Genomic DNA, 51244 nt, shown 5'->3' with positions numbered 1-51244 from the left:
GATCAACAGGCAAGGGGCACAACCCCGATCGGTGAACCAGTGGTGGCATGCAGGCGCCGGAGACCCGAATTCTCACCCCGGCCGGCCGTGCCGGGCGAGGGCTTCGAGCCCGTCACCGAGTTTGAATATCGGTGAGCACTTCCGAGGGCACCCCGTATCGGCGCATGGCCGCGGTGAACGCCTCGCAGACCGACCGCCCGGACGGCGCGGTCAGCACCGCGGCGGCCACCACGAAGCGGGAATGATCGTCGATGCCGGTCAGCACCTTGCATTCGCGTCCGTCCGCGAGCGGCACTCCGCCGACGAGGTCGAGCTGCCACAGATGCATCGGGGTCTGTCGCTGCCATCTCCGATATCGTCGTTTGTGTTGCTGGACCCGCTGGTTGATCATGCCGTTGCGGGTCAGGATCCGATGCACCGTCGCCCGCGACGGGACCCGTGTGAGCTCCTGCCGCGACAGTTCGTGGCTGATCCGCCGGGCACCCCAGCGGGGATGCTCGCGTCGCATCCGGCAGATCAACGCCTCGGTCTCGGCGTCGATCCTCGACGGACTGTGGTGCGGCCGGTGGGATCTGTCGGCCAGACCGGGCTTGCCTTCCTGCTGAAACCGCTTGCGCCAGGAATGCAGAGACTGGCGGGTGGTGCCGTACCGGATGGCGACCTCACCGATCGGCGCCCCACCGAGCACCTCGCACACCGCCCGATACCGGTACTCGGCCAACGCCTGCTGATCCACACACACCCACTCGCTCCGGACGACAAACAACGCTCGGAACAAGACCATCGATCAGGTCGAAAGGTCAAGCGTCACTTGATAACAAACGGTGAAGTATCACCTGAGTCCCTACATTGACAGCGCGATTGCACTATTGAGAGAGTCCGAACCTATCGCGCCCACTCGAATAGCTGAGGTCCGCCACGATCTCGCGGGACGATGTCAGGGTATCGCCAGTCACTGGCCTAGCCTTAAGCCTGTGCGCACAGCGCAGGCACCGGCGTCGGGCGTGCCGAGCGCCGCTGTCGTGCTGCGAGCGACGCAGGCAGGTACGACGACGCACAAGGTTTGCTGTCTCGAAGCGTGACATGATTCTCGATACAGTTCAAGTCATGGGAGCGGCAGTAGCTGGCGCCAGTTGGGCGTTGGCGACAGCGCCGGTCGGCAGTTTTGTGCGTACGAACCGCCTGCCGGGGACTTCGTCTGCTGCAACTTCAGCGGTCAAGCGTGCACTCCGGCGTGGAGAGCTGGTGCGTATCCGCAGGGGCCTGTACTTCAAGGGCGCTAAGACCCGCTATGGCACGACCAGGCCGTCGGCAGAGGTCATCGCAGTGGAGGTGCTGGGTACTATCGGCGTCGGGCCGACAGGATTCTCCGCGGCGCGCGCGTTTGGTTTGACCACACAGGTCCCTGCTGAGCCGACCATGGTCGTGACCGGGCCGGTGCCGTCAGCGGTGCCCGGCGTGAAGGTGTCCAAGCGCAGCAACCTCAAGCGGCTGGCGTTGACGTCGCTAGAGATCGCCACACTCGAGCTGCTGCGTGGTGACTGGGAGACGACTGTCGATGAGGGCTGGTCCGCGCTCGCAGATGCAGTTGGCAAAGCGGTGGCCGCCGGAAAGCTACGTTGGCGGGAAGTCGCGACCGCAGCGGAAGGTGAAAGATCTCCGACGTTGCGCGAAAATCTGCGGCGACTGAGTGAGGATTTGCAGCTTTCAGACACGCTGACCTGATACCTCCTCTCCTGCGTGAGCATCCCTGCGCGAACAGTTGGTCCGGGCGAGGTGGTCGCTGACCGCGTCCGTTCAACCTCGGCCTGCGGTTGCCGAGGGCTGTCTTTGTTCCGGCGCGGACACCGTTGACGGCGTGCTCGGCTCGGGCTCTAGGACCTGGGTCTGCTGGTTGCGGTCTTCGGGATTAGCAGCAGGCCCCCAGGCAGGGTAGATCGACTGCACGCGCGGGCATTCTTGGTGTCAGCCCTCGTCACCAGCCCGCCCTGGCTGCGGAATCGCGATTGTTTTCCGGGGCAGGTGCCCGGTGATGATCCGTTCGTTGCGATGGTGAGGGATTTTCGTCCTACTCGTAGCTCCAGCTCCGGCCGGTCTGGCGGTATTGCTCGACCGGTATCGGTTGGTTCGCGGGTTTCATGCGTGCTGTGTAGAGGATGAAGCACGCCGCCAACAACAACGGCCAGATGCTCAACGACGGCCAAGTCCAGTTGCTGCGCGAGTTCGCCACCTCCAGACGACGGTTACACGTCGCGATCGCCCCGGCCGGGACCGGGAAGACCACCGCCATGGCCGCGCTGGTGCGCGCCTGGACCACCGAGGGCGGCACCGTGCTCGGGCTGGCACCGGAAGGACCAGCCGCCGGTGTCCTCGGCAGCGAGATCGGCGCGGACTCCAAGACCGTAGACATGCTCGTCACCGTGATCAACGACATCCGGTCGGACGAGCGGGCCCTCGACGACGCACCGGACTGGGTGCGGGCGATCGGACCCCGCACCCTCGTCGTGCTGGACGAGGCGGCGAAAACCCCCACCCTGAAACTTGATTCGGCCGTGTCCTGGCTGATCGAACGCGGGGCCAGCGTGCGGGCGGTCGGTGATGACCGGCAACTGTCTTGCGTGCAGGCCGGAGGCGTGATCCGCGACATCGTCCACCACGCCGGCGCCGCCACCCTCACCAGCGTCGTCCGCTTCGACAACCCGAGCGAGCGCGCCGCCAGCCTCGCCCTACGCCACGGCGATACGGCCGCGATCGCCTTCTACACCGACCACGGCCGCGTCCACGTCGGCACCCTCGGCGCCGTAGTGCACGCCGCGTATACCGGTGATCCCGCCGGTGCTGCGCGACGACGCCGACTTCGGCGAACACCTGCGAGTACGCGCGGCCCAGATCAAGGACCTCGCCGCCCAAATCGGCGCTACCACCCACACCTGGACACCCGAAAACGCACCAGTGTGGGCGCGGCAGCTCGTCGAACGCGATCCGAACCTCACCGCCTCACTCGCTATCTGGCGGGCAGCACACGCGGTCCCCGACCACGACCGCCGCCTGACCGGACCGGTGCAATACCCAGTCGACGAACGCCGCACCCAGGTCCAACTGGATGCCGCAGTGCGGTCGCGTCTGAGAGACCTCGACACCAACACCCGCCGCTGGGCAACGCTCGCCCAAGAAGTCGACAGACAGATAACGACCGACCCGTACTGGCCACAACTGGCCGAGGAGTTGTCCCACGCCGCCGACACCGACCTGGACGTACCGACTGATGTCCGCACCGCCGCCGCGCAGCGCCCGTTACCGGATGAACAGCCCGCCGCAGCACTGCGCTGGCGACTGGTCGAAACGCTCGACGACGCGCAGCGCCGCCACGCCGACGAACTCGCCCGCGCCGTCTCTGAACTTCGAGTCGACCAGTGGCGCCGCGTGAGCGATAGGGAACTGGAAGACGAGATCCACTCTGCTCGGCGCGATTTCGATCTCGATTCTGGACATGGTTCTCATCATCGAATGTAGCCAGCGACATCAGCGCGGCAGCACGCCTCAACCGAGCAGTAACCCATCGGTGGATCGAAATTTAGAAGTGTGAGGGCAAGCAGATGGCCGCCCTTACCCATGCCGTGGCCATTGATTGATGGCGGCGATGTGCACGACGGCTTGGTAGCGGACGGCGAGCTTGTCGAACCGTGTTGCCACGAACCGGTTTTCCTTCAGCTGTCCGATCCCGCACTCGACCGCGTGACGCTGTTTATATCGTTCGGCGTCTAACACCGGTGGCCTTCCACCGTCAGAACCCTTCTTGCGCCGATTGGCGGCTTGGTCGGCCCGGACCGGAATCGTCGCGGTGATTGCTCGTCGGCGCGGATAGGAGCGGTTGGCGCGCGAGCTGTACGCCTTGTCCGCGAGTGCCTCGTCCGGACGGGTCCGCGGGCGACCGGCGCCCAGGCGGGGCGCCGAGATCGCCTCGAGCATCGCGGTGAACTGCGGGCAGTCCGCCCCCTGACCGGCCGTCAGCAGCAGCGACAGCACCTTGCGGCCCAGGACGCGCAACACGCACTCGACGCGGTGCAGCGGGATTTCATGCTGCAGGAGTGGCGGTGGGCGATCCGGTCGCCCGGGGACTTACCCGGATCATCATCCATACTCGGATTCCTCTCCATCGCGGGGCCGCCGCGTCGGCGGCTTGCCGTCGGAAGTGCCGACAAGCTTCGGGCCCCCTCGCCAGAGCAACGGGTTCACGGATTGAGACTTCGACTTCCCCGGGACGCATACAGCGGCTTGCCACCATCTGTGACATTCCGCTATCATCTGGCTACTTGTCAGCCTATGTCCACCACGAAATTGGCGCTGCGTGAAATTACTTGTCGTTAGTTCATCCGGCGGCGCCCACGTCGGTCGAGCACATCTAGTGCGCCAAAAGCTTCATTCAGCACCATCATCGCACACATATCCTAGGTTTCCATTGATTCGGTTTCTATCGCTAATTCTAGCGTCGAATGAATTGTTTCGCCACGTCCAATTGTCCACCGCTGCGAGAACTCGGCGCATTCTTCGCAGTGTACGACCGAATACCATTTAATGAGCCTCAAAAAATATAGCCGCGAGTGTAAGGGTAAGGGTAAGGGTAGATGAATCCGATCAACCAGGATGTGGTGGCGCCACCCGATGGTAGCGGAAAAATTATTCGAGCGCGTGGGGATGAAATCGGTCCGCTACCGAACAATTCCACCCTCATCCTGCCGCTTTCCATGAGCAAACTACAGAACTCACAGGGGCCACAGGCGACATACGACGTGGTCCTGTCCTTCCTTACGGCAAATCCCGAGCGCGCGTTGAAGATCGTCATATTGTATACTGATGGCCTGTACTGTAATAACGGCAAGGAGTCCGCGTTCAGCGTTCACAGGCGGACTGTTGCGCAGATGCTCGGTCACCAGAACGCTTTCCGCCGGATCGAAGCAACAAAGGGACATGCACTCGTCGAATCTGGTGTGTTGGAGTGTGTCTCGTGGAATCATCTTCTCTTGGGAGTCGCCAGAACCTTTCAGAAGTGCGTTGAAATTCTTGAAAGAAGAATTGCTACCGACCCAATATTCAGCGCGTTGGTCCATGCGGAGGTCCAGGAGCACGACCGTGCAACTTTGGCCTTCTTGCTCGAAGAACTCGTGATGGTTCACCTGATACGAGAGCAAGATCCCGGGCTTCCCTGGATGCCACCGGAAAGTCGTGGGCCACAATTGATCGCCTACCATGGCACTTACTCGAATGCGGATGTTTACCAGTGGCAGCATCAGATTCTTCCAAGAAACAAAAAATGCTCGAACCCATTCCGTGCAAGTCAAGTCGATTTAAAGAGGGGGCTAATATTCGACTTCAATATCTCGATAGGTTCCGCTACGCCATTGCGTGATGGCAAGGCGCCGAACGGCGACTCCGAGAGCGGCCACCTGCCGAGGGGTCGAGACGATCACGAAGGAAGAATTGCGTCCGTCACCACTGCAACCGAAGAACGAAAATGATGCCCGCTATCAGCCCCTGATTTCCAGTTGGCCCGGAATCACGGGTCGGATCTGAGCTTTCGCGGACTGGCCCTCGAGCGCTGCGCCGGCGGATGGTGGCCGCGAGTGGACACATCGGGAGGTCAGTCACACTACAGTTCGGAGAACGGTTCGTCACCTCTCGAAGATCTTAAAAGATGTTCGATCACGGTCGGGCGGAATGCCACAAAATCTTTCACGAGCAGATCAGCACAGAGGTGTCCGGTGTCATCGGTGCCACAGATGCGCATACCCTGGACGATCTGCGCGGCAAACGATCCAATGAGGTGGCGTTCAAGCTAGCGGTGAACTCCTTGCTGCCGCTGTATTCGGATGCGCAGAAGGTGCACGAGCCGTGGCTGGTCCCGCAGTTGGTTCGTGCGACACGGGAATGGATGGGGAGCAGGGTCCGATACAGCGACGGCGTTTTCCCGGGCTGATGATCGGCGTGTACGCCGAGGATGCCGCGCAGCACCGGACCGGCCATATCGTCTGGAACGAACGCTCTCGCGATCCGGTGGTCCGCGATCGTGCATTCTGCCCACCCACCGGAAGCGCCGACGACGTGCGCTTCCAGACGACCAAGGCCACTCACGTGACGGATGAGAAGTGCCAGTGTCTCATGTAGTGCTCGACTCCGGCGGCGGAGGCTCCGGCAACATCTGGGAGGAGATCGCCGCCCTTGAGCTGGAACGGCACGCTGACGTGGCCGCCTATGTCAAGAATGACCGCTTGAATTCGCCATCCCCTAAACCGGGGCCGTGCGCCGTTACCGGCCGGGCTTCCTCGTTCGGCTCCGCCGCCGGGACGAGGATGTACAGCGCTACCTGATTCTGGAGGTCTCCGGCGGCCGAAAGGACCAAGGCGCCCGCCAGATCAAGGCAGACACCGCCAGCAACCTGTGGTGTGTGGCGGCGAACAACGGCGGCCGGTTCGGTCGGTGGGGCTACCTCGAGGTCGACGATCCGTTGCACCTCCGCGCCGCACTCGACGACGCAATCCGGTACATGTATGCGGACAAGCCGACTACCCGCATCGACCTCGATCCCTTCGCCCATCCCTACGGACGCCCGAGACCGACTGAAGAGGGCGAGCGAGTCCGCCGTCCAGCACGCCAGCACGGATTGCCCGCATCCACTCGACGGCGGCAATACGTTCAACCCCCGGGTCGGACTACGCCGGTGGATTACGGCGATGAATCGCGGCGACGGCCGGACGGACGCCTTCCGGGAGGCATGGGCCGAGATACACCACGATGGCACCGTTACATTGGCAGCGGCAATGGGACGCGGTCCGGGCAGCACAGGCGATGAGCGGTCACCGACGACGAGATCGGCGCGGCCCTGGAATCTCTCTGGGGCCAAGCGGCGGTCAACACCTGGACCGCGCGCCGCGCCGCGGTCGCGAAATGGCTGTCCTGGTGCCGAGAGCAAGGCTGGGACGTCCCGGCGTCGGCCGCGCAATCGACTCCGCTGGACTCGGAGACACCAGTGCGCTCGTGGACCGCGATCGATCGGCTCATCTCCCGTCGCGAGATCCATCTGCGGGAGAAGACCCTGTGGCGGATGCGGTATGAACCTGCGCTCGCACAGAGGAACTGCTCCAGCTCAACATCGAGGACCTCGACCTGGCGGGCCGGTGCGCCCGGGTGAAGTCCAAAGGCGCCAAACCTCGCACCCGCCGCCGCGGCGCCACCCACCACGAGCACGTCCTCGAAACGGTCTACTGGGACGCCGGCACCGCCCGGCTACTACCGCGATTGCTCCGCGGCCGAAGCCGTGGACCGGTATTCGTGACCCACCGCCGACCCGGACCAGGGAAATACCTCGCAGACCGCGACACCTGCCCGGACACCGGACTCGCACGCTGTCCTACGACCAGGCCCGCGATCTCCTCGACGCCGCCACCGCCACCGACGGGCCCGGAACCGGATGGGACCTGCACGAACTCCGGCACTCCGGCCTGACACACCTCGGCGAATCCGGCGCGAGCCTGCTCGAACTGATGGCCAAATCGCGTCACCGCAAGGCCGAGAACCTGCGCCGCTATTTCAAACCCTCGCCCCAGGCCATGCGCGAACTGACCAGCCTCATCGGTCCTGACGCTTCCCCGCACCCACTGACCAGCGGCTACGCCAAATCCGCCCGATTTTCGGCCGATACTACGGCGACCCCGTGTTGGTGGTCAGGCGTTTGGCCGGTCACGGTGACGAACATCGCTGCTGATAAGCCATCGTCGTTGTTTTTCCGTGCGATTACTACTGACCTCTACCCCCTGACCTAATGCGCGTCATGTTCTGTGGTTGTTCGGACCCGGCGCGATGACGGGCTGGTCATGGTTGGGAGTCGCTTCGCTGCGACTGGCGTGTCGCGCGGAAGTAGCCTCGGCTTCGGGAGGGGCTCTGTTGGCCATTCTCGGGCTTCTCCCTTCCTCCCAGATTCCGGCCGTGCTCGCTATTCCCCGATACCGAGCGCGGTGCTACACCCGGCGCGATTTCTGAGGTTTGCCTCAGATTTGCCCCCGCACGTATGCTCGACGCCGGAGCTGTGGGAGGACAGGTCGTCAGCGGGTGAGTGAGGCCGGGCGTGTGATGCGGGAGGCCACCGAACGGTTAGCGGGTGCGACCGTTCGGGCGGTAGAAGGTGCCGCTGAAACCATACTCAGGCCAACGGCACGCACGCTCAACCGCGGTGTCGAGGAAGCACTCACCACCGACAGAGATGGCGCCAACCCCGTGAGGGCGGCTGGCCGCGATGTCTCGGAGAGTGCGTCGCCGGTCCCCGCGCCGGCCTCCGTCCTGTTCGACCGGCCGGTGGCCGCCGCGGAGCGACGTGTCCACACTAAACAGGACTATATCGAGTCCTTCGAGGACCGAATCGGGCGAAAGCTCACCCAGGCCGAAGTCAAGACGGTCGACTTGGGCTGTATCGGACTGACCATGGTGCGCCTGGGCCGCACCGGCATCGAGGTTCCTCCGACGAATCTGGCATTCGCCGACGCGCGAGCCCATCGCTTGGTCGCAGAGACCGAGAAGGTGCTCGGCCCCGGGGAGATCGCCAACGACGCGGTGAACAGATTACGGCGCGATCTGACTCGGGCGCGACAGGACCTCGAGACCGAGTTGAAGAAGCCGGGCGCGGGTCAGGACTCATTCACCGTGCCGCGCCTACAGGCGAAGATCAAAGAGTTGGAAGACGAATACGAGCAGGCCAAAACGACAACGCGGCAGTACTGGGCCCGCATCGGGGCGGAGCAGGTCACCGCCTTGCTCGAGGCCCGAGATGCCGCCAAGGCCGTCGGTGGACAGCAGGTTTTCCAGCAGGTATCCGAGTACGCCGCGAAATTCAACGACATCCTCGCCACCGGGCCTGCAGACGCCGCGAAATTCGCCGAGCTGGTACGCGCGGACAAACACCTCGCCCCGCTGCGCGGGGTCACCGACGCGCTACCCTCCGGTGATCTGTCGAACGTGCGCGCACACATATTCGCCAAACACTTCTGGTCGGGCCAGGAAGAGAAGCTGGGCTTGGACGGAAAACCAGCCACAACCATCCTCGGGCACCCGCTGGGGACCTCGTCGGTGCTTCCGAATCCGGACAGGTTCGCCCCCCACCCCCACACCGGGCAGGTCGACATGTCCAAGGACCTCTTCCAGGGTAAGCCCGGGTTCATAAAGTTCGACTACGGATGGTATGACGAAGGCAGCGGAAGCTGGTGGCATGCCAATCACGCCGAGCGTACCGACCCTGAGGATCCGATGCGTGTCTACCAGAGCGGACCGGAGAGATTCTTCACCGGTTATCCCGATTTCGACAGTTCGGTGGTCTGCATTGCATTCGTGCGGGACATGCCTTGAAACCACCGACCATAGCCGCGGCCAGGAGGACAGAGTGGATTTCGCAGACTATCTCGACGAGGAGGTCGTGCTCTACGGCATCGCCGAGAACGCCATGGCCGGGGCCGTGCTGCGGTGCGGTCGAAACACGCATGTGTACCTCGACGGGCTGCCACAGTGGGACGAAAGCGACCACCACGGCGCCTTCGAGGTCACTGGCGTCCTCGCCGTGGAAGGTGACGATACCGAAGCCTTCGGCGAGAACCGCACGACACACCGGCTCGGCCGCCACTACGTCCTGAAAAACCCGACGTGGGAACGTTGTCGGTGAACGTCACGATCACGTAGGAACGGAGTGTGAGTCCGGTCAGGCAGCCATCGGCCTTGATACTGGTTCGAACGATGTCGATGCGTAGTTTGTGATCTTTCAGGGAAATCTTCTCGACAACGATGTCCGAGATCGTTCCCGCTGCAAGGCGGGCAGTTATTTTCGGTTTCACCTCTACTTTGGGAAACACTATCGACTGGCGCTCCTCCGGCGACACGAAGACCTGTGGAGTCACCACCAAAAGGCTTGGCGGCATCAGCCCACCGTCGATGCCAAGGGACGAGGTGATCGACTGCATTGACGTCATCCTCAGCGCACGCCCGCTCCCAACAAAGGGGGATCGAGGCGAGTAGTAATCGTTGCGCGAATCTGGGGTGACGGCGGCGACAAGCTGCGGTGCGAGTTGGCCAGCGGGCATTGGTACGCAGAGAGTAAGCAGCACATACAGCAGCCGGGAAGCATGCCGGATTGTGGGGATCAACCCTGCGCGGTGCCGCGGTGGTGGTCGGTTGCCGGTCCGGTGGCGTCGAACAGCCTTCTGGCCGAGGCCAGCGTCTGCGCGTCGTAGTCCCTGTGACGTTGGACTACGACCACGAGATCCGCGGAGCCGACGGCAGCGGCGAGATCGTCGCAGCGGCGCAACCGCTGTCCGGCCCAGCGCAGCTCAGGGATGTACGGGTCGTGATAGGTCACCGTCAAGCCGCGGCGCAGCAGCTCCTCGGTGAGCGGGATGGCGGGCGTTCCGCGAGTGTCGGCGACGTTGGGCTTGTAGGTGACGCCGAGCAACAGGACGGTGGCGTCGGGCAGTGTCACGCCTCGGTCGTCGAGGTCCTTGACGATGCGATCGGCCACCCATCTGGGCATGTCGGCGTTGATGGCGTGCGCCGTCTCCGCCAGCCGCAGCGCCCGGCCCAGCCGAGTGGTGGTGTGGTGGATCATCAGCAGGGTGTCGACGGGAATGCAGTGCCCGCCGACACCCGCGCCTGGCCGAAACGGCATGAAACCGTAGGGTTTTGTGGCTGCCGCGGCGATGACATCCCAGATATCGATGTCCAGCTCATGGCATACCTGGGCAAATTCGTTCACCAAGGCGATGTTCACCTGGCGAAAGACGTTTTCGAGGATCTTCGTTGTTTCCGCTTCGGCAATTCCGACTGTGGTGTGTATGTTCGCGACCACCCGCCGGTAGAACATCGCGGCTCGGTCGCGGCAGGCCGGGGTCAGCCCACTGACTACGCGGGGAGTCGTTGTCAGCCGGAACCTGGTGTTGCCCGGATCCATGCGTTCCGGCGAGTACGCCAGGTTGAAGTCGATCCCGGCGACCAGACCCGACTCTTCGAGGATCGGCCTCAGCAGATCGACGGTGGTGCCCGGGGGCACGGTGGACTCGACCACGACGAGCTGTCCCGGACGCAGGTGGTCGCGGATCGTGGTGACCGCCGAGATCAGTGGGCGCAGATCAGGGGTGTTGTCCGTCTCGTGGACCGGCGTCGGCACGCACACGACGACGATCGCGCTGTCCGCCAGCACGCCGGGGTCGGTGGTGGGATGCAGATGGCCGGCCACGGACCGGATTTCCGCGGCGGTGACCGTGTCGACCGGACTGTCTCCATGCTGGACCGCGGCCACCCGGCGTCGGTCGACGTCCACACCCCACACGTGGTCACCCGCATGTGCCAGTGCCACGGCCAGCGGCAGGCCGGTGTAACCGATCCCGACGACGGTCACCTTCTCGTGTGCTGCGTGCGTCATGATCACCACGCCAGTCGGTACGGGCGGAACAACTCGGCGTAGCGGAGGCCGTAGCCTGCTCCGACCGCGGCGTCGACGAGCCGGATGTGCTCCAGGGATCGGGGCTGGCCATCAGGCCGGATCTGGGACCGATAACAGCGCAGGGCTTGCTCTTTGGTGGCCCAGAAGTCGGTGGTGTCGACCGTGATCGGCCACGCGTTGTGGGTGGGCGACCAGTGCTCCTCCACTCCGCGGTACCCCAGGACCACCCGCGGGGTGGGCACCGAGGGACGTGGCCGCGCGGCGGCGAACCCAGCGCGGAAGACCGCGCAATGATCTTGGTGGTATCCGGCCTCCGCCGGGATCATGAGGGCGGTGGGACGCACCGCGGCCAGCGACGCCTGCTCGTGGGTTGTGATCACGTCGACCAGCCGGCGCTGCCGAGTCGTGATGTCCATGTCGCCGGCCTGATCGATCCAGACGACCGCGGCGGTCGTCACGCCGAGCGCCGCGCACGCCTGTTCGAACTCCGTGACCCGCTCCTGCGGGTCGGCCACCCCGCCGTTGGCACGGACCGTGACGCAGAGGACGTGCACCTGCAGGCCCTCGGCAGTCATCCGCGCGATCGTGCCACCAGGGCCGATGGTTTCGTCATCGGGATGCGGCGCGACGACGACGACCCGCTCACCCTGTGTCAGCCCGAATACCGGCATGCCGACACAGTGGTGCGACGCGCTGACCATTGGGTGATGCGCGCCGAGTCGCGGGCCGCCAACGGTTGCGTCACGCGCACGCCAGCGACCGCATCGACGATCACGCTTGCCAGGATCACGCCAGTCACCGTCGAGGGGGAATATGCACAGCAAGACCGTGTTCGAACTGGTCCGCGAGGTGCTGCCGCTCATCCGGGATCGTGCGGACGATACCGACCGGGCCGCGCGAGTGCCCGAGCCGACCATGTCGGCGCTGATTTCCGCGGGCTTCTTCAGAATGCTGCAACCCGCGCGCGTCGGCGGCTACGAGTCCAATCCGCTGGACTTCTATCGGATCGTCCGGAGGATTTCGTCCGCCTGCCCGAATACCGGCTGGGTGGCCGCCATCGTCGGGGTGCACCCGTGGCAGATCGCGTTGTTCTCCCCACAGGCACAGGACGACGTCTGGGGGGACGACCCGGACACGCTGGTCAGTTCCTCGTACGCTCCCGTCGGGCAAGTGTGCCCTGTCCGCGGTGGATACGAGCTGCGGGGACGGTGGAGTTTCTCGTCCGGTTGCGACCACTGCCAGTGGGCGTTGCTCGGTGCGATGTGCACTCGTGAAGGTGCGGACCCGGAGTACCTGACCCTGTTGATACCGCGCAGTGACTACACGGTTCACGCCGTGTGGGACTCGGTCGGTCTGCGTGGCACCGGGAGCAACGACATCGTTGTGGAGGGCGCGTTCGTGCCCGATCACCGAGTGTTGAGTGCGCGGGATTGGACACAACTGCGCGGTCCCGGCCACCAGGTCAATCACGCTCCGTTGTATCGGTTGGCCATGGGTAGCGTCTTCCCGACGACGATCACCATGTCGATCATCGGGGCGGCGGAAGGTTTTTACCAGGAGCACACGGACTGGGTCCGGTCACGGGTGCGGATCTCGGACGGAAAGCACGCTGTCGACGACCCGTTCGTGCACGTGCGGTCGATGCGCGCCGCGTCCGACATCGACGCGGCGACCCTCCAGGTGGAGCACAACATCGCCGAGCAACTGGCGTATGCGCAGCGAGGCGACGGGATCCCGTACCACTTGCGGCTGCGGACGCGGCGCGATCAGACGCTGGGCACCGACCGGGTTGTCCGGGCGGTCGAGGAGTTGTTCACCCGATCCGGGGCCACCGCGTTGTCCTCGGCAGGCCCGATGGCGAGCTTCTGGCGACACGTGCACGCGGGCAGCGTGCACGTGGTCAACGACTGGCCCCGGGTGCTCAGCCAGGTGGGGCGTGCCGAGTTCGGTGCCACGGTCGATGATCCGTGGATCTAGCGCACCCTGCCGGTTTCCGCGGCGCAGGCCGCCGGTGTGACCGCGGGCACCGAGCAACCGGCCGGTTGATCGCCAGCGACATGGTGTTGGAGCTGATCGGTACCGGCCCGCAACATTCTCGACGACGTCACCGACCGGATTCATGGCCGACAAATGGCGTGGCTACCGCGATGAAGCCCGCGCGACCCGGCAAAGCACCGGCTTCCGGAGGAGTTCCGAGCGGCCACAGAGTTCCCAGCAGTAGCAAACATTGCAGCGGCGCCGCAGCTATCATCAATCCCGCAGACCATTCGGTCTGAGCTTGTTTAGCTGGTCAGGACATCAGATGTGATGGTGCACAACAATATTTCGCCCGCTTTCGGCGCACCGGGGTCCTGGATGAGCGACTCGGCCCAACCCGTTTCGGCAATGCGATCCTCGCTGGCCCTGGTCCGGGAAGGGACGCGAATATCCAGCGAGGCACCCCTGCGTATCCAGGCATTGGGAGCGTTGACTATCCGTCGGGGCGATCGAGTAGAGATCCTGACCTCCACGATGCGGTCCAAGCTGTTGGTGGCGCTGCTGGTGAATGCGGGCACGTACGTGTGGACGGACAAGCTGATCACGGAGCTGTGGGACGGACAACCACCGCACCGGCCCGACTGGGCCCTGCAGTCCGGTGTCATGCGGCTCAAGAAGTTCCTCCGTGGATGGGGCGAGCAGATCACGATCGAACATGGGCCCTCCGGTGCGTACCGGCTGGACCTCGGCGATACCGATTTCGATGTGGCGGAGTTCCGGCAGCTGACGCAACGCGCATTGCACCTGCTCGGCACCGGGTCACCGGACGGAATCGGTGTCGGCCGCAGCGCGCTGACGTTGTGGACCGATACGGACGCTTTCATCAATGTGCAGCTCGGGGCTCTCGGCTCGACCGAGCGCACTCATCTGGAGCAGCAGCGGTCGCTGCTGACCGAGCGAGTCCTGGAGGCCGAGCTGCGTGCCGGCCGGCATCGCGAGCTCATCCCGGAGCTCTCGATGCTGGTGGACCGGCACCGAGATCGCGAGTATTTCCACCAGCTCTACATGACGGCGCTGTATTCGGCAGGCCGCCAAGCCGAAGCGCTCGAGGTCTACTGGTGCCTCCGTGATCGCCTCCGAGCCCTGTACGGTGTCGAACCAACCCCACCCCTGCGGGAAACCTATCTCGCGATCCTGCGCCAGGACACCGCGCTGTCACGCGACGAGACGGACTAGCCATGTGCGGAATCACCGGGTGGCTGGCGTTCGACCGCGACCTGACCGGCGAGGGACCAACGCTGGCCGGCATGACCCAGACCCTGGCGCCCCGCGGTCCGGACGGGCACGGTCTGTGGATGGATCACCGGGTGGCACTCGGTCATCGTCGCCTCGCGGTGATCGATGTCGACGGCGGTGCCCAACCGGTCAGCGTCCGCACGCCGCACGGCCCCGTGGTGATGGTCTACAGCGGAGAGACCTACAACTATCGGGAATTGCGCGCCGAATTGCGGGCCCACGGGCATCGGTTCGACACTCTGTGCGACACCGAAGTCGTCCTGCACGCATACCTCCAGTGGGGTGACGATTTCGTCGACCGGCTGACCGGCATGTACGCCATGGCCATCTGGGACGCGCGCGTGGAGCGGCTGCTGCTGGTCCGGGACCGGCTGGGCGTGAAACCGCTGTATGTGTGGCCGACCGAGCACGGCGCGCTGTTCGCCTCCGAACCCAAGGCCATCTTCGCCCATCCGCTGCCCGCGCGGCGGGTCGATATCGACGGTCTCCGGGAAATGCTGGCGTTCAAACCCCACACACCCGGGCACGCCATGTGGGCCGGCCTGCGCGACGTGCTGCCCGGCACCATGATTGCCATCACCCGTGAGGGTCTGCGTGAGCGCACATACTGGCGGCTGCGCACCGACGAGCACACCGACGATCGCGCGACGACCGTGGACACCATCCGTGGCCTGCTCGACGAGGTCGTCACCCAGCAGCTCACCGCGGACGTCCCCAGGTGTGTCCTGTTGTCCGGTGGCTTGGATTCCAGCACGATCACGGCTCTGTCGGCCCGGCACCTCACCGCACAGCGGGAGCGGGTGCGGACCTTTTCCGTCGATTTCGCCGGACACGCCGACGCGTTCCGCGGTGACGTCGTGCGCCCGGCCCGCGACACCCCCTTCGTACATCTGGTGGCGGACCATGTCGGATCGGTGCACCGCGAGGTCGTGCTGGACACCGCGGGTCTGACCGACCCGGCGGTGCGCACCGAGGTGATCACCGCGCGCGAACTCCCGGTCCCACTGGCCGACCTGGACATGTCATCGCTGGCGCTGTTCCGGGCGATCCGCGAGCACTCGACGGTGGCGCTGTCCGGTGAGGCGGCCGACGAGGTGTTCGGCGGCTATCCGTGGCTGCATACCGCACCCGACGGCGACGACGACACCTTCCCGTGGCTGCCTGCGATGGGCCCGTCCATGCGCTGGCCGGACCCCACCGACATGCTCCACCCAGACCTCGCCCGCAAGCTGGATCTCGCCCAGTACAGCCGGGACCAGTACGCCACCGCATTGGCGGAGGTCGACAGCCTGTCCGAGGACACCGCAACCGAGCGGCGCATGCGTGCCCGCTACTACTTGACGCTGACGAGGTTCCTGCGGGACCTGCTCGACCGCAAAGACCGGTTGAGCATGGCCGTCGGGCTGGAGGTGCGGGTGCCGTACTGTGACCACCGCCTGGTCCAATACGTGTACGGGACGCCATGGCACATGAAGGTGTTCGACGGCCGGGAGAAAAGCCTGCTGCGCGCGGCGACGCGCAAGGTACTGCCGGAGCCGGTGCTGCGGCGCAAGAAGAGCCCGTATCCGTCCACGCAAGACACGGGGTATGCCCGTGCGCTGCAACAGCAGGCCCGAGAGGTGCTGGCACAGCCGAACCATTCGGTGTGGGACATCGTGGACCGGGACTGGCTGCACGGGGTCGTGCGGCACCCGCCGGAGAGTCTGTCACCCACCGCCCGCAACGGCATCGATCATGCGTTGGACATCGCCACCTGGATCGACGTGTTCTCCCCACGGCTCACGGTGTGACCAGGTTCTCCAGCTGCGCCACGATGCCGTCCTCGTCGGGCAGCGCCAGCGTCGCACCATGTGCGCTGCGCATCCGCTCGCGGATGGTTTCATCCGCCAGCACCCGCTGACACGCCCCGGCGACACCGTCCGCGGTCTGCTCGGCACGCCGCCCCAGGCCGAACCCTTCGATCAAGGCCGCATGATGCGCCTGGTCGGCGAACTGCGGTACCGCGACCATCGGCACCCCGGCACTGAACGCCTCACGGACCGAGTTGTATCCACAGTGGGTCACCAGCAGGTGTGACCGCTGCAGGGCACGCCGTTGCGGAATCCAGTCGACCAGGTGCACATTCGCGCCGACCGGGACGTCATCGACCGGGGTGCCGCCGGTGGCCACCACAGCATGACAGTCCACCCGGGACAGTCCCTCGATGATGGCGCGCAACGGTTCTCGCATACGCGGAGTGTGCTCGTCATCGGGCAGTCCCTGCCGACGGATCTCGGCGAACATCGGCAGCGCGGTACCCAAGGTGGCGAGCACCAGCGGTTTATCAGTGGGTATCTCCGGCATGCTGCCGTCGTACTCCCACAGTGGCTGGCGGTAGGCGTACGGCAGTGGTATTTCGTACCGGGCGCACGAGTATTGGGGCGGCATGGCATCCAGGCGGCCATACCGGAAGATGGCCATCGCGTCCTGCGCAGGCAACCCCACCTCGGCACGGCGGGCGCTCACCAGTGGCAGGACCCCTTCTGGGTCCAGGATGTTGGTGGCGCCCGACGGTGCCGAAAGGTGCGGCACGCCAAGTGCTTCCGCGATCAGGCACCCGGCCAGGTCGGCGCCGTCGCGGAGCACGAGGTCCGGGGCACAGGCCCGCGCCACCGGCATGATCGCGTGGAACGCGGCCGTTACGTGCGGACCGCCGACGAAGTGGACCGTCTCCAGGTAGGGGGTGAGGTCTTGCGTGAGTACTTCGGACAGTCCGGCGCGCATGCCGCGCAGCACCTGCGCCATGGTAGGGAAGACGGGATGCACGCGCATCGGCTCGCCGGCGAACGTCTCGGCCACATACTCCGAGGTGACCACGGCCACCTCGTGCCCGGCTCGGACGAGGGCACGAGCCATCGGGAGCATGGCCCGTCCGTGTGACGGTGACCCCGTCACGGTGCACAGCACTCGCACGTGTGGCTCCTGTCTCGGCGGAACGTGGCAGGTGTGATTGTTGGTGACGGCACAGGCGTCGCGGCTGACGTTCCCCTGACGGTCCGCGATGGGCCGGCGTCACGCCGCTGTCAGCGGACTGCACGACGGTTGCCGCATGGCACCACCAGCACTGCGGTATCACGCGCCGACCACTGTGACCGAGGCGGTGGACGTCCTCGCGGCGCTGGGCGACGACGCGGCGATCCTCGCCGGCGGACAGTCGCTGATGCCGCTGCTGATCACGCGGCAGTTGACTCCGGGACACGTGGTCGACATCAACGGGATCGCGAGTCTGGACTATGTGCGACTGGAGCCGGCGGGAGTACGCCTCGGCGCGGTGGCTCGCCAAGCCGATGTGGAACACGACAGGCAGGTGATCGGCGTGCTGCCGTTGCTGCGTCAGGCGCTATGCCTGGTAGCGGTGCCGGCGGTGCGCAGTCGCGGGACCATTGTTGGCAGCCTCGTCGGTGGACTGCCCTCGGCGGAGTTGCGGGCGGCGCTGGCGTTGGCCGGGGGCAGCGTGCAGGTGGCGGGCGTCGAGGGGACCAGGACCGTGCCCGCCGAGGTGTTCCTCGCCGACGGCGTCGGCGCGCGAGATCTGGTGGTGTCGGCGCTGATTCGGCGCCCGCCACCCGGGACGGGAACGGCGGTGGTGGAGGTGAGCCGGCGGCGTCGGGTCGGGCGGGCGATCGTCGGGGTCGCCGCGGCCGTCACGCTCACCGCACAGCGGCGCATCGGCCGGGCGCGGGTGGCATATATGGGCATCGCGGTGACGCCCCCCACCCTGGATCTCACCGAGACCGCGATCGACAGCGACGCGACCCGGGTGGAGTGGATCGCAGCAGGCCGGCGAGCACGGGAGCAGATCCACCCCGTCGGCGACCGGTACGCGACCGCCGCCTACCGCCGTCACCTGGTCGACGTGCTGACCACCCGCGCACTGCGTGCGGCCACGGCACATGCGCTTGCGGAGCCCAACGATGCCCGATGACGCCCACGTGATCACGCTGCGGGTCAACGGCGCGGCGCACCTGGTGCGCGTCTGCGACCGACGCTTGCTGTCGGACTGTCTGCGCCACGACCTCGGGCTGACCGCTACCCACGTCGGCTGCGAGGAGGGCGTGTGCGGTGCCTGCACGGTGCTGGTGGATGGCGCACCGGCGCGCTCGTGCCTGCTACTGGCCGTCGCCGCACAGCGGTACGCGATCACCACGGTCGAAGGGCTGGCCGGGCCTGCCCTGCGGGCACTGCAGCAGGCCATGCAGGTCGAGCACGGGTTGCAGTGCGGATTTTGCACCCCGGGCGTCCTCACGACCCTCGTGGCGTATCTGCGCGACAATCCCCGCCCGTCCACGCAGGACCTCGAGGATGTGCTCGCCGGAAACCTTTGCCGCTGTACGGGCTACCGGCCGATCGTGACCGCGGCGCTGCGCGCCGCCGCCATCATGCGCGGGGAGCGCCACGATGACCCGCAGTGAGGACGAGCGGCTGCTCACGGGACGCGGCCGGTATCTCGATGACCTCGGGCACGGTGCACCAGCTGTGGTGTTCGTCCGGTCTCCCCATCCGCACGCCCGGATCGTAGACGTGGACAGCACCGGCGCGCGGGCCGTCGACGGCGTTATCGCGATCATCACGTTCGAGGACCTGCCGGAATCGATAGCCGCACCACTGCCGCAGCTCGAACCCCACGCGGCGCTGACACAGCCGCGGACATCGCGCCCGCTGGCCGGCGGCGAGGTGCACCATGCCGGTCAGCCGGTGGTCATGATCGTGGCTGAGGATCGGTACGTCGCCGAGGACGCCCGCGACCGGGTCCAGGTGACCTACGACCCGACGCCGCCCGTAGTGGGCATCGAGGCCGCCCGCGCAGCCAACCGGCTGGTGCATGCCGATGTTCCCGGAAACATCGCCGGGCGCTTCATCCAGGTCCACGGCGACGCTGCGGCGGTGCTCGCGACCGCACCGCACACCCTCACCGTGCAGCTGGACGTGGAGCGCACCGCGTCCACTCCGATGGAGATGCGGGGCGTCTACGCGCACCCAACCGACGAAGGCCTGCGTGTCTACTCCGCCACCCAGACCCCGGCGAGTCTGCGGCGACTGCTGGCCGACCACCTGGACCTCCCGGAGTCCAGGCTCGAGGTGATCGCCCCCGACGTGGGCGGCGGATTCGGCGTGAAAAGCGTGCACCCGTGGCCCGAGGAGGTCCTGGTGGCGTGGGCCGCGCGACGACTGGACCGACCGCTGAAGTGGGTGGAGGACCGCAAAGAGCATTTCGCCTCGACACATGAGCGCGGGCAGCTCCACAAGGTGCGGGTGGCATTCGACGATGTCGGGCGGGTACTCGCCCTGGACGTGCGGTTCTGGCACGACGCCGGGGCCTACACACCCGTGGGGATCCGGGTGCCGGTCAACACCGCAAATCACCTGTGCGGCCTGTACCGCATCGACGCTGTCCGGATCGAGTGCGAGGTCCTGTATACGACCATGCCGCCGGTCACCCCGGTGCGCGGCGCTGGCAAACCGCAGGCGATGTTCGTGATCGAACGGACCATGGATGCGATCGCCGCGCATCTGGGACGCGACCGCGCCGCGGTCCGCGGCATCAACCTCATCCGCCCGGTGGACCTGCCCTATCCCGGCCCGATCCCCCACCACGGCGGCGACTATCCCTCCGCGCTGCGGCAGGCCACGGACCTCGTGGGCTGGGCAACGATCGAGGCGCGACGCGAGGCCGCACGCGCCCGCGGCCGGCACCTCGGGGTCGGGTTGGCCTGCTACGTCGAACGGACTGGGCGGGGGCCGTGCCCCTACGAGGGCGCCCACGTCCGGGTCGACCCGGATGGCGCCGTCCACGTGTTCGTCGGGCTGACCGGCCAGGGCCAGGGCCAGCACACGACCCTTGCCAGGATCGCCGCCCACGAACTCGGCGTGTCGCCACATTGGGTCCATGTGACCTGCGGCGACATCGAGCGATTCCCGTTCACCCCTGGCACGGTGGCCTCCCGGAGTGCGGTCATGGCTGGCTCGGCCGTGGCGATCGCGTGCCACAAGGTGCGAAACAAAGCACTGCGAGCCGCCGCGCACCAGCTGGCCTGCGACATCGTCGACCTGGATCTGCGCGACGGCGTGGTGGTCTCGCGGTCCCGCCCACACGACCGGCTGAACCTGGCCGCGATAGCCCGGCTGTGCCACCCCGTGCTCGTCCAATTCGCCCATGACACCGGCGATCTCGACGATCCGTTGCCGCTGGCGGACGGCGAGCACCCCGGCCTGGCCGCCACCGCCTACTACACGGCAGCGGATTCCGCCGTTGGCTACGGGGTGCACGCCGCCGTGGTCGAGATCGATGTGGCGACCGCCGGGATCGAGATCGTCGACTACGTCGCCGTGACCGGCTGCGGGACGGTCATCGATCCGGGGATCGTGGACGGACAGGTGCTCGGCGGCATCGCCCACGGTCTCGGCGAGGCGCTCTACGAGCGTCTCCCGCTGGACGCGGACGGGCGCCTGGTCACTCCGACCCTGACGGAGTATCTGCTGCCCAGCGTGGCGGAGATCCCCCCGGTGCGGCTGGCACGTGTACCGGACCACGTCTGCCCGGCGAACCCGATCGGGGTCACCGGGGTCGGTCAGGCCGGCACCCTGCCGGTGCTTGCCGTGGTGGCGTCGGCGATCGACGACGCCGTGGGGCTGCGGATCGACCGCATGCCGATCTCGCGCAGCGAACTGTGGGAAGCCCTGGGTAGCAACAACACTGGATCAGCGGTGTAAAGGACGCCGATCGTCAGGCGTCCGGCGTCGACCGCGCGGCCAGCAACATGGACCGCTCGGGGCGCCTCGGCGGCTGGGGCCAGCCGTCACCGTCGCCACCGCCGACGGCATCGGCGAGGCCGAGAACCGCACAGGCAAGCCAGAACTCGCCGGGTGGGTGGGTTCCGAGCAGGGTGGGGATCACAGTGCGGCGGGCCATGACGTTCGTGCCGGGAAAGGCCGCCACGAGCTGGCCGGTTCGATCGCCGTCGAGGTCGTCGATCACGCACAGTCCCGTGGGACCGGAGATTCGGGCGTGCCCCGGGCCGGCCGAGGTGGTCGGCGGACCTGCGACAGTGTCGCGGTCCACCGCGAACGCGCCCTCCGCAGTGACCAGCGCGCGCGGACCGCGGATATGATGCACGCGCACGTGCCACGGCGGATCGGCCTGCACCCAGGTCTCCACGTCGACGTCCGGCCACGGCCGCCAGCGGCAGTACACCAAGCCGTCGTGCACCACCGGATCCAGCGGCACCTCGCGGGTCCGGTAATGCTCGCCACCGTCATCGCTGAGCGCCAGCGTGCTGTCGAACGCCCCCTGCGCGAGGCCGTGCGCGCCGGACATCACGCTGAAGCCGAACCACGAGGAGTACGCGAACTTCGCGTACTTCGCCTCGCTGTGCCGCGCCCACTGGTGGTACTGCAGGGAACCGAGCGCGATCGCCTGCCGCCCCTGCTCGCAACGCATCAGCACGACACCCGCGTGCGGTTGGGTACTGGTTTCCGGCAGCTGGGGGGCGGGCTGCTCCGGAGCCGTCCACAGGGCGTGGTCGGCGGGCAGGGCCAGCGGAAGAAACGCCTTCATCGCCCAGTACGGCGATCCGGGGGCGTTGTACTGCTCGGCCAGCAAGGGCTGCGGGTAGCCGTATCCCACCGACAGGAGCCCGTCGGCCGTCGTGATCGTACGGTCGCGCCACCACCGCAGGTTGCGCAGCAGGTATCCCTTGACCTCACCCCAGGGCAGCGCTTCTACATCGGCAAAGGCCAGCGCACCCCAGAACGAGACATGGGCGAACCGATAGGTGAGGCTGCGGCCGAAGGGAACAGCCGCGCCGTCGGTGGCGAACCAGTGCCGGAAATCCGCGGCGAACGCGCTCGCCCGCGCACGCATCCGTTCGGCGCGTGCGGAGTCGCGTTCCCCGGCCAGGGCCGCGTACACCAACCCGTAGAAGTGCATCGCGAAGGACACGTAGTAGTCGCGGCGTCGTTCGGTGAGCCCGTCGGCGTACCAGCCGTCACCGAGCGCGCAGCTCTCCAGCCAGTCCAGGCGCGCCACGTTGGCCGCGCGTTCGTATCGCACGCCGACCCGGTCCAGGCCCAGCCCGACCAGCACCGGGAAGAATCGCCAATTGTTCTCGACGGTCGCGCAGTCGAGCACTGAGGACAGCCACGCAGCGGCCCGATCACGCTGCGGCCCGGTCAGCGGATCCCAGAGTTGTTCCGGCACAAGGGCCAGCGCGAAACCCAATGCCGCCGCCTCGACGATCCGCTGATCGCGGTCACCGGGCCGACCCCAGTACTCCGGATGGGCCGGGTCTGTGCCGGACGCGAGGCCGCGGCGATAGGTCTCCCAGTGCGTGAAGTCCCCGCCGCCCGCGGCCAGCGGAGCCAGTCCCCACAGCGGCCTGGCGAACGCCTCCAGTTCGGCCGCGGTGTCGTCGTAGCCGGTGGTGTTCACGCCGAGCCGTACCCGGGCGCCACCCGGGCTGAAATACGGCATCACCGCCTCGGCCAGGTCGGTGGCCAGCAACTGCACACTCGCTCGGTCCGCGATGTCGGCCATCGGAGGTCATCCCTTCGGCAGTTCGTGTCCGATCCTCAGTGTTCGCGGCCGTCGCGGGTCGAACAGGTCGATCGGGTGCGTTGTTGTCCCGGCACTCGCCAGATCGGCCAAGATCTCCCCGAGAACCGGGACGAACTTGAATCCGTGGCCGGAGAACCCGCATCCCACGATCACGTTCGGATGATCCGGGTGCGGCGCCACCACGAAATGCTGATCCGCCGTCGTGCCGTCGACACACGTCGCATGCCGTCGCACCGCACCGGCCACCGACGGCATGCGGTTGCGCAGGTACCGGCGTATCTGCTGAATATCCGCCGCACGGGCGATTCGGTTGTCCGGCACCTCTGCCTGTGTGCCCAACGAGAACCCGATCTTCACACCCTGACCGTCCCGCATATCGGGACAACACAGGAACATGACGCCGTTGTCGCATTCCCAGATCACGGAGGGGTGTTTCGCATAGTCGAAGTCCGCGGCCCCGTCCCGTGGGCGAAACCAACATTGAACAATGGTTTCCACGTTCAGTTCCATGCCGACATGGATCAGATGTTTGGCCCACGCGCCTGGACACAGCACCAGCCGGCTGGCGGTGTAGACCGCACTGGCAGTCCGCACCCGGACACCGTCGCCGCGAGCCGCCCAGTCGAGCACTGGTTCCCGGAAACGCAATTGCGCGCCGGCTCGCTCGGCCAACATGTGATGTGCCGCTACCGCGGCTTCGGGGTGCACAACCCCGGCTCCGGAATCGTACACGGCAACCATGCCGGGCTCGGGATTGAGAGTCGGAAAACGGCGACGGGTGTCGGCCGCGTCCAGCAACTCACAGGGCAGGTCCCATTCTGCGGCGGATTTCGCGGCGCCCGCGATCAGTGGCCCGTTCTCGGGACCTACCATCAGTCCCCCGATTGCCGAGAAAATTCTCGTGCCTGCGTCGTGCTCCACACGTTCCCACAGTTCGGAAGCTCGTCTCGCCAGCGGTACGTACGCCGGGTCCTCGTACTGCAGGTGACGCATAATGCGGGTGCCGCCGTGGCTGGCGCCATAGTGATGGACGGGCGAATACTTTTCCAGTCCTAGGACCGACAAGCCGCGCTGGGCAAGATGGCAGGCTGCAGCGCTGCCCACTCCGCCCAGACCCACGACGATAACATCGAACATGACTGCCAACTATCCGCGGAATGGCTGAGCCTGAGCCAGACAGAGCCCGTAGGTATCGCGATCGTCGATCCACCAGCGTTGCACCGTGTACGACGCCGTCTCCAGCTCCTGCGTCCATTCAAGGGCCGACATTTTCGCCGAGTGCGCCACCTTGATCAGTTCGTTCCGCGCGAAGCCGATGGTCGCTCCCATCCGCCGGAGGCTGACCTTGTGCGACGTGGTTGCGCGCAGATAGTGGTCGACTTGCCGGGCCGCGGCGTTCCACTGCTTATGGTAGACGAAGTTGTCCAGATCGAAATCAGCATCCAATTCGGCGTTGGCCCGAACCAACGCGTTCTTCCACAAATCGCTCGGCGCGGTACCGTCGTACGCCCCCAGCAGCTTGTCGGTATTCTTCAGCAAATCGGCGCCGATCAGCAGACTGCCGGATGCGCCGAGCCTGCGGCACAGTGAGCTGAAGAGAGCGTGGCGTTCACCGGGCGAGAGATTGCCGAAGGTGCACCCCAAGGAGATCGCCAACTGTGGGTTACCGAACGACAGCGGTCGAGCAGACTCGTGGAAATCCTCCACGATCGATTCGATGGCCACCGCGGGAAACGCGGCGGACACGAATTCGACGGATTGCGCGACAGCGTCCTCGTTGATATCCCACGCCACGTAGCAGGTCAACAAGCCGCGCGAATGGAGCTGCTCGAGCAAGGGCCGGCATTTCGACGCGGCGCCGCACCCCAGGTCGATCAGAGTCCGGGCACGGGTCGCATCCGCTATGCCAGCGACACTGACCGTCAACAGACGCGTCTCGGCCACGGACAAGTAGTATTCGGGCACGGTGATGGCGTGTTCGTAAAGATCCCCACCGCGGGTATCGAACACCCATGTGGTCGGTATGTACTTGTCCGACGAAGTCAGGCCACGTACGACAGTCGCGTGCAGTGTTTCGTTCGACGTTGCGAAGTTCTTCATGGTGATTACTCGGGCAGAGCCGTGTCTCGTGGAGCCCGCGTAGGGTTCACTGCCAATTGTGTTCGATGAATTTTCAGGCGGTTGAGCATGCCGATCGGCGTCGAGCCGGATGCCGACGACACGGGCGTGCTTCCGCTGGGTCCGAGGAATTCGGCGCATACGAATTTGTGGGACTCATAGGTGTCCTGCAATGCCCGGTGAAACGCATTCCGCCACGCGAGCATCTGATGCGGCGGATCGGCCAGCACCGGACTTGCCGTCGTCAGGCTGCGTGCCAGATACCGGTGATCAGCCCAATGTAGTCCGGTCATTTTCGGCGGAGCTGCCGGTGGCAGCAGCGTAGGACGGATGCGCTGTTCGTAGTCGCCGGACGGAAAATCTCCGGTGAACCGAAGAGCCATGGCTGAGCCACGCATGAGCAAACATGCGGTGGCCAAAGCATCACGCGCGCGGCGAATCTCGCCCGACGCCACATGGCTCACCATGACGTGCAGCGCGATTGAAATCCATTGCAGCAGCACGATGAACACATGGTGTCCGCGAATCCACCTGCCCAATGAGTCGCGGTGACCGTGGGGGGCGATGACCCGGCAGGTCAGCGCCGCGGCCACCGGCGGCGGGGTGCCGTCCACCGCGAATCGGCACAGAGCCGAGAACGCCAGGCGCAATGTCCCCCACTGGCGTGGGGTCAGGGACACGCCGCCATTGATCGCCTCCTCCAGGAGGATGCGGTAGGCCGTGAGAACGCTGTGCACGAGCGCTGTCGTCCCGCTCACGCGCTGGATCTCGAACGCGTGGTCCAGTGCCCCGGCCAACGTGCGCGCTGCCGGGTGCAGTGGTGCGGTCTCCTCCGGCAGGGTAACGGACCGGACCTGCTCCAGCGCCTCATAGTCCGACCACGCCGGAGTGATCACGGCCAGTGCGGCGAAGGCCTCCCCGACGGCCGGACAGAACCGCAGATCAGCACGGGTAGTGGGCAAAGCATGAGGAGGCAAGATGCGGAACATCGGGTTCCCGTCCGGTCGTTACTCCCCCACTGGGAGAAAGAGCTGGTAGGTCTCCCACACTGGGAGAGTGAGTTGATAGCCTCGTGACACAGCCCAGTCGCGATGCGTCACCACCCGGTCAGCGAACCGCCTCGAGCGCGGGAAAACGAGTGCGCGCGAACTCGCCGGTTGGGCGCGACCGGCGCTGACCGATCGACCTGTTCGGCAATGTCCGTCCACCGGTTTTCCGAACGACGATCGCGCGGATTCTTCTCCACGCTGAAGACCGAGCTGGTGTACCGGAACTTTTGGCGCACAAGGGAAGACGCGGAGAACGCGTTGTTCTCCTACATCGACGGCTGGTACAACACCCAGCGCATCCAGAAGAAGCTGGATTGGCGGTCACCGGACGATGTACAGCGAGTGAACGCGACCGACCCCACTTCAGCCACACCTGGACCCGTCTACCACACAACCTCAGAGATGACGCACGACGATGATGGGGCACTGTGCTGTATTCACGAGTGCGGAAGTGGTGGAGCGGGGCAGCATGCCCGTCGCGCCTTTGCGACCACGGCTGCCCACCACCAGCAGCTGCGCGTCCCGCGCTTCATCGGCCGGGCAGCGAACAGGACTGTCGCGCAGCAACACTCGTCGCACCGGCACCTCCGGGTATCGCTCGCCGAACCCGGCCAGGCTCTGTGCGAGCAGCGCGGTCTCCAGCTCGCGCACGGCGTCCCAGGTCGGAATGAGATTGGTCCCGCGTGTATCGCTCCACGCGTGCAGCGCGATCAACTCGACCTCGCGCCGGGAGGCCTCTTCGAACGCCAGGCGGATCGCCGGTATGCAATTGGGCGTTCCGTCCACTCCGACGAGGACCGGCTTGCCCGCGGACGCCGCATCCGTGGCCGGAGCCGAGCGAATGATCGCGACCGGGCAACGTGCGCGCCTGGTAACCGCTGTGCTCACCGATCCGAGCAATCCACGGCCGAACGCCCGGAGACGACGGCTGCCGACGACCACCATTCCCGACGATCGGGAACGATCGATCAAATACGGAAGGATCGGAGCGGCGATCAGTGCGGTTTCCACAGGTAGCGTCTCGTCGGGCGCAGCCTTCCGAGCCACCTCGAGAGCCTCGCCGAGCACTCGCTCGACGTCCAGGCTCCGCGCTGCGCCGGTGTCGGCCGAGAGTGCTCTCGCGCCGAAGCCGGTCCGAACCGAGGTGACGATGCACAGTCTGCGCCGATACAACGCCGCATCCGCCGCCGCCCACGCCGCGGCGTAATAGGAGACGGTCGAGCCGTCGACGGCGACGATGGTCGGCCGATCGACCTGCCCCTGTGGTGGCGTCGTGTTGTCTGTCATGATATTCACCTGGAAGCCGCGGCTGCCCTACCTATCCTCGCCAATTGGTCTGCACATCCGGCTGTCGCTTCGCATCCCTGCGACCGCCCCGGATCAATCGCCTTCCGCGCCGCCGCGGAGAAACTGGCTCGGGGGAGGGACCACCGATGGGCCATCGGTGCCGGTTACTCAGCGCCCGCGGGCTTCGCGGCCGACCGGCTCGTCCGATAGTGCCTCGAGGAAAAGTGTGCCTCTGTGACTTCTTCTTGCACACGCAGTTCGTCGCGGGTCGCTATATGTGCGTCCGGCCCGGGGAATGTCAGTGCCCGATGCCCGGTATCGGTCCAATGCACCAGGTAAGGCGGCATTCCGTCCTTTCCGTGCACTTCCTCGATGAAACCGTGCCGAACCGCGCCGCCGACACTGCGACCTTCGACTATCAGCCAGTCCCCCACGTTCGCATGCATACCGCCCAACCTCCTCGGTTCCCGTCCGCACTCATCGTCGCAACGGGGCGAGTACCGCCGGTAGGGTCATTGGTCGCAGGCACAGGTCCTTCTCGGTGCAGCGTACGGCTATCGGTTATCCGCAGAGCGAGGCTGACACCCCAGTTTCTCGCGGGGCATCTGCACCATCAGGTGGAGGCTTCCCGTAGCGGGGCCGACAGCACCCGCCACTCAGGGCCATCGGACCCTAGGCGAATCGCGGCGGCCGGGAGAATGCTGAAAGCCATGGTCCCGAAGAGCGATTCACCGGCAGCGTCACTACACACCGCGCGCGAACGGTTCAACACCGTCGCCGAAAAGATCGGCACCTGGGTGCTGCCGACACCTCTGCGCACAATGTTGCGCGGCGGAACCGGCAGCGACAGGGTCGCGGCTGACGCAATTACCGAACGACTGGACGAAATGGAACACCGGGTGCTGCTGCTAGGTGACGCCGTGGCGGTTCTCGCCCGCGGGCTCGAACAATTGCCGAGCGATGACATTGATGACCAACGCCGGGCCGACGCGGCTCAGCAAGCCCACCGCATTCTCATCGCCGAGCATCTCACCACCGCGTCCGCACCGCAGTAGGCGTGTCGATAGCCGTGGATGTACCGGCAGCGGCATGGAAGCAGGCCACGTAATCGTCGTGGTCGCCCGGCTCGGCTGGCCGCACTATCCGGTGCCGTGCGCCGCTCATCGATCAGCAAGGGGTACCTGCGAGAAGCAGGAAGGAGTGCAACAGATGCCCGCTATCAGCAATCCCCCTATCGTCGTCGGCGTCGACGGCTCCTCCGACGCGCTCGCGGCCTTGCGCTGGGCCGCCGCCGACGCCGCTCACCATCAAGTGCCGCTACGCCTCGTCTACGCGATCGGAGTCCTGGGTGGCTTCGGATCGGGTATCGAACTCGGACAGTTCGATTTCGATGATTACTTGCAGGGTGTACGTCACACCTTGGAAACCGCCCGCGCGGCCGCCGTCTCCGTATCCGCGTCGATCGCCCAACTCGATATCAGCGCCGAACTGGTGGACGAGCCCCCGATCCCGGTCCTACGTGATCGTTCAAAGGCCGCGCGACTGCTCGTCGTCGGCACGCAGGGGCTCGGCGCCATCAACCGCAGGCTACTGGGATCGGTCAGCACCGCACTGGCTCGGCACGCCGCATGTCCGGTCGCCGTCATCCCGGAAACCTCCACTCCATCCGACGGCCCGGTGGCGGTCGGCGTGGACGGCTCTCCGAGCAGCGTGCACGCCGTCGAGGTCGCCTTCGACGAGTCCGCGTTCCGCGGCGTCGAACTCATCGCGGTGCACACGTGGTCGGACTTCCTGCGCTTCAGTTCACGCGCCGATATGCAGGAGGAAGGCGAGGAACTCCTCTCCCGAAGCCTGGCCGGATACGGCGAGAAGTATCCGGAGGTTCGGGTGCGGCGCATCGTTGTCGAGGACCGCCCCGCCGAGCAGCTACTCCAGATAGGCGAAAAAGCCCAGCTCATCGTCGTCGGCGGCCATGGACGCGGCGGCTTTCCCGGCATGACGCTCGGGTCGGTCGGTCAGGCCGTCCTGCACGCGGCCGAGGTGCTGGTGATCATCGCCAGGTCGGCGAGCTGACTGCTCATGCCGCAGGGAGCCGGTTGGGCTGGTTTTGCTCGCCCACGGCAGCAGCAGCGTCAGGAATACGTCTGCGTAAAGGAATGGAAAGAGGCCCAAAGACCCGGAGACGGTAACCAATTTCCCTACGACCTCGACGCTCATCGCGCGACAGTGGATATCGAGACCCATGAAAGGAAACATCATGGACTGGCCTACTGCCGCCGTTGTCATCACCGCGATCATCGCGGCAATGGTCGTCGCGGCCACCTTTCTGTCGGCTAGAAAGCCGTAAAGATCCGATGCTGTGGCATCTACCGAAACGGCGATCACCTCTGCGTCAAGTCTCGATATCTGTAATCGTCCGGACGTTTCGGGTGCAGAAAGGGCGAACACACCGCCCCCGCAGATATTGATCTGCTATGACGGCTTCGCCGGCGCTGCACGAGCTATAAAGGCCGCGGCACGCTGTTCGTACGCAGCCCGGCTATCGTCCTCTATGTCTCCCCGGGATTGCTACCCCATCATGTGCACACGGTGTCCGACGAAACACTCCGGCAGGAACTCATCGAGGAAGTACGCTCGGCAGCTCGACACGACGCCATCGCCGTCGCCGAAGAAGGGGCAAGGCTGGCCAAGGAGGCTGGTCTCGAAGCCACAGTGCGAACCGTTGAGCGCGCCGCCTCGCCAGCGGTCGCGATCCTCGAAGTGCCAGCAACGGAGCCTGTCGCGGCGGTGGTGATCGGACGGACGCATCGAAAAGGTCCTGTCCGAGCCGGACACACAAACCAGCGGATAAAGGCTTCGATCGCCGTCCGGCACCGATCTGTTGCCGTTCCTCCCACGATTGAGGGCCGATCGACTCTCGTCCGCGTGTGGCTGCCGTTGGACCCTGAACTGGCCGACGGGAACAACCCGTACGAGCGCACGAGAGGAGACGCAATGAAGGTCGAAGACGTTCTCGGCTCAGCGAAGGATGCCATGACGGTCCAACGGGTGTACGCCGAGCCCGTCGAGCGGGACGGCACCACCCTGATCGCTGTCGCCACCGTATCCGGCGGTGCGGGCGGCGGCACGGGCGCCGACAAGGCCGGACAGGAAGGGTCCGGCGTCGGATTCGGCCTGGGCGCCAAGCCCGTCGGCGTCTATGTCCTGCGCAACGGCCGACTGAGCTGGCGACCGGCTATCGACGTCAATCGACTCATCACCGTGGTCGGCGCCGTCACCGTTACGGCGCTGCTTGTCGGTGCACGAATCGCTCGGCTCGGCCGGTAATCATGCCACGAGCATCGCACGCCTGCCGTGTGATCAGCTGCTGGCCGAAAGGCTATCGCCCGCGTCGTCATGACTATCGGCCCTGCTGGGACCCGGACTGCTGAGCTGAACATACGAACAGACCCCCGACGGGAGGCACGAATATGCGATGGCCCGTTCTTCCGCTGGCCGCGGTGGCGGCGTTGGCGTTGCGGCACCGGATGTTGCGCTGGGGCGCCACCCCTGCCGAGGTGGCAGCCGAGTACCCCGGTGACACACTGGTTCCGGCCCCGACTGGCTGCTCGACCATGGCCACAACCCTCGAGGCGCCCCGGGAAACCGTCTGGTGCTGGCTGGTTCAGATGGGCGCCGACCGTGCTGGTTGGTACAGCTGGGACCGGTTGGACAATCGCGGGCGGCCCAGCGCGACACGGATTGTGCCGAAATGGCAGGACTTGCGCGTGGGCGACCGTGTGAATGCGACAGTCGACGGACGCATGTATTTCACGGTGGCGATCATCGATCGACGGGATGCGCCCCGCCCTTTGATGGCGGTCACCGACTTCCTCGTCGGTCAGCCCGCTCACCTGATCATGCAGGCGCGGCAGTTCGCCAACCTGCGCCGCCGCCTCGGCGCCGCGGAGAACACACAGACGAGCGCGGGTGTCGTCTCCGATCACACGTGAGCCGGCGACAGCCATCCGGCTGCCCCATGCAGGGACAAACGAGTCACGCTCCGCACTCGCGCGTCGGGGCGAACTGCCAAGGACGCAAGGCATGTTCATGTCATGGTGGCAGATTCCCCCGGCACCTGGCATCCATTCCGACCGAGAGTTGCTGCACGGAGTTACCCGCGTCTCGAACAGCGGGGCTATATGGTCGAGGCAGCGGGCCGCCACACAACCCACGTGTTCCAGCGCCGGTGTGCCCTCAGCGCCGGAGACGTTTATCTACCGCGACCACGACGCTCGCGGCCGCGGCGATGGCGAGGATGCGCAGCCAGGTGGCGGTGTCGAGGGGCGCGGTGTCGAACACGGTGTTCATGGCGGGCAGGTAGGTGAAAGCGAGCTGGCCGATCGCTTGTGCGGTGAGTCCGGCGATGACCCACGGATTGGAGAACAGGCCGATTCTCCATGCCGATCGCGTCAGGGAACGGCAGCTGAACAGGTAGAAGGCTTCGACCACGACGAACAGGTTCACCGCCGCGGTGCGGGCTTCGGCCAAGTCGGCGCCGCGGGCGAGTTCCCACTCGAACATCGACCACGAGCTGGCGACCAGCAGGGTGTAGACCAGCAGGATCCGCACGATCAGGGCGCGGGTGAGCAGCGGCTGTGCCGGATCGCGGGGCGGGCGGGTCATGATCCCGTCTTCTTCGGGTTCGAAGGCGAGCATCAAGCCCAGCAATACGGCAGTGGTCATGTTGATCCACAGGATCTGGGTCGGCAGTATCGGCAGCGTGGCACCGGCGACGATTGTCGGCCGCGTTCGGAAACTAGGTTGAGTCGATCGTTGGGGCGGATGGTGCCGATGCCAGCGGAAAGACGCGGCACACTATCTGGGTGTTGCGACTGCGAATGCTGGCTCCGAGCGAGATGACCGATGACGTGATCCGAATTCTCGAACAGGACGATGCCGTCAGCGGCCTGGCGGTGATGCGCGGCGCTGCACTGCGGCCCAAGGGTGACATGCTGGTGGCCGAGGTGGCGCGCGAGGCGGCCAACGACTTGATCCAACGGTTGCGCGCGATCGGGCTACACCAGGCGGGCACAATCGAGATCGAACCGGTCCGTACCTGGCTGTCTCGCAGCGGATTCGATTGCGAGGTTCGCACCCCCGGTAGCAGCGCAGACGCAGTGGTATGGGCTGATGTGGCCCAGCGCTCGTATGAGGAAACGGAGCTGAACTGGACCTACCTCAGCTTCATGACCTTCGCCACCGTGATCGCCGCCATCGCGATCGTGTTGGACAGTCAGATCCTGGTGATCGGGGCGATGGTCCTCGGGCCGGAGTTCGGAGCCATCGCCGCACTCGGAGTCGCGCTGGTACGTCGCCGATTCGCCTTGTTCGGGCTCGCTGTCCGCACACTGCTGCTCGGCTTCGCCACCGCAATCGCGATCACCTTCACCCTCGCGTTGCTCGGGCGCGGGCTGGGCTGGATCACCGTGGAAGACGTCACCGGCCCACGCCCCGGGACAGCGTTCATCTACACACCCGACAAGTGGTCGTTTATTGTCGCCGTCGTCGCTGCCGCCGCCGGAGTGCTGGCGCTGACCTCCGCCAAGGCGGGAGGACTGGCCGGGGTTTTCATCTCTGTCACCACCGTGCCGGCTGCGGGCAATATCGCACTCGGCGCCGCTTTCGGTGTCGGTTCGGCGGTCTGGGGCAGCGCCCTGCAACTCGTGGTGAACCTGTCCGGAATGGCACTGGCAGGGTGGGCGACGGTGGCAGTCCAGCAGGCGGTGTGGTCGCGGGTGTCGCTGCGGCGTGCCAAAGCGATGAGCACGCCGCGCCGGATGCTGTAGACAGAAAGTGGTCGGTCCCGTAGCGATTGCTCGCGAAAATCCGAATCATCGGAGAAGTCGGTCTTCGGACTGTTGCGACGGCATCTCTGTCTGCGGTTCGCCACATCTGAAGAATTCATGTGGTGACAGACTTGGTCGCCGAGAACTCCTCAGGCTACGGCGGACCGCAGAGTTCGCCGTAGCCGCTGGCCCACGGGACGGGTCATTGCTGGGTGGTGACCCGGTGGATATACAGCAGTTCGTCGCCGACGGCCACGGCGGGTGGTTGGCGGGTGGCCGTGCGCAGGCGCTGTCCCTCGCGGACGATGCCGAGCACGATGTCGGGCAACTCCCTCGGGGTCAGGCCGATTTCGTGCGGTTCGGCGGGTCGCTGAGCGACAGCAAAGCCGTCCTCCGGGCTGAGCAGATCCTCTATCAACTCGACCACCCGCGGAGCGCCGGTAGCCACACCCATCAACCGGCCCGTGGTCTGCGATGACACCACCACCACCTCGGCACCGCAGCGACGCACCAGCTCAGAGTTCTCGCTCTGGCGTACCGCCACCGCGATCCGCACCGCCGGTGCGAGGTGGCGGGCGGTAAGGGTGGACAGCACCGCGGTGTCGTCGCGTCCCACAGCGACTACCACTGCCGCACTCCGGCCCACCACCGCCAGCTGCAGCGTTTCCGACGCGGTGCCCGACCCCCGCACCGTGACCACGCCGCGCCCGGCCGCAGCCTCGACTGCCTCCGGCGCGGTGTCGATGACGACGATCGATGATCGCCGAGCGCCCTCCTCGAGCATCGCTTCCACGGCCGCACGGCCTTTGGTGCCGTAACCGACCACCACTGTGTGTCCACGCACACGGCGCCGCCAGGACCGGATTCGCAAGCTTTGGCGCGAGTCCTCGGTCAGCACAGCCAATGTCGTGCCGACCAGCACGATCAGAAAGAACACTCGCAACGGGGTCACGACGAAGATGTTGACCAATCGTGCGGTCGGTGTCGCCGGAGCGATGTCGCCGTACCCGGTCGTCGACAGTGACACCGTCGCGTAATAGACACAGTCCAGCAGCGACAGCTGTCCATCATGGGAATCGGTGTATCCCTCGCGCCCTGAGTACACCACCAGCACGGTGGCCGTCAGCGCCGCCACGGCGTACCCAATCCGGCGGGCGATAGCCGCCAACGGGCTGCTGACCTGATGCGGTACCCGCACCACACCGACCAGACCGAACCCGGGACGCGACGCCAACACGCCTATACCCGAGGAACGCCGCCCCTGCGGCACCGGCCTCACCGCAGCCTGACCAAGGTCCGTACCGGCCTGCAGTAGATGTCTTGACGTGACCATCCCCGACACTGGGCCGCTGCCGCACTTCCGATCACCGAACCTCCCGGCCGCACACGCACCAACAACGCGCCGACCAGACTTCCCGGCACACCGCCGTACACCTTATCGCCGCCAACCCCCGCGCTGGACGCGATTGCCCATGCAGTGGCGCGCCGGATCTCACCGCTGTCCCTGCAGCGCATGAGCTGACACGTCCTCTCATGCGCGGTACGGATAGCGGTGGTCCAACTCGATGTTCAGCTGAAGCACGTTCACGCGATGCTCGCCGAGGAACCGCAGAGTCCGCCTGCTGGTGTGTTCGTCTACCAGCATGCGCACCTGCTGTTCGGAAACGCCGCGCGCCTTGGCGACGCGAGTAACCTGGATGGCCGCGTACTCCGGAGAGATGTGCGGGTCCAACCCGCTGCCGCTGGCGGTGACGGCGTCGGCGGGTACCGCTGGGTCGATGGGAGCATCGCCATGGATCGGCACGATGCGGCCGGCCGAGTAACTCCGGCCCGGTTCTGCGCAGTCGACCCGCACGCCCCGATAGGTGTGCAGGAACGGCGTCGCCGGGCATGCCTGGTTCACGCTGACGACTTGCACCGGCTGCGATACATCTCCGTCGGAGTCGCGCGGGCCGATGATCGAGAGCACTGCGCCCACACCGTCTTTCGTGCAGAACGGACGGCTGCCGTCGACCCCCTCACGGTCGCCGACCTCCTTGCTTCGGGCACACACCGTGGTGAGCAGGCTCGCGCGTGCCGGGGCGTCGACGACGTCCTCCGGTCCGAGATTGCTCGCGGCGGTCGACATCGGATCGTACCCGTCGCCGGCAGCCGACGGACGGCTCTGGAAGTACTGCACCAGAGCGGCGCCGTCGGCATCGGTGAACGACTGCCCGATCAGGACGGAGCCCACGGTCGTTCCGTTCACCTCGACCAGCGAACCGTCCGCTTTCTCGCGCAGTCCGGGCAGCTGCGCGACCGCGAAGACCGCCAGGGGGTACACGATTCCGGTGACCACCGTGAGCGCCAGCAGCGCGCGAAGCGCGGCGAGATGTTGCCGGATCCAGGTCGAATAGCGCATATCAGGACATCCCGGGGAGGAATCGGACCACGAGGTCGATGAGTTTGACGCCGAGGAACGGCGCGATGATGCCGCCGAGCCCGTAGACGGTCAGGTTGCGGCTGAGCAACTTCGACGCGTTCGACGGCCGGCAACGTACGCCGCGCAGCGCCAACGGGATCAATGCCACGATGACGACGGCGTTGAAGATCACCGCGGACAGGATCGCCGACTGCGGACTGGCCAGCCGCATGATGTTGAGCAGGTCGAGACCGGGAAACAACGGCACGAACAACGCGGGAATGATCGCGAAGTACTTGGCGATGTCGTTGGCGATGGAGAACGTCGTTAGCGCGCCGCGGGTGATGAGCAACTGTTTGCCGATCTCCACGATCTCGATCAGTTTGGTCGGATCGGAGTCCAGATCGACCATGTTGCCCGCCTCTTTGGCTGCCGAGGTACCGGTGTTCATCGCGACGCCCACGTCGGCCTGCGCGAGGGCGGGCGCGTCGTTGGTTCCGTCGCCGGTCATCGCGACCAGCCGCCCGCCCTGCTGTTCCTTCTTGATCAGCGCCAGCTTGTCCTCCGGCGTGGCCTCGGCGAGGAAGTCGTCGACGCCTGCTTCGTCGGCGATCGCTCTGGCGGTCAACGGGTTGTCGCCGGTGATCATCACCGTGCGGATGCCCATCCGGCGCATCTCGTCGAAACGCTCCCGCATGCCCTGCTTCACCACGTCCTTGAGGTGGACCACGCCGAGCACCGCAGCCGCTCCATCGGTGACCTGACCGACCACCAACGGCGTGCCGCCTGCCGCAGAGATGCCGTCGACGGTCGCGCCGAGCTGGTCGGGCACCACGCCGCCTCGGGAACGCACCCATTCGGTCACTGCGCTCGCCGCGCCTTTGCGCAACTGTCGGCCGTCCAGGTCGACGCCCGACATCCGGGTCTGGGCGGTGAACTCGACCCAGTGCGCGTGGGTCAGCTCGCCCGGCGTCCGCTCACGCAGACCGTGGGCCTGTTTGGCGTAGACGACGATGGAGCGGCCCTCCGGCGTCTCGTCGGCGAGGCTGGAAAGCTGGGCGGCGTCGGCCAATTGGTCCTTGCTCACGCCGGGCACCGGGACGAAGTCCGCCGCCTGGCGGTTGCCGAGGGTGATGGTGCCGGTCTTGTCCAGCAGCAGCGTGTTCACATCGCCGGCTGCCTCGACCGCGCGGCCGGACATGGCCAGCACGTTGCGCTGCACCAGACGGTCCATACCCGCGATGCCGATGGCCGACAGCAGTGCGCCGATGGTGGTGGGGATCAGGCAGACCAGCAACGAAACCAGCACGATGCCGGTGACGCCGTGCACGTCCAGCGCGGCGGTGTCCGGCACCCCTGGGTTGTTCGCCTTGCTGAAGATCGCCATCGGCTGCAACGTGACGACCGAGAAGACGAAGATGATCGTCAGCGCCGCCAGCAGGATGTTCAGCGCGATCTCGTTCGGCGTCTTCTGCCTGCTCGCGCCTTCCACCAGCGCGATCATCTTGTCGATGAAACTGCGGCCCGGTTCCTGGGTGATCCGCACGACGATCCGGTCCGACAGCACGGTGGTGCCCCCGGTCACCGCCGAACGGTCACCGCCGGATTCCCTGATCACCGGCGCGGATTCGCCGGTGATCGCGGACTCGTCTACCGAGGCGATGCCCTCTACCACGTCACCGTCGCCGGGGATCACCTCCCCGGCCTCGACCACGACGTGATCGCCGCGGCGCAACTCGGGCGCGGCGACGGATTCTTCGACCATCCGCGCGCCCGGCGACCAATCGACCAGCCGCCGCGCGATGGTGTCGGTCTTGGCTTTGCGCAACGTGTCTGCCTGGGCTTTTCCCCGGCCTTCGGCGATGGCCTCGGCCAGGTTGGCGAAGATCACGGTGAGCCAGAGCCATACGACGATCGCCCAGGCGAAGAAGGTCGGGTCGACCAGCGCGAGAATGGTCGACCACATCGCGCCCAGCTCGACGATCAGCATCACCGGGTTGCGCCAAAGGGTGCGGGGATCGAGCTTGCGGACCGCGTCCGGCAACGAGGTCAGCAGCAGCTTCGGGTCGAGCACTCCACTCGGGACGCTCGTGCCCCGCCGCGGACGCGCGCGCACGGTCTGCGCGGCGACGTTCTCATCGATGACGGGACCGGACATGTCAGTGGATTCCTTCGGCGAGCGGCCCGAGTGCGAGCACGGGCAGGAAGGTGAGCGCGACCAGGATGACCGTCACGCCGACGACCATGCCGACGAACTGTGGCCGGTGCGTCGGCAGCGTGCCGATCGACGCGGGAGTGGTGCCTTGCCGCGCCAGTGAACCGGCAAGGGCGAGCACGAAGATGATCGGCAGGAAGCGACCGACAAGCATCGCCAGGCCCAGGGCGGTGTTGTACCACTCGGTGTTGCCGGTCAGGCCCGCGAACGCCGAGCCGTTGTTGTTGGCCGCCGAGGTGAAGGCGTAGAGCACCTCCGACAGACCGTGCGGCCCGGAGTTCAGCATGCTCACGCGCTGGCCCGGCATCGCCATCGCCGCGGCCGTGCCCGCCAGCACGATCAGCGGGCTGATCAGGAAATACGATGCCGCGAGCTTGATTTCGCGCGGCGTGATCTTCTTGCCGAGGTATTCCGGCGTGCGCCCGACCATGAGGCCTGCGACGAACACGGTGATCACCGCCAGGATCAGCATGCCGTACAGGCCCGACCCCACACCGCCCGGCGCGACCTCGCCCAGCTGCATGTCGAACAACAGCATCAGACCGCCGAGGCTGGTGTAGGAGTCGTGGGACGAATCGACCGCACCGGTGGAGGTCAGCGTGGTCGCCGCGGCGAAGGTTGCCGAATTCGATACGCCGAAACGCTGTTCCACGCCTTCGGTCGAGGCGCCGATCGCGGTCGGCACGGTGCCGTGGTGCTGGAGCTGGAACACATTGGTCAACGTCACGCTGACCAGCGCGATCGTCCCCATCACCGCGACGATCGCGCAGCCCTGCCGGCGGCTGCCCACCATCCGGCCGAAGGTGCGCGGCAACGAGAAGCTGATCACCAGCAGCAAGAAGATCTCCACCCAGTTGGTCCACGCGGTCGGGTTCTCGAACGGGTGGGTGGAGTTGGCGTTGTAGAAGCCACCGCCGTTGGTGCCGAGTTCCTTGATCACCTCTTGGCTGGCGACCGGGCCGCCGGTGATGGTCTGCTGGGTGCCGTTGAGGGTTTGCGCCACTTGGTCGTACAGGTGGAAATTCTGTATCACACCGCCCGCTACCAGCACGAGCGCGAAGACGAACGCGATCGGCAGCAGGATACGCAGCGTGCCGCGCACCAGGTCCACCCAGAAGTTGCCGAGGTCGCCGGTCTGCCTGCGGGCGAACCCGCGCACCAGCGCCACTGCCACCGCCATGCCGACGGCCGCCGAGACGAAGTTCTGCACCGCCAGCCCAGCCATCTGCACCAGATGGCCCAGGGTGGACTCACCGGAGTAGTTCTGCCAGTTGGTGTTGGTCACGAAGCTGACCGCGGTGTTCCAGGCCAGCGCGGGCGTCATCTCGGTGCCCGGATCGTTCAGGTGCAGCGGCAATCTGTCTTGCAGGAGTTGGAAGAAGAACAGGAAGAGAATGCCGACCGCGGAGAAGGCCAGGACGCTGCGTGCGTATACCGGCCACGGCTGCTCGATGTCGGGTTGCGCCCCTATCACGCGGTAGACGAGGCGTTCGGCGCGAGAGTGCCGACGTCCCTCGTACACCCGGTACATGTAGTCGCCCAGCGGCACGTGCACCAGCGCGAGCGCCAGGATCAGTGAGGCCACGAAGACGACCCCGGCGGTTGTCGTGCTCACTCAGAACCTTTCGGGGAACAGCAGCGCCGCGACCAGGTAGAGCGCCACGCCGACGGCGAGAACCAGACCGATCAGGTTCGCGGTCACAAATTCTCCACCCCGCGCTGGACCAGCCCCAGCAGCGCGAACGCCACCACGGTGAGCACGGTGAACACGACGACCGACATGACTCGACAACCTCCATCCGCGCGCCATGCTTCGGCGCGACAGAGCGAGTGAAGCGCCCGTTCGGCTCTGCTGGTCACTCCCTGACGGTTTCTTGACGCCCCGGTTCATGGCATTTGCGGTTCGTTGACAGTCGGAGCGACGCCCGCAAGCAACGCGTCAAGGAATGGAGGTAGACCGTCAACAGCCCGTAAAAATCGGGGTCCGCATGTGCGACGAAGGTAGAAGTGGAGGACCCGGCCCGGGGACTACGCCGGTGCGACCGGGAATCACCCGGCGGGTGGGAGGAGAAAATCGTCATGTCGGCAGTAGCCGTAGTCGTCTTGTTCATCTGCTGCGCGCTGATCATCCGCGCGCTCGGAACTCGAGAACAGGCACGCGCCCGCCAGATCGTGGCGATCGATGCTTACGGTGCGCGGCGGTGACGTGCGAGTGGCGCGGTCCGGACACCCGGCACAGCGCGCCGCAGCGACCTCGGTCGGTACGGCCGAGGAAGCTAAGCGCGCGATGATGAACAGGTGAAACGCGGTCAGCTGCGTATCTACCTCGGCGCCGCGCCGGGAGTCGGTAAGACCTACGCCATGCTCGGCGAGGCGCACCGACGGCTGGAGCGCGGCCGCGACGTGGTGGCGGCGGTGGTCGAAACACACGGCAGGCGCAAGACCGAGCAATTGCTCGCAGGCATCGAGCACATTCCACCGAAACCGATCGAGTATCGCGGCAGCACCTTCCCGGAACTCGACGTCGACGCGGTGCTGCGGCGCGCTCCGGCGGTGGTGCTGGTCGACGAGCTGGCGCACACCAACGCGCCCGGCAGCAAGCACCAGAAACGCTGGCAGGACGTGGCGGAATTGCTCGACGCGGGCATCGACGTGATCTCCACGGTCAACGTGCAGCATCTCGAGAGCCTCAACGATGTCGTCGAGCAGATCACCGGTATCCAGCAGCGCGAAACCGTGCCGGACGCGGTGGTACGCGGCGCGGATCAGGTGGAGCTGGTCGACATCACCCCGGAAGCGTTGCGGCGCAGGCTGTCCCACGGCAACGTGTACGCCGCCGAGCGCATCGACGCGGCGCTGCGCAACTACTTCCGCGCGGGAAACCTCACCGCGCTGCGCGAACTGGCGCTGCTGTGGCTGGCCGACCAGGTCGACGCCGCGCTGGCGAAATACCGGGCCGACCACCGGATCACCGAGCTGTGGGAGGCACGCGAACGCGTCGTGGTGGCGGTGACCGGCGGCCCGGAATCGGAGACAATCGTGCGCCGGGCCAGCCGGATCGCCACCAAATCCAGCGCCGACCTGATCGTCGTGCACGTGGTGTGCGGCGACGGCTTGGCTGGGGTTTCCACCGAGCGGCTGGCCCGGCTGCGTGAGCTGGCGGCCAGTCTGGGCGCCTCGCTGCATACCGTCACCGGGGAGGACGTGCCCACCGCGTTGCTCGAGTTCGCCCGCGAGGCGAACGCCACCCAGCTCGTGCTCGGCACGTCGCGTCGCTCGCGCTGGGTGCGAATGTTCGACGAGGGCATCGGCTCCACCGTGGTACAGCGATCCGGCAAGATCGACGTGCACATGGTGACGCACGAACAAGCCCACCGCGGGTTGCGGTACTCGGCGCTGCGCCCGCGCCGCCCCGTGGCCGCGTGGCTCGCGGCGGTTCTCGTGCCGGCGCTGGTCTGCGCGCTCAGCGCCGCCTACCTCGATGAAGTGCTGGATCTCGGCGGCATCAGCGCGGTGTTCGTCGTGGGTGTGGTCGCGGTGGCGCTGCTGGGCGGCGTCGTGCCCGCATCGCTCTCGGCGCTGCTGTCGGGCCTGCTGTTGAACTGGTTCTTCGCGCCGCCCCACTACAGCCTGACCATCGCCGAGCCGAACAGTTTCATCACCGTCGTGGTACTGCTGATCGTAGCCGTCGCGGTGGCGGCGCTGGTCGATCTGGCCGCGAAGCGAACCGGTCAAGCACGCAAGGCCTCCCGGCAAGCTGAGCTGCTGACCATGTTCTCCGGCGCGATACTGTACGGCGCGGATCTGCCTCGGCTGCTCGAGCAGATCCGGGAGGTCTTCGCGCAGCGCGCGGTCGCCCTGATGGCAGGTGACCAGGTGTTGGCCCAGGTGGGCGCCGATCCGCCGCGGCAGCCCTCCGAGGCGGACACCGTTGTCGAAGCGGGCGATGCCCGCCACTGGCTGCTGCTCGCGGGCCGTCCACTGGCCGCGGCCGATCGCCCGGTGCTCAACGCGGTGACCAACCAGGCCGTCGCCTTGGTGCGGCAGGCGCGTCTGGCCGAGGAGGCGGGCGCCGCCGCTGCCGTGCTGGAGGCCGATCGCCTGCGGCGGGCGTTGCTCTCCGCGGTCAGCCACGACCTACGTACCCCGCTGGCCGGAGCCAAGGCGGCGGTGTCCAGCCTGCGCAGCGACGACGTCGCGTTCTCTCCGGAGGACACCGCCGAACTGCTGGAGACGATCGAGGAATCGGTGGATCAGCTCACCGCGCTGGTCGGCAATCTGCTCGACTCCTCCCGGCTGGCGGTCGGCGTGATCACGCCGCAGCCGCGGCGGGTCTACTTGGACGAGGCGGTGCACCGCGCACTGGTGAGCGTCGGGATGGGCGCGCGCGGGTTGCGGCGCGCGGCGATGGACCGGGTCCGGGTCGAGGTCGGCGACGTCTCGGTGCGCGCCGACAGCGGCCTGCTGGAACGGGTGCTGGCCAACTTGCTGGACAACGCGCTGCGCCACGCGCCGCGCGCGGGCACGATCCGGGTCACTGCGGAACGCACCGGCGACCGGGTCTCGATCGCTGTCGTCGACACCGGCCCCGGCGTGCCGCACGGCACCGAGGAGCAGCTGTTCGAACCGTTCCAGCGGCTCGGCGACCGGGACAACACCGCCGGAGTCGGGCTCGGACTGTCGGTGGTGCGCGGATTCATCGAAGCCATGGGCGGCACGGTGCACGCCGAGCCGACGCCGGGTGGAGGATTGACCATGCTGGTCGATTTGCCCGGCGGCGCCGAGCCGCCGAACGCGAACGGCACCGGCGGCGAGATCGCGCACGAGACGTCGAGCGCGGGTGAATGAGGTGCCGGTGACGACACAGGAGGCGGCGGTTGTGACGAAGACGCCCGAGGCGGTGGCGACCAAGGTGCTCGTCGTCGATGACGAACCACAGATCGTGCGCGCGTTGCGGATCAATCTCTCGGTCCGAGGCTACGAGGTGATCACCGCCGCGTCCGGTGGCGCGGGCCTGCGCGCGGCTGCCGACCGGCATCCGGACGTCGTGATCCTCGACCTGGGATTGCCCGACATGGACGGCATCGAGGTGCTCGCCGGGTTGCGCGGATGGACCTCGGCTCCGGTGATCGTGTTGTCGGCGCGTACGGATTCCACCGACAAGGTCGAAGCGCTGGATGCGGGCGCCGACGACTACGTCACCAAACCCTTCGGCATGGATGAGCTGCTGGCTCGGCTGCGCGCCGCGGTCCGCCGCGGCACCACCGATCCCGACGCCTCGGCTCCTGTGGTGACCACCGAATCGTTCACCGTCGACCTGGCCGCCAAGAAGGTTACCAAGCGCGGCGAGGCCGTGCACCTGACTCCCACCGAGTGGGGCATGCTCGAGATGCTGGTGCGCAACCGGGGAAAGCTGGTCGGGCGGCGGGAGCTGCTGCGAGAGGTGTGGGGCCCATCCTACGCCACCGAGACCCACTACCTGCGCGTCTACCTGGCGCAACTGCGCCGCAAACTGGAGGACGACCCCTCTCACCCCCAGCATCTGCTGACCGAAGCGGGCATGGGCTACCGATTTCAGGAGTAATCCCGGCCAACCCGGATCGACTGCTGGACCTGAACCTGCCGAAATACGACGGTCCTCGAACAGATCAAAACCGACACGACACTGTCATCGATCCCGGTCGTAGTTCTCACTACCTCCGGCCTGGAAGAACGCATCCTGTCCAGCTATCGGTTCGCGCCAACGTCTACGTCACCAAACCAGTCGACCTCGACCGGTTCATGGACACGATCCAGCAGATCGACGGCTTCTACATCCGAATCGCCGCCCTTCCCACCCACACCGACTCGAACTGCCCCGGCTGCCCACCGTTCTCATGCCACGACCGGCCGAGCGGGCCTCGGCATCTCGTCAAGGAACCGAGGGTGAGCGTCAGGATTTCGTCAAGATTACTGCGCGGACAGTGCGTCGGCAGGCACAGTGGCGGACGACGATCCGGAATCGGACAGGACGATGTCGATAGTCGCGCCAACACTGGTGACCGGGTTCGCACGCGTGCAGGCTCATGCTGCGGAGGGCGAGTCTTGGTGGCTGCGGCGAAACCCTGCATCGCACCGATTCGGCAACCAGCCAGCCGAATCCGGCACCGGTCCTGACCGCCGAATCCGTCGGTCCGAGACCGGACGGCGAGAACCGAGGAACCGATGGCACGCAGAGCCGACCATGCCGACGGACACGACTCGCCCGCGTCACGGACAGAGACCCGAGAGTTGCGTGCATTCCTGACCAGGTACCGCTACCTCGCACCGGCGCTGACCGTGGCGGTCGCGCTACTAGGGTTGCTCGCCGGCATCGGCGAGGGTGGCGTGTGGGCGATCGTGAGCGCAATCGGCCTCGGCGCAGTGACCGCGGCTGTCGCCTGCCTGGCCTGGGACTTGTGGCTGTACCCCTGAGGGTTTGACGAATCCTTATTGCGCAGGGCTTTCGTCCTTGACGGAATCCATACAGCCCAGCTCATAGGCTGGAAAATCGTGCACCCGACGCCTTGGCAGAACAGAAAAGCGCGACTCGAACAGCCCCACCAGACTGATCGGATATCACGACGGCGACGGGGTGGCGCACGTCTACGGCCTACTCTTGGAGGAAAGTGGCTGGGGGCCGCACTCCGCGGGAACTGTGTCTACCTGTGTGCCGCGGTCGGCTGCGTCATCACCTTTGTCCTTCTGTTTCAGCCGTGGCTGACCACAGGCACCGGCGGGACGGACGGCGTGATCCACGCGAACGCCTTCGGACGGATCCACGTGACCACCTTCTGGGTCGATCTCTGGGCGCAAACGTCGGTACCCAATCCGAAAGCCAGTGGAACGTGGGGCATCCTCACCAGCGTCGCGATCATCATCGCGGTGTGCAGCGTGGCGGTCAACACGGTGACCCGCACCGCGGCGCTCACCCACCTGGTGATCGTTGCCATGGCGCTCGTCGCAATCTTCACCACCGCCACCGCGCTCTACCTGAACAGCAAGGGCGATGAACTGACGCGAGTGGTTTCCTATGCGACAGCCCGGGATCCGGGCACCCAGGTCGGATTGCTGATCCGGTGGGCCAGGGGCCACGACAACTATCCGGCACCTGGGTTCCGCCAAGTTTCCTACGCCACTCACAGCCTCACATGGTCTGCGATACTCGCCGTCGGAATCTCGCTGCTTTCCGCTATGGCTGTTATCCGACAAGGGATTCGAGGACGCAAGAATCACCGCTCAGGTCGAGGGTCGACAGCCTCGGATCAACAGGCGAAAACGTCATTTCGGTACCGCCCGCCGACGCGGCGCCCAGCTCCACCATCCAAATAGGGTTGTCCTGCCAGTCCCGGAACACCCTTGCTTGCCCGTCGGGTGCTCGAGTACCCAGTCCCGGCAGCTCACACCGGGACGGAGGCCGAATGGGCGCGGGCGATGTTGACGAGTACGGAAGTCACGACAGGTCCGATGCCAGGCGCCGGCCGGTAGAGTCCGACCGGACCGGATCGGTTACGTCATCGGAGTGACAACCGGCGCTGTCACGACTCCGTGACCGCCTCGGCGTCGGCGGCGACGTTCCGGACTCCCCGCGGACGCCCCGACCCAACCCACAGGCGGTACAACACCAGCGCGATGAGCAGCGAAGCGCCAATGGAGATGATCGGGCCGCCCCGGGTGAGGTGACCGCCAGGGTGAACCCGACCGCCAGCGCTCCGACGAGGTTGACAACGAACAAGCCGGTGCGGCGCTCACGTAGCGAGAAGCGGGACATCGCGATCAGACCGGACAGGTAGCTGACGAACACCGATGCGGCGTAGAACAGGACCAGTTCCTGGTCGCGTCCGCCGGCTGCGGTGATGACCGCTTCGGAGGCCAGCAAGAACACCACCACACCCCAGTACGGAGTGTGGTGGACGTTGATGCGGCCCAGCCGACTGGGCAGGATGCCGGTGCTCGCAACGCTCGCATGACGTTGACTCGCAAGGGCTTTGAGCAACCCGGGGCCGGCCTGGAACGAGGAGCTGGCCGCCGAGAGCAGCAGCAGCGCGGTCATGGCCTGAAAGGCGCCGAACACCGGGGCCGGCGCGACCGCGCGGGCGAGTTCGGCGATCTGGGTGGTGTCCTCGTGGGGGACGCCGATGCCCAGCCAAACCGATTGGGCGGTCAGTCCCAGCGTGATGGTCCCGACCACGCCCAGCGTCAGCCACAGCGTCACCTGACCGAAGCGACGCCGGCCCGGGTCGTCGAGCTGCCCGAGCTGGGCGATCGCCGAAGAAGGGGCCTCGATGCCGGTGGCCAGCGCCATCGCCACCGGAAACGTCAGCGCCACAGCCAGCACCGGCGAATGCCCGGGGTCGGCGCTGGTGACGCCGGACGGGTGCGGCTGGGCGAACAGCCCGAAGCCCAGGACCGCGACGGCCAGCACGATAAACGCCACCGTCATGACCGCGAACACCGTACGGCCCACATGCCCGAACCAGGTTCCGCTGGCGACGGCGACCACCAACAGCAGCGCGATCGGCACCCGCCACGGAGCCAGTGCGGGCACGAACGCGATGATCGCCGACGCCCCGGCCGCGGAGCTGATGGCGATAGTGAGTACGAAATCCACGATCAACGCGCCGATAGGCACGAACGCCATGTCCTCGCCGAACGCCTCCCCGGTGGCCGCCGCCGCGCCACCACCCTGGGGATAGCGGGCCACCAATTGGTGGTAGTTGACGATAACCAGCACCACGATCGCGACGACCAGTCCCATCGTCGGCAGCAGGAGCGCGAGGTCGCCGTTCAGGGCGCGCAGCGCGGCCTCGATCGCGTAGGCAACCGAAGACACCGGGTCGGCCATCGCAGCGAAGGCGAATGCGAACAGCAGCACAGGGCGGCTGTGCATCAACTGCGACAATCCGGTGTGCGTTTTAGCGGCTGACCTCATCGACGGGCCTTTCGGGAACTAGGCAAGGCTCAGCGATCGCCGACCAGACTTCCCGGCACACCGGCGACAGACTTTACCAACCCCGCAGGCCAGGCGCACCGACAATCCCAGCGGGCGAGATCCGCTCAGGACGCGTGGCATGTCGCCCTGCCCCGGCTGGTCAGCCAACGAAATCGGTGCGATACCCGCATAGGGGGCCGGACGAGGATCGGCGCAGAGCCCCGTTAGTCCGCCATGCGAGACCGTACCGGTCTTCCGCGTGGTCGAGGGATCGTGCTGCGGCGCAGCTGCCCTCGCAGCAGCGCATTGTCGAACCAGGCGCGCGGAGAGGAACTCGAATCGAGGCAACTCGCCATCAGCGATGAAGGCACACGCATCAAAGGCAACGGCTCACAAAAGATCTCCCGAATCCGAATCGACTCCAATGCCGAGGGCCGTACCCCGCGAATCCGATTGCGGTTACGCTGCCCCGAACTGGGGGTCGGAGGATCGAATCCTCATACTCCAAACGACAAAAGGCCAGGCCACGCTGGCGTAGGGAGGGGGTTCCCGACCCCATGTCATCAATTAGCGATGACCGTGTCATCACCATAAGGGGACAAAGGGACATCAGACAGATGAAAACGCGTTCTAGTGTTCTGCGCCTGAAATCCGTTGGATATATCGCGCAAGAGAGTCGAGGATCTCCTCGGCGGTCTTGCGCCAGACGAACGGGCGTGGGTTGGTGTTCCACTGGTCGACCCAGTTGCGGACGTCTTTCTCCAGCGCGGCGACGCTTTTGTGGACGCTGCGGCGTAGGAGTTGCTGGGTCAGGAGGGCGAACCAGCGTTCGACCTGGTTGAGCCAGGACGAACCTGTCGGGGTGAAGTGCACGTGGAACCGCGGGTGGGCGGCGAGCCATTGCTGGACCAGTGGCGTCTTGTGGGTCGCGTAGTTGTCGCACACCACGTGCACATCCAGTTCGGCGGGAACGGCCTTGTCGATGCTGGTCAGGAACTTGCGGAACTCGGTCGCTCGGTGCCGGCGGTGTAGTTCGCCGTTTACGGTGCCGTCGGCGATGTTGAACGCGGCGAACAGACTGGTGGTGCCATGGCGTGCGTAGTCGTGGGTGCGGCGTTCGGGCATGCCCGGCATCATCGGCAGCACAGGCTGGGACCGGTCCAGGGCCTGGATCTGGCTCTTCTCATCGACACAGAGAACAACAGCTCGTTCGGGCGGATTATGGTACAAGCCAAACGACATCCACGACCTTCTCCACGAATAACGGATCGGTGGAAAGCTTGAAACCATCGGTCAGATGCGGTTTCAGCTCGAACCGCCGCCAGATCCGCCCGACCGTCGATTTCGACAACCCGGCCCCGCTCGGCCATCGCCGACCGCGACCAGTGCGTGGCATCGGAGGGAAGCTGTTCGAGAGTCAACTCGACCACCTGCTGCACCTGGCCCAGCAGGATCGACGGCGGCCGACCCGGCCGCGGTTCATCGGCCAGACCAGCCAGCCCGTACTCGATGAAACGACCCCGCCACTTTCGCACCGTCATCGCCGACACGCCCACCTCGGCCGCAACGTGGGTGTTGAACGCTCCCGGCTCGGCGCAGGCCAGCACGATCCGGCACCGCAACGCATACGCCTGCGTCGAGGTCGCCGCCCGCGCACCCCGCACCAACTCCCGACGCTGCGCCTCGGGCACCACCAAATCCGGACCCGATCTCGGGCGCCCAGTCCTCGCCACCGGCGAATCCTATAATTAAGCAACGGATTTCAGGCGCGGAACACTAGCTGGAGTTATAGCAAATTGGAATGGTGGGCCTAGGAGGACTTGAACCTCGTTGGGACACTCGGCGTTTCACCAGGTCAGCGAGCTGATCCTTGCGCAACACTGCCGCTCGACTGCCGTTTCACGACGCGTCACTACATTTCACGACAGACCATACCAGCTCTGGTGATGACACGGTCATCACCAGGTGAACGCAACGATTCGATGCTCCGGTGATGACGGCATCATCACCGGAGCGGGCCCAGCGGAGTGCAGATCTTCACAGGGGCCGGTGCCGCCCGCAGTCACCAGCCCGACCTGGCGACCGAACATAGACCAACTGACCGGACTAGACGACGACACGCCGCTGCTGTTGGCTGGACCGCTGTGCTGAGACTGCGAGGGCTTGCTGCGGATTCAGATAGTGGGTGGGGGGACTCGGGTGTAGACCGCGGCTGGGCTGGCGCCACCGGGTGTGGTGACGGTGAGGTTGGTCGGTCCGGCGGCTCCCGCAGGCGCGGTGGCGACGATTTGGGTGTTGGAGATGACGGTGAACGCCGCGGGTGTGGCGCCGAACAGCACGGTGGTGGTTTGGGCGAGGTTGGTGCCGGTGACGGTGATGGTGTTGCCGCCGGTGGTGGGTCCTTGGTTCGGGCTCAGATTCGTGACGGTGGGTGCGGTCAGGTAGGTGTAGGAGACTGCGTTGCTGATGCCGCCGGGGGTGACGACGGTGACAGCGACCGTGCCGGCGGCTGATGGTGGGGCGGTGGCGGTGATCTGGGTGTCGGACACCACCGTGAACGCGCTGGCAGCGGTCGAACCGAACCGTACTGCGGTGGTCCCGAGCAGATCCGCGCCGGTCAGGGTGATGGTGTTTCCGCCGGCGAGCGGACCCGCGCTCGGGGAGACGGCGGTGAGGGCGGGGATGTTGCGGTAGAAGTAGGCGCTGGGCAGGGTGGCAGTGCCGCCGGGGGTGGTGACGGTGACGTTGACTGCCCCGGCGAATCCCGGCGGGGCTATTGCGGTGATCTGCGTGCTGGAGTTCACGGTGAACGAGGCTGCCGGGGTGGCGCCGAAGGTGACCGCGGCGGCGTTGGTGAGGTTGGTGCCGGTGAGGGTGACGGTGTTTCCGCCGGTGGTGGGTCCTTGGGTGGGGCTCACGGCGTTGAGTGACGGCGTCGCGGCGTAGGTGTAGGGGACGCCGTTGCTGGTGCCACCTGGGGTGATGACGGTGACCTGCACGGTACCGGCCCCGGGTGGGGCGACGGCGGTGATCTGCGTAGCCGACACCCCAGTGAACGATGCGGCCGTCGCACCGAACCGCACCGAGGTGGCGCTCGACAGACCCGTGCCGGTAAGCGTGACCGTCGTCCCTCCGGCGGCGGGACCCGAACCGGGAGTGACGGAGGTGAGAGTGGGGGCGGAAACCGGGATGTAGGTGTAGGCGACGCCGTTGCTGGTGCCGGCGGGAGTGGTGACGGTGACCTGCACCGTCCCCGACCCCGGCGGAGCGACAGCGGTGACCTGCGTGGCCGAGTTGACGGTGAACGATGCCGCCGCGGTGGCGCCGAAGGTCACCGCCGTCGTGCCGGTGAGGTTGGTGCCGGTGAGCGTGACCGTCGTTCCTCCGGCGGCGGGACCCGAACTGGGAGTGACGGTGGTGAGAGCGGGGACGGTGATGTAGGTGTAGGCGACGCCGTTGCTGGTGCCGGCGGGAGTGGTGACGGTGACCTGCACCGTCCCCGACCCCGGCGGAGCGACAGCGGTGACCTGCGTGGCCGAGTTGACGGTGAACGACACCGCCGCAGTGGCGCCGAAGGTCACCGCCGTGGCGCCGGTGAGGTTGGTGCCGGTGAGGGTGACTGTGGTGCCGCCGGTGGTGGGTCCTTGGTTGGGACTCACGCCGCTCACCGAAGGGACCCCGGCGTAGGTGTAGGGGACGCTGTTGCTGGTGCCGCCCGGGCTGGTGATCACGGTGACGGGTACCGTGCCGGCTCCCGGTGGGGCGATGGCCGTGATCCGTGTGGTGGAGTCGACCGTGAAAGTGGTTGCCACCGTGCCGAATCGCACGGTCGTCACGAAGTCGAACCCTGTACCGGTGATGGTGACGTTGTTCCCGCCCGCAGGCGGGCCCGCAGTTGGGGACAGGGAAGTGATGGTAGGTGCCATGGTTGTGCTCCCTAAGTTTGTGGGTGTCTGGGGTTGGTGCCCTGGATGCCCAGGGCGGTGGGGTGTAGCTGATGGTTGGTTGCTGTTGTTGTGGCTGCGAAGGAATGGCTGCCCCACCGTGCTGGACGCTCCGG

At 66.3% G+C, this 51244-nt stretch carries 46 protein-coding genes and 5 pseudogenes; 27 read left to right on the top strand and 24 right to left on the bottom strand.

Going from position 1 to position 51244, the window contains the following annotated elements; all coding sequences use genetic code 11:
• Nucleotides 1-112: 112 nt before the first annotated feature.
• Nucleotides 113-742 (bottom strand): helix-turn-helix domain-containing protein, encoded by a 630-nt coding sequence (locus tag GVY39_RS29915; protein WP_236565749.1) that lies wholly within the window; start codon nucleotides 740-742, stop codon nucleotides 113-115.
• Nucleotides 743-1107: 365 nt separating this feature from the next.
• On the opposite strand from GVY39_RS29915, the gene GVY39_RS29910 reads away from it, so the two are divergent.
• From GVY39_RS29910 to GVY39_RS34790, 3 genes and pseudogenes are all read left to right on the top strand, one after another.
• Entirely contained in the window at nucleotides 1108-1725 is a 618-nt protein-coding gene (locus tag GVY39_RS29910; RefSeq protein ID WP_159930261.1) for a DUF6088 family protein, read from the top strand.
• Between the two features lie 431 nt (nucleotides 1726-2156).
• A pseudogene (locus GVY39_RS35435) lies at nucleotides 2157-2729 on the top strand (AAA family ATPase); the annotation flags it as partial.
• A gap of 94 nt (nucleotides 2730-2823) precedes the next feature.
• The gene (locus tag GVY39_RS34790) at nucleotides 2824-3513 is read left to right on the top strand and encodes a hypothetical protein (protein ID WP_236565747.1); all 690 of its coding nucleotides are present in this window, start codon (nucleotides 2824-2826) and stop codon (nucleotides 3511-3513) included.
• 93 nt (nucleotides 3514-3606) lie between these two features.
• On the opposite strand, the gene GVY39_RS29890 is transcribed toward GVY39_RS34790, so the two are convergent.
• Nucleotides 3607-4050 (bottom strand): transposase, encoded by a 444-nt coding sequence (locus GVY39_RS29890; protein WP_370523846.1) that lies wholly within the window; start codon nucleotides 4048-4050, stop codon nucleotides 3607-3609.
• A 575-nt stretch (nucleotides 4051-4625) separates the two neighbouring features.
• On the opposite strand from GVY39_RS29890, the gene GVY39_RS29885 reads away from it, so the two are divergent.
• The 3 genes from GVY39_RS29885 to GVY39_RS29875 all read left to right on the top strand — a co-directional run bounded on the left by GVY39_RS29885 (nucleotide 4626) and on the right by GVY39_RS29875 (nucleotide 6162).
• Nucleotides 4626-5516, top strand: coding sequence for a hypothetical protein (locus GVY39_RS29885; RefSeq protein WP_159930257.1), 891 nt, complete (start codon nucleotides 4626-4628; stop codon nucleotides 5514-5516).
• 176 nt (nucleotides 5517-5692) lie between these two features.
• Nucleotides 5693-5974, top strand: coding sequence for a hypothetical protein (locus GVY39_RS29880; RefSeq protein WP_159930256.1), 282 nt, complete (start codon nucleotides 5693-5695; stop codon nucleotides 5972-5974).
• Entirely contained in the window at nucleotides 5974-6162 is a 189-nt protein-coding gene (locus tag GVY39_RS29875; RefSeq protein ID WP_159930255.1) for a hypothetical protein, read from the top strand. Before GVY39_RS29880 ends, GVY39_RS29875 begins: the two co-directional genes overlap by 1 nt.
• A gap of 85 nt (nucleotides 6163-6247) precedes the next feature.
• On the opposite strand, the gene GVY39_RS29870 is transcribed toward GVY39_RS29875, so the two are convergent.
• Nucleotides 6248-6592 (bottom strand): hypothetical protein, encoded by a 345-nt coding sequence (locus GVY39_RS29870; RefSeq protein WP_159930254.1) that lies wholly within the window; start codon nucleotides 6590-6592, stop codon nucleotides 6248-6250.
• A 946-nt stretch (nucleotides 6593-7538) separates the two neighbouring features.
• Between GVY39_RS29870 and GVY39_RS34785 the strand changes: the two genes are divergently transcribed.
• The 3 genes from GVY39_RS34785 to GVY39_RS34115 all read left to right on the top strand — a co-directional run bounded on the left by GVY39_RS34785 (nucleotide 7539) and on the right by GVY39_RS34115 (nucleotide 9700).
• Nucleotides 7539-7817 carry a hypothetical protein gene (locus GVY39_RS34785; RefSeq protein WP_223515933.1) on the top strand — a complete coding sequence of 93 codons (279 nt, stop codon included), beginning with the start codon at nucleotides 7539-7541 and terminating at the stop codon, nucleotides 7815-7817.
• A gap of 307 nt (nucleotides 7818-8124) precedes the next feature.
• A complete protein-coding gene (locus GVY39_RS29860; protein WP_240679483.1) occupies nucleotides 8125-9390 on the top strand; it encodes a hypothetical protein in 1266 nt (421 codons plus the stop codon).
• 34 nt (nucleotides 9391-9424) lie between these two features.
• Nucleotides 9425-9700, top strand: a complete 276-nt coding sequence (locus tag GVY39_RS34115) for a hypothetical protein (protein WP_195071850.1) — start codon at nucleotides 9425-9427, stop codon at nucleotides 9698-9700.
• Here the strand turns inward: GVY39_RS34115 and GVY39_RS35430 are convergent.
• The 3 genes from GVY39_RS35430 to GVY39_RS29845 all read right to left on the bottom strand — a co-directional run bounded on the left by GVY39_RS35430 (nucleotide 9582) and on the right by GVY39_RS29845 (nucleotide 12141).
• A complete protein-coding gene (locus GVY39_RS35430; RefSeq protein ID WP_223522079.1) occupies nucleotides 9582-9953 on the bottom strand; it encodes an MspA family porin in 372 nt (123 codons plus the stop codon). The genes GVY39_RS34115 and GVY39_RS35430 overlap by 119 nt on opposite strands.
• A gap of 221 nt (nucleotides 9954-10174) precedes the next feature.
• Nucleotides 10175-11449, bottom strand: a complete 1275-nt coding sequence (locus tag GVY39_RS29850) for a nucleotide sugar dehydrogenase (protein WP_159930251.1) — start codon at nucleotides 11447-11449, stop codon at nucleotides 10175-10177.
• A 2-nt stretch (nucleotides 11450-11451) separates the two neighbouring features.
• The gene (locus GVY39_RS29845) at nucleotides 11452-12141 is read right to left on the bottom strand and encodes a PIG-L deacetylase family protein (protein ID WP_201295396.1); all 690 of its coding nucleotides are present in this window, start codon (nucleotides 12139-12141) and stop codon (nucleotides 11452-11454) included.
• A 142-nt stretch (nucleotides 12142-12283) separates the two neighbouring features.
• Here GVY39_RS29845 and hsaA point away from each other — a divergent pair, with 142 nt between their 5' ends.
• The 3 genes from hsaA to asnB all read left to right on the top strand — a co-directional run bounded on the left by hsaA (nucleotide 12284) and on the right by asnB (nucleotide 16533).
• Nucleotides 12284-13447, top strand: coding sequence for a 3-hydroxy-9,10-secoandrosta-1,3,5(10)-triene-9,17-dione monooxygenase oxygenase subunit (hsaA, locus tag GVY39_RS29840; protein ID WP_159930250.1), 1164 nt, complete (start codon nucleotides 12284-12286; stop codon nucleotides 13445-13447).
• Between the two features lie 489 nt (nucleotides 13448-13936).
• On the top strand, nucleotides 13937-14683 hold the full coding sequence (locus GVY39_RS29835) for a BTAD domain-containing putative transcriptional regulator (protein ID WP_159989380.1): 747 nt from the start codon (nucleotides 13937-13939) through the stop codon (nucleotides 14681-14683).
• Nucleotides 14684-14685: 2 nt separating this feature from the next.
• Nucleotides 14686-16533, top strand: a complete 1848-nt coding sequence (gene asnB, locus GVY39_RS29830) for an asparagine synthase (glutamine-hydrolyzing) (protein WP_159930248.1) — start codon at nucleotides 14686-14688, stop codon at nucleotides 16531-16533.
• Here the strand turns inward: asnB and GVY39_RS29825 are convergent.
• Nucleotides 16523-17638 carry a glycosyltransferase gene (locus tag GVY39_RS29825; protein WP_159930247.1) on the bottom strand — a complete coding sequence of 372 codons (1116 nt, stop codon included), beginning with the start codon at nucleotides 17636-17638 and terminating at the stop codon, nucleotides 16523-16525. The two genes, asnB and GVY39_RS29825, sit on opposite strands and share 11 nt — an antisense overlap.
• 193 nt (nucleotides 17639-17831) lie before the next feature.
• Between GVY39_RS29825 and GVY39_RS29820 the strand changes: the two genes are divergently transcribed.
• Genes GVY39_RS29820 through GVY39_RS29810 form a run of 3 tightly spaced genes read left to right on the top strand, consistent with a single transcriptional unit; the run spans nucleotide 17832 to nucleotide 21493 of the window.
• Nucleotides 17832-18707 (top strand): xanthine dehydrogenase family protein subunit M, encoded by an 876-nt coding sequence (locus GVY39_RS29820; protein WP_159930246.1) that lies wholly within the window; start codon nucleotides 17832-17834, stop codon nucleotides 18705-18707.
• The gene (locus GVY39_RS29815; protein WP_159930245.1) at nucleotides 18697-19194 is read left to right on the top strand and encodes a (2Fe-2S)-binding protein; all 498 of its coding nucleotides are present in this window, start codon (nucleotides 18697-18699) and stop codon (nucleotides 19192-19194) included. Before GVY39_RS29820 ends, GVY39_RS29815 begins: the two co-directional genes overlap by 11 nt.
• On the top strand, nucleotides 19181-21493 hold the full coding sequence (locus tag GVY39_RS29810) for a xanthine dehydrogenase family protein molybdopterin-binding subunit (protein ID WP_159930244.1): 2313 nt from the start codon (nucleotides 19181-19183) through the stop codon (nucleotides 21491-21493). Before GVY39_RS29815 ends, GVY39_RS29810 begins: the two co-directional genes overlap by 14 nt.
• A gap of 13 nt (nucleotides 21494-21506) precedes the next feature.
• Here the strand turns inward: GVY39_RS29810 and GVY39_RS29805 are convergent, their stop codons facing one another.
• Genes GVY39_RS29805 through GVY39_RS29790 form a run of 4 tightly spaced genes read right to left on the bottom strand, consistent with a single transcriptional unit; the run spans nucleotide 21507 to nucleotide 26443 of the window.
• On the bottom strand, nucleotides 21507-23315 hold the full coding sequence (locus GVY39_RS29805) for a DUF2264 domain-containing protein (protein ID WP_159930243.1): 1809 nt from the start codon (nucleotides 23313-23315) through the stop codon (nucleotides 21507-21509).
• Between the two features lie 6 nt (nucleotides 23316-23321).
• A complete protein-coding gene (gene solA, locus GVY39_RS29800) occupies nucleotides 23322-24473 on the bottom strand; it encodes an N-methyl-L-tryptophan oxidase (RefSeq protein WP_159930242.1) in 1152 nt (383 codons plus the stop codon).
• A 9-nt stretch (nucleotides 24474-24482) separates the two neighbouring features.
• The gene (locus GVY39_RS29795; RefSeq protein WP_159930241.1) at nucleotides 24483-25436 is read right to left on the bottom strand and encodes an L-histidine N(alpha)-methyltransferase; all 954 of its coding nucleotides are present in this window, start codon (nucleotides 25434-25436) and stop codon (nucleotides 24483-24485) included.
• A gap of 5 nt (nucleotides 25437-25441) precedes the next feature.
• On the bottom strand, nucleotides 25442-26443 hold the full coding sequence (locus GVY39_RS29790; protein ID WP_159930240.1) for a hypothetical protein: 1002 nt from the start codon (nucleotides 26441-26443) through the stop codon (nucleotides 25442-25444).
• Between the two features lie 102 nt (nucleotides 26444-26545).
• On the opposite strand from GVY39_RS29790, the pseudogene GVY39_RS35425 reads away from it, so the two are divergent.
• A pseudogene (locus tag GVY39_RS35425) lies at nucleotides 26546-26818 on the top strand (IS3 family transposase); the annotation flags it as partial.
• 81 nt (nucleotides 26819-26899) lie between these two features.
• Here GVY39_RS35425 and GVY39_RS29780 read toward each other — a convergent pair.
• Both GVY39_RS29780 and GVY39_RS35420 read right to left on the bottom strand, forming a co-directional pair.
• Nucleotides 26900-27790 (bottom strand): universal stress protein, encoded by an 891-nt coding sequence (locus tag GVY39_RS29780; protein WP_159930239.1) that lies wholly within the window; start codon nucleotides 27788-27790, stop codon nucleotides 26900-26902.
• A 164-nt stretch (nucleotides 27791-27954) separates the two neighbouring features.
• Nucleotides 27955-28236, bottom strand: coding sequence for a DUF1918 domain-containing protein (locus tag GVY39_RS35420; RefSeq protein ID WP_159930238.1), 282 nt, complete (start codon nucleotides 28234-28236; stop codon nucleotides 27955-27957).
• Between the two features lie 264 nt (nucleotides 28237-28500).
• Here GVY39_RS35420 and GVY39_RS29770 point away from each other — a divergent pair, with 264 nt between their 5' ends.
• Together GVY39_RS29770 and GVY39_RS29765 are read left to right on the top strand one after the other, a co-directional pair.
• Nucleotides 28501-28845: a hypothetical protein gene (locus tag GVY39_RS29770; protein WP_159930237.1), complete on the top strand. Its 345-nt coding sequence runs from the start codon at nucleotides 28501-28503 to the stop codon at nucleotides 28843-28845.
• 154 nt (nucleotides 28846-28999) lie between these two features.
• Nucleotides 29000-29863 (top strand): universal stress protein, encoded by an 864-nt coding sequence (locus GVY39_RS29765; protein ID WP_159930236.1) that lies wholly within the window; start codon nucleotides 29000-29002, stop codon nucleotides 29861-29863.
• Nucleotides 29864-30358: 495 nt separating this feature from the next.
• On the opposite strand, the gene GVY39_RS29760 is transcribed toward GVY39_RS29765, so the two are convergent.
• On the bottom strand, nucleotides 30359-30664 hold the full coding sequence (locus tag GVY39_RS29760) for a hypothetical protein (RefSeq protein ID WP_159989378.1): 306 nt from the start codon (nucleotides 30662-30664) through the stop codon (nucleotides 30359-30361).
• Between the two features lie 120 nt (nucleotides 30665-30784).
• On the opposite strand from GVY39_RS29760, the gene GVY39_RS29755 reads away from it, so the two are divergent.
• Both GVY39_RS29755 and GVY39_RS29750 read left to right on the top strand, forming a co-directional pair.
• Nucleotides 30785-31117, top strand: coding sequence for a spore germination protein GerW family protein (locus GVY39_RS29755; protein ID WP_159930264.1), 333 nt, complete (start codon nucleotides 30785-30787; stop codon nucleotides 31115-31117).
• 143 nt (nucleotides 31118-31260) lie between these two features.
• Entirely contained in the window at nucleotides 31261-31782 is a 522-nt protein-coding gene (locus GVY39_RS29750) for a hypothetical protein (protein WP_159930235.1), read from the top strand.
• A 244-nt stretch (nucleotides 31783-32026) separates the two neighbouring features.
• Here GVY39_RS29750 and GVY39_RS29745 read toward each other — a convergent pair.
• Nucleotides 32027-32569: pseudogene (locus GVY39_RS29745) on the bottom strand (cation transporting ATPase C-terminal domain-containing protein); the annotation flags it as partial.
• Nucleotides 32570-32655: 86 nt separating this feature from the next.
• On the opposite strand from GVY39_RS29745, the gene GVY39_RS29740 reads away from it, so the two are divergent.
• Complete coding sequence (locus tag GVY39_RS29740; protein WP_159930234.1) at nucleotides 32656-33618, top strand: DUF389 domain-containing protein; 963 nt, start codon at nucleotides 32656-32658, stop codon at nucleotides 33616-33618.
• Between the two features lie 202 nt (nucleotides 33619-33820).
• On the opposite strand, the gene GVY39_RS29735 is transcribed toward GVY39_RS29740, so the two are convergent.
• The 6 genes from GVY39_RS29735 to GVY39_RS34775 form a co-directional block, all read right to left on the bottom strand.
• A complete protein-coding gene (locus GVY39_RS29735) occupies nucleotides 33821-34855 on the bottom strand; it encodes a TrkA family potassium uptake protein (RefSeq protein WP_236565745.1) in 1035 nt (344 codons plus the stop codon).
• 294 nt (nucleotides 34856-35149) lie between these two features.
• Entirely contained in the window at nucleotides 35150-36019 is an 870-nt protein-coding gene (locus GVY39_RS29730; protein ID WP_159930233.1) for a potassium-transporting ATPase subunit C, read from the bottom strand.
• Nucleotide 36020: 1 nt separating this feature from the next.
• Nucleotides 36021-38177: a potassium-transporting ATPase subunit KdpB gene (gene kdpB / locus GVY39_RS29725; protein ID WP_159930232.1), complete on the bottom strand. Its 2157-nt coding sequence runs from the start codon at nucleotides 38175-38177 to the stop codon at nucleotides 36021-36023.
• A gap of 1 nt (nucleotide 38178) precedes the next feature.
• Entirely contained in the window at nucleotides 38179-39849 is a 1671-nt protein-coding gene (kdpA, locus tag GVY39_RS29720; protein WP_159930231.1) for a potassium-transporting ATPase subunit KdpA, read from the bottom strand.
• On the bottom strand, nucleotides 39850-39936 hold the full coding sequence (kdpF, locus tag GVY39_RS35085; protein ID WP_223522075.1) for a K(+)-transporting ATPase subunit F: 87 nt from the start codon (nucleotides 39934-39936) through the stop codon (nucleotides 39850-39852).
• The gene (locus GVY39_RS34775; RefSeq protein WP_223522169.1) at nucleotides 39933-40094 is read right to left on the bottom strand and encodes a hypothetical protein; all 162 of its coding nucleotides are present in this window, start codon (nucleotides 40092-40094) and stop codon (nucleotides 39933-39935) included. Before GVY39_RS34775 ends, kdpF begins: the two co-directional genes overlap by 4 nt.
• A 219-nt stretch (nucleotides 40095-40313) precedes the next feature.
• Between GVY39_RS34775 and GVY39_RS35080 the strand changes: the two genes are divergently transcribed.
• From GVY39_RS35080 to GVY39_RS29695, 6 genes and pseudogenes are all read left to right on the top strand, one after another.
• Nucleotides 40314-40439, top strand: coding sequence for a hypothetical protein (locus GVY39_RS35080; RefSeq protein ID WP_255466319.1), 126 nt, complete (start codon nucleotides 40314-40316; stop codon nucleotides 40437-40439).
• 93 nt (nucleotides 40440-40532) lie between these two features.
• Entirely contained in the window at nucleotides 40533-43082 is a 2550-nt protein-coding gene (locus GVY39_RS29710) for a sensor histidine kinase KdpD (RefSeq protein ID WP_159930229.1), read from the top strand.
• 7 nt (nucleotides 43083-43089) lie between these two features.
• Nucleotides 43090-43818 carry a response regulator gene (locus GVY39_RS29705; protein ID WP_304654142.1) on the top strand — a complete coding sequence of 243 codons (729 nt, stop codon included), beginning with the start codon at nucleotides 43090-43092 and terminating at the stop codon, nucleotides 43816-43818.
• A gap of 20 nt (nucleotides 43819-43838) precedes the next feature.
• Nucleotides 43839-44069 (top strand): annotated as a pseudogene (locus tag GVY39_RS34770) (response regulator); the annotation flags it as partial.
• Nucleotides 44070-44438: 369 nt separating this feature from the next.
• Nucleotides 44439-44687 (top strand): hypothetical protein, encoded by a 249-nt coding sequence (locus GVY39_RS29700; protein ID WP_159930228.1) that lies wholly within the window; start codon nucleotides 44439-44441, stop codon nucleotides 44685-44687.
• A gap of 348 nt (nucleotides 44688-45035) precedes the next feature.
• Nucleotides 45036-45584, top strand: a complete 549-nt coding sequence (locus GVY39_RS29695) for a hypothetical protein (RefSeq protein WP_159930227.1) — start codon at nucleotides 45036-45038, stop codon at nucleotides 45582-45584.
• A 121-nt stretch (nucleotides 45585-45705) separates the two neighbouring features.
• Here the strand turns inward: GVY39_RS29695 and GVY39_RS29690 are convergent, their stop codons facing one another.
• The 3 genes and pseudogenes from GVY39_RS29690 to GVY39_RS29680 all read right to left on the bottom strand — a co-directional run bounded on the left by GVY39_RS29690 (nucleotide 45706) and on the right by GVY39_RS29680 (nucleotide 51110).
• The gene (locus GVY39_RS29690; protein WP_236565744.1) at nucleotides 45706-47184 is read right to left on the bottom strand and encodes an amino acid permease; all 1479 of its coding nucleotides are present in this window, start codon (nucleotides 47182-47184) and stop codon (nucleotides 45706-45708) included.
• 630 nt (nucleotides 47185-47814) lie between these two features.
• Nucleotides 47815-48917, bottom strand: a pseudogene (locus GVY39_RS29685) (IS630 family transposase).
• Nucleotides 48918-49358: 441 nt separating this feature from the next.
• The gene (locus GVY39_RS29680) at nucleotides 49359-51110 is read right to left on the bottom strand and encodes an IPT/TIG domain-containing protein (protein ID WP_201295394.1); all 1752 of its coding nucleotides are present in this window, start codon (nucleotides 51108-51110) and stop codon (nucleotides 49359-49361) included.
• Nucleotides 51111-51244: the final 134 nt, after the last annotated feature.

This window comes from Nocardia sp. CY15 (assembly GCF_009829295.1).
Lineage (GTDB): Bacteria > Actinomycetota > Actinomycetes > Mycobacteriales > Mycobacteriaceae > Nocardia > Nocardia sputi.
This window is presented reverse-complemented; position numbering and strand designations above follow the sequence as displayed.

Bases quoted from the DNA above. Each gene is read 5' to 3' on its own strand.
- GVY39_RS29795 (WP_159930241.1), bottom strand. From the start codon at position 25,436: ATGAAGAACTTCGCAACGTCGAACGAAACACTGCACGCGACTGTCGTA.
- GVY39_RS29910 (WP_159930261.1), top strand. From the start codon at position 1,108: ATGGGAGCGGCAGTAGCTGGCGCCAGTTGGGCGTTGGCGACAGCGCCG.
- GVY39_RS29860 (WP_240679483.1), top strand. From the start codon at position 8,125: ATGCGGGAGGCCACCGAACGGTTAGCGGGTGCGACCGTTCGGGCGGTA.
- GVY39_RS29770 (WP_159930237.1), top strand. From the start codon at position 28,501: ATGGTCCCGAAGAGCGATTCACCGGCAGCGTCACTACACACCGCGCGC.
- GVY39_RS29700 (WP_159930228.1), top strand. From the start codon at position 44,439: ATGGCACGCAGAGCCGACCATGCCGACGGACACGACTCGCCCGCGTCA.
- GVY39_RS29875 (WP_159930255.1), top strand. From the start codon at position 5,974: ATGATCGGCGTGTACGCCGAGGATGCCGCGCAGCACCGGACCGGCCAT.
- GVY39_RS29820 (WP_159930246.1), top strand. From the start codon at position 17,832: ATGGCACCACCAGCACTGCGGTATCACGCGCCGACCACTGTGACCGAG.
- GVY39_RS29880 (WP_159930256.1), top strand. From the start codon at position 5,693: ATGTTCGATCACGGTCGGGCGGAATGCCACAAAATCTTTCACGAGCAG.
- GVY39_RS35420 (WP_159930238.1), bottom strand. From the start codon at position 28,236: ATGCATGCGAACGTGGGGGACTGGCTGATAGTCGAAGGTCGCAGTGTC.
- GVY39_RS34785 (WP_223515933.1), top strand. From the start codon at position 7,539: ATGGCCAAATCGCGTCACCGCAAGGCCGAGAACCTGCGCCGCTATTTC.
- GVY39_RS29870 (WP_159930254.1), bottom strand. From the start codon at position 6,592: ATGGGCGAAGGGATCGAGGTCGATGCGGGTAGTCGGCTTGTCCGCATA.
- kdpB (WP_159930232.1), bottom strand. From the start codon at position 38,177: ATGTCCGGTCCCGTCATCGATGAGAACGTCGCCGCGCAGACCGTGCGC.
- GVY39_RS35430 (WP_223522079.1), bottom strand. From the start codon at position 9,953: ATGCCGCCAAGCCTTTTGGTGGTGACTCCACAGGTCTTCGTGTCGCCG.
- solA (WP_159930242.1), bottom strand. From the start codon at position 24,473: ATGTTCGATGTTATCGTCGTGGGTCTGGGCGGAGTGGGCAGCGCTGCA.
- hsaA (WP_159930250.1), top strand. From the start codon at position 12,284: ATGCACAGCAAGACCGTGTTCGAACTGGTCCGCGAGGTGCTGCCGCTC.
- GVY39_RS29780 (WP_159930239.1), bottom strand. From the start codon at position 27,790: ATGACAGACAACACGACGCCACCACAGGGGCAGGTCGATCGGCCGACC.
- GVY39_RS29850 (WP_159930251.1), bottom strand. From the start codon at position 11,449: ATGACGCACGCAGCACACGAGAAGGTGACCGTCGTCGGGATCGGTTAC.
- GVY39_RS29790 (WP_159930240.1), bottom strand. From the start codon at position 26,443: ATGTTCCGCATCTTGCCTCCTCATGCTTTGCCCACTACCCGTGCTGAT.
- GVY39_RS29845 (WP_201295396.1), bottom strand. From the start codon at position 12,141: ATGCCGGTATTCGGGCTGACACAGGGTGAGCGGGTCGTCGTCGTCGCG.
- GVY39_RS29755 (WP_159930264.1), top strand. From the start codon at position 30,785: ATGAAGGTCGAAGACGTTCTCGGCTCAGCGAAGGATGCCATGACGGTC.
- GVY39_RS29885 (WP_159930257.1), top strand. From the start codon at position 4,626: ATGAATCCGATCAACCAGGATGTGGTGGCGCCACCCGATGGTAGCGGA.
- asnB (WP_159930248.1), top strand. From the start codon at position 14,686: ATGTGCGGAATCACCGGGTGGCTGGCGTTCGACCGCGACCTGACCGGC.
- GVY39_RS29810 (WP_159930244.1), top strand. From the start codon at position 19,181: ATGACCCGCAGTGAGGACGAGCGGCTGCTCACGGGACGCGGCCGGTAT.
- GVY39_RS29765 (WP_159930236.1), top strand. From the start codon at position 29,000: ATGCCCGCTATCAGCAATCCCCCTATCGTCGTCGGCGTCGACGGCTCC.
- GVY39_RS29815 (WP_159930245.1), top strand. From the start codon at position 18,697: ATGCCCGATGACGCCCACGTGATCACGCTGCGGGTCAACGGCGCGGCG.
- GVY39_RS29690 (WP_236565744.1), bottom strand. From the start codon at position 47,184: ATGAGGTCAGCCGCTAAAACGCACACCGGATTGTCGCAGTTGATGCAC.
- GVY39_RS29730 (WP_159930233.1), bottom strand. From the start codon at position 36,019: ATGCGCTATTCGACCTGGATCCGGCAACATCTCGCCGCGCTTCGCGCG.
- GVY39_RS29805 (WP_159930243.1), bottom strand. From the start codon at position 23,315: ATGGCCGACATCGCGGACCGAGCGAGTGTGCAGTTGCTGGCCACCGAC.
- GVY39_RS35080 (WP_255466319.1), top strand. From the start codon at position 40,314: ATGTCGGCAGTAGCCGTAGTCGTCTTGTTCATCTGCTGCGCGCTGATC.
- GVY39_RS29680 (WP_201295394.1), bottom strand. From the start codon at position 51,110: ATGGCACCTACCATCACTTCCCTGTCCCCAACTGCGGGCCCGCCTGCG.
- GVY39_RS29750 (WP_159930235.1), top strand. From the start codon at position 31,261: ATGCGATGGCCCGTTCTTCCGCTGGCCGCGGTGGCGGCGTTGGCGTTG.
- GVY39_RS29825 (WP_159930247.1), bottom strand. From the start codon at position 17,638: ATGGCTCGTGCCCTCGTCCGAGCCGGGCACGAGGTGGCCGTGGTCACC.